This window comes from Rheinheimera sp., from assembly GCF_030690345.1.
In the GTDB taxonomy this organism is placed as follows: Bacteria; Pseudomonadota; Gammaproteobacteria; order Enterobacterales; family Alteromonadaceae; genus Alishewanella.
On record NZ_JAUYGV010000006.1, the window covers coordinates 1,095,760 to 1,153,013 of the forward strand.

53 protein-coding genes (2 of these 53 only partly in view) are annotated in these 57,254 nt (G+C 52.2%); 35 read left to right on the forward strand and 18 right to left on the reverse strand.

Features of this window, described 5'->3' with window-relative positions:
* Positions 1 to 486: the 3' portion of a LytTR family DNA-binding domain-containing protein gene (locus Q8O77_RS09540; protein ID WP_305552636.1), read on the forward strand. It extends 255 nt beyond the left edge of the window; only the last 486 of its 741 coding nucleotides appear in the window; its start codon lies beyond the left edge, outside the window; it ends in the stop codon at positions 484 to 486.
* A gap of 170 nt (positions 487 to 656) precedes the next feature.
* On the opposite strand, the gene Q8O77_RS09545 is transcribed toward Q8O77_RS09540, so the two are convergent.
* The 3 genes from Q8O77_RS09545 to Q8O77_RS09555 all read right to left on the reverse strand — a co-directional run bounded on the left by Q8O77_RS09545 (position 657) and on the right by Q8O77_RS09555 (position 4,653).
* On the reverse strand, positions 657 to 1,127 hold the full coding sequence (locus tag Q8O77_RS09545) for a DUF4124 domain-containing protein (RefSeq protein WP_305552637.1): 471 nt from the start codon (positions 1,125 to 1,127) through the stop codon (positions 657 to 659).
* 355 nt (positions 1,128 to 1,482) lie between these two features.
* Positions 1,483 to 2,592: a DUF5924 family protein gene (locus tag Q8O77_RS09550; protein ID WP_305552638.1), complete on the reverse strand. Its 1,110-nt coding sequence runs from the start codon at positions 2,590 to 2,592 to the stop codon at positions 1,483 to 1,485.
* Between the two features lie 150 nt (positions 2,593 to 2,742).
* Positions 2,743 to 4,653: a propionyl-CoA synthetase gene (locus tag Q8O77_RS09555; RefSeq protein ID WP_305552639.1), complete on the reverse strand. Its 1,911-nt coding sequence runs from the start codon at positions 4,651 to 4,653 to the stop codon at positions 2,743 to 2,745.
* A gap of 159 nt (positions 4,654 to 4,812) precedes the next feature.
* Here Q8O77_RS09555 and arfB point away from each other — a divergent pair, with 159 nt between their 5' ends.
* The gene (gene arfB, locus Q8O77_RS09560) at positions 4,813 to 5,232 is read left to right on the forward strand and encodes an alternative ribosome rescue aminoacyl-tRNA hydrolase ArfB (RefSeq protein ID WP_305552640.1); all 420 of its coding nucleotides are present in this window, start codon (positions 4,813 to 4,815) and stop codon (positions 5,230 to 5,232) included.
* Between the two features lie 153 nt (positions 5,233 to 5,385).
* Here arfB and dbpA read toward each other — a convergent pair whose 3' ends face one another.
* The 7 genes from dbpA to ygfZ form a co-directional block, all read right to left on the reverse strand.
* Complete coding sequence (dbpA, locus tag Q8O77_RS09565; RefSeq protein WP_305552641.1) at positions 5,386 to 6,768, reverse strand: ATP-dependent RNA helicase DbpA; 1,383 nt, start codon at positions 6,766 to 6,768, stop codon at positions 5,386 to 5,388.
* 265 nt (positions 6,769 to 7,033) lie between these two features.
* Positions 7,034 to 8,302, reverse strand: coding sequence for an amidohydrolase (locus Q8O77_RS09570; RefSeq protein WP_305552642.1), 1,269 nt, complete (start codon positions 8,300 to 8,302; stop codon positions 7,034 to 7,036).
* Between the two features lie 143 nt (positions 8,303 to 8,445).
* The gene (locus Q8O77_RS09575; RefSeq protein WP_305552643.1) at positions 8,446 to 8,781 is read right to left on the reverse strand and encodes a polymer-forming cytoskeletal protein; all 336 of its coding nucleotides are present in this window, start codon (positions 8,779 to 8,781) and stop codon (positions 8,446 to 8,448) included.
* 8 nt (positions 8,782 to 8,789) lie between these two features.
* Positions 8,790 to 9,740: a M23 family metallopeptidase gene (locus Q8O77_RS09580; protein ID WP_305552644.1), complete on the reverse strand. Its 951-nt coding sequence runs from the start codon at positions 9,738 to 9,740 to the stop codon at positions 8,790 to 8,792.
* A 100-nt stretch (positions 9,741 to 9,840) separates the two neighbouring features.
* Complete coding sequence (locus Q8O77_RS09585) at positions 9,841 to 10,854, reverse strand: DUF2804 domain-containing protein (protein WP_305552645.1); 1,014 nt, start codon at positions 10,852 to 10,854, stop codon at positions 9,841 to 9,843.
* 49 nt (positions 10,855 to 10,903) lie between these two features.
* Positions 10,904 to 11,389, reverse strand: coding sequence for a peptidylprolyl isomerase (locus tag Q8O77_RS09590; RefSeq protein ID WP_305552646.1), 486 nt, complete (start codon positions 11,387 to 11,389; stop codon positions 10,904 to 10,906).
* Positions 11,390 to 11,399: 10 nt separating this feature from the next.
* Positions 11,400 to 12,413, reverse strand: a complete 1,014-nt coding sequence (ygfZ, locus tag Q8O77_RS09595; RefSeq protein WP_305552647.1) for a tRNA-modifying protein YgfZ — start codon at positions 12,411 to 12,413, stop codon at positions 11,400 to 11,402.
* A 93-nt stretch (positions 12,414 to 12,506) separates the two neighbouring features.
* Here ygfZ and Q8O77_RS09600 point away from each other — a divergent pair, with 93 nt between their 5' ends.
* A complete protein-coding gene (locus tag Q8O77_RS09600; protein WP_305552648.1) occupies positions 12,507 to 12,758 on the forward strand; it encodes a succinate dehydrogenase assembly factor 2 in 252 nt (83 codons plus the stop codon).
* 55 nt (positions 12,759 to 12,813) lie between these two features.
* On the forward strand, positions 12,814 to 13,194 hold the full coding sequence (locus Q8O77_RS09605) for a protein YgfX (protein ID WP_371133460.1): 381 nt from the start codon (positions 12,814 to 12,816) through the stop codon (positions 13,192 to 13,194).
* Positions 13,195 to 13,200: 6 nt separating this feature from the next.
* Here the strand turns inward: Q8O77_RS09605 and nadB are convergent, their stop codons facing one another.
* Positions 13,201 to 14,799: an L-aspartate oxidase gene (gene nadB / locus Q8O77_RS09610; protein ID WP_305552649.1), complete on the reverse strand. Its 1,599-nt coding sequence runs from the start codon at positions 14,797 to 14,799 to the stop codon at positions 13,201 to 13,203.
* Positions 14,800 to 14,947: 148 nt separating this feature from the next.
* On the opposite strand from nadB, the gene rpoE reads away from it, so the two are divergent.
* From rpoE to acpS, 11 genes are all read left to right on the forward strand, one after another.
* Positions 14,948 to 15,523, forward strand: coding sequence for an RNA polymerase sigma factor RpoE (gene rpoE, locus Q8O77_RS09615; RefSeq protein ID WP_305552650.1), 576 nt, complete (start codon positions 14,948 to 14,950; stop codon positions 15,521 to 15,523).
* A 40-nt stretch (positions 15,524 to 15,563) separates the two neighbouring features.
* Positions 15,564 to 16,187, forward strand: coding sequence for a sigma-E factor negative regulatory protein (locus Q8O77_RS09620; RefSeq protein WP_305552651.1), 624 nt, complete (start codon positions 15,564 to 15,566; stop codon positions 16,185 to 16,187).
* Positions 16,187 to 17,116 (forward strand): MucB/RseB C-terminal domain-containing protein, encoded by a 930-nt coding sequence (locus Q8O77_RS09625; RefSeq protein WP_305552652.1) that lies wholly within the window; start codon positions 16,187 to 16,189, stop codon positions 17,114 to 17,116. The genes Q8O77_RS09620 and Q8O77_RS09625 overlap by 1 nt, the downstream gene beginning before the upstream one ends.
* Positions 17,116 to 17,565 carry a SoxR reducing system RseC family protein gene (locus Q8O77_RS09630; RefSeq protein WP_305552653.1) on the forward strand — a complete coding sequence of 150 codons (450 nt, stop codon included), beginning with the start codon at positions 17,116 to 17,118 and terminating at the stop codon, positions 17,563 to 17,565. The genes Q8O77_RS09625 and Q8O77_RS09630 overlap by 1 nt, the downstream gene beginning before the upstream one ends.
* Before the next feature lie 186 nt (positions 17,566 to 17,751).
* Positions 17,752 to 19,551 (forward strand): translation elongation factor 4, encoded by a 1,800-nt coding sequence (lepA, locus tag Q8O77_RS09635; RefSeq protein ID WP_305552654.1) that lies wholly within the window; start codon positions 17,752 to 17,754, stop codon positions 19,549 to 19,551.
* A 13-nt stretch (positions 19,552 to 19,564) separates the two neighbouring features.
* Positions 19,565 to 20,488, forward strand: a complete 924-nt coding sequence (gene lepB, locus Q8O77_RS09640) for a signal peptidase I (protein WP_305552655.1) — start codon at positions 19,565 to 19,567, stop codon at positions 20,486 to 20,488.
* 32 nt (positions 20,489 to 20,520) lie between these two features.
* On the forward strand, positions 20,521 to 21,195 hold the full coding sequence (gene rnc / locus Q8O77_RS09645) for a ribonuclease III (protein ID WP_305552656.1): 675 nt from the start codon (positions 20,521 to 20,523) through the stop codon (positions 21,193 to 21,195).
* Positions 21,185 to 22,093, forward strand: a complete 909-nt coding sequence (era, locus tag Q8O77_RS09650) for a GTPase Era (protein ID WP_305552657.1) — start codon at positions 21,185 to 21,187, stop codon at positions 22,091 to 22,093. The genes rnc and era overlap by 11 nt, the downstream gene beginning before the upstream one ends.
* A gap of 8 nt (positions 22,094 to 22,101) precedes the next feature.
* A complete protein-coding gene (gene recO / locus Q8O77_RS09655; protein WP_305552658.1) occupies positions 22,102 to 22,785 on the forward strand; it encodes a DNA repair protein RecO in 684 nt (227 codons plus the stop codon).
* A gap of 28 nt (positions 22,786 to 22,813) precedes the next feature.
* Positions 22,814 to 23,548, forward strand: a complete 735-nt coding sequence (gene pdxJ, locus Q8O77_RS09660; RefSeq protein WP_305552659.1) for a pyridoxine 5'-phosphate synthase — start codon at positions 22,814 to 22,816, stop codon at positions 23,546 to 23,548.
* A complete protein-coding gene (gene acpS, locus Q8O77_RS09665) occupies positions 23,549 to 23,944 on the forward strand; it encodes a holo-ACP synthase (RefSeq protein ID WP_305552660.1) in 396 nt (131 codons plus the stop codon). It abuts the gene before it with no gap.
* 19 nt (positions 23,945 to 23,963) lie between these two features.
* Here the strand turns inward: acpS and barA are convergent, their stop codons facing one another.
* The gene (gene barA / locus Q8O77_RS09670) at positions 23,964 to 26,687 is read right to left on the reverse strand and encodes a two-component sensor histidine kinase BarA (protein ID WP_305552661.1); all 2,724 of its coding nucleotides are present in this window, start codon (positions 26,685 to 26,687) and stop codon (positions 23,964 to 23,966) included.
* Positions 26,688 to 26,768: 81 nt separating this feature from the next.
* Between barA and rlmD the strand changes: the two genes are divergently transcribed.
* Genes rlmD through mazG form a run of 3 tightly spaced genes read left to right on the forward strand, consistent with a single transcriptional unit; the run spans position 26,769 to position 31,131 of the window.
* Positions 26,769 to 28,091, forward strand: coding sequence for a 23S rRNA (uracil(1939)-C(5))-methyltransferase RlmD (gene rlmD / locus Q8O77_RS09675; protein WP_305552662.1), 1,323 nt, complete (start codon positions 26,769 to 26,771; stop codon positions 28,089 to 28,091).
* Positions 28,092 to 28,110: 19 nt separating this feature from the next.
* Entirely contained in the window at positions 28,111 to 30,303 is a 2,193-nt protein-coding gene (gene relA / locus Q8O77_RS09680; RefSeq protein ID WP_305552663.1) for a GTP diphosphokinase, read from the forward strand.
* A 30-nt stretch (positions 30,304 to 30,333) separates the two neighbouring features.
* Positions 30,334 to 31,131: a nucleoside triphosphate pyrophosphohydrolase gene (mazG, locus tag Q8O77_RS09685; protein WP_305552664.1), complete on the forward strand. Its 798-nt coding sequence runs from the start codon at positions 30,334 to 30,336 to the stop codon at positions 31,129 to 31,131.
* 50 nt (positions 31,132 to 31,181) lie between these two features.
* Here mazG and Q8O77_RS09690 read toward each other — a convergent pair whose 3' ends face one another.
* Complete coding sequence (locus tag Q8O77_RS09690) at positions 31,182 to 31,547, reverse strand: HPF/RaiA family ribosome-associated protein (RefSeq protein ID WP_305552665.1); 366 nt, start codon at positions 31,545 to 31,547, stop codon at positions 31,182 to 31,184.
* Positions 31,548 to 31,861: 314 nt separating this feature from the next.
* Between Q8O77_RS09690 and Q8O77_RS09695 the strand changes: the two genes are divergently transcribed.
* From Q8O77_RS09695 to Q8O77_RS09705, 3 genes are all read left to right on the forward strand, one after another.
* Complete coding sequence (locus Q8O77_RS09695) at positions 31,862 to 33,499, forward strand: CTP synthase (RefSeq protein WP_305552666.1); 1,638 nt, start codon at positions 31,862 to 31,864, stop codon at positions 33,497 to 33,499.
* A gap of 57 nt (positions 33,500 to 33,556) precedes the next feature.
* The gene (gene eno / locus Q8O77_RS09700) at positions 33,557 to 34,849 is read left to right on the forward strand and encodes a phosphopyruvate hydratase (RefSeq protein ID WP_068232426.1); all 1,293 of its coding nucleotides are present in this window, start codon (positions 33,557 to 33,559) and stop codon (positions 34,847 to 34,849) included.
* 217 nt (positions 34,850 to 35,066) lie between these two features.
* Positions 35,067 to 36,875 carry a bifunctional diguanylate cyclase/phosphodiesterase gene (locus Q8O77_RS09705; RefSeq protein WP_305552667.1) on the forward strand — a complete coding sequence of 603 codons (1,809 nt, stop codon included), beginning with the start codon at positions 35,067 to 35,069 and terminating at the stop codon, positions 36,873 to 36,875.
* On the opposite strand, the gene Q8O77_RS09710 is transcribed toward Q8O77_RS09705, so the two are convergent.
* Positions 36,852 to 37,370: a DUF1569 domain-containing protein gene (locus tag Q8O77_RS09710; protein WP_305552668.1), complete on the reverse strand. Its 519-nt coding sequence runs from the start codon at positions 37,368 to 37,370 to the stop codon at positions 36,852 to 36,854. The genes Q8O77_RS09705 and Q8O77_RS09710 overlap by 24 nt on opposite strands.
* 167 nt (positions 37,371 to 37,537) lie before the next feature.
* Between Q8O77_RS09710 and Q8O77_RS09715 the strand changes: the two genes are divergently transcribed.
* From Q8O77_RS09715 to rpoS, 11 genes are all read left to right on the forward strand, one after another.
* Positions 37,538 to 38,158: a hypothetical protein gene (locus Q8O77_RS09715; RefSeq protein WP_305552669.1), complete on the forward strand. Its 621-nt coding sequence runs from the start codon at positions 37,538 to 37,540 to the stop codon at positions 38,156 to 38,158.
* Positions 38,159 to 38,221: 63 nt separating this feature from the next.
* Positions 38,222 to 38,875, forward strand: coding sequence for a hypothetical protein (locus Q8O77_RS09720; RefSeq protein ID WP_305552670.1), 654 nt, complete (start codon positions 38,222 to 38,224; stop codon positions 38,873 to 38,875).
* Positions 38,876 to 38,948: 73 nt separating this feature from the next.
* On the forward strand, positions 38,949 to 39,248 hold the full coding sequence (gene ftsB / locus Q8O77_RS09725; RefSeq protein ID WP_305552671.1) for a cell division protein FtsB: 300 nt from the start codon (positions 38,949 to 38,951) through the stop codon (positions 39,246 to 39,248).
* The gene (gene ispD, locus Q8O77_RS09730; protein ID WP_305552672.1) at positions 39,241 to 39,933 is read left to right on the forward strand and encodes a 2-C-methyl-D-erythritol 4-phosphate cytidylyltransferase; all 693 of its coding nucleotides are present in this window, start codon (positions 39,241 to 39,243) and stop codon (positions 39,931 to 39,933) included. The genes ftsB and ispD overlap by 8 nt, the downstream gene beginning before the upstream one ends.
* Entirely contained in the window at positions 39,933 to 40,412 is a 480-nt protein-coding gene (ispF, locus tag Q8O77_RS09735; protein ID WP_371133461.1) for a 2-C-methyl-D-erythritol 2,4-cyclodiphosphate synthase, read from the forward strand. Before ispD ends, ispF begins: the two co-directional genes overlap by 1 nt.
* The gene (gene truD, locus Q8O77_RS09740) at positions 40,409 to 41,452 is read left to right on the forward strand and encodes a tRNA pseudouridine(13) synthase TruD (protein WP_305552673.1); all 1,044 of its coding nucleotides are present in this window, start codon (positions 40,409 to 40,411) and stop codon (positions 41,450 to 41,452) included. Before ispF ends, truD begins: the two co-directional genes overlap by 4 nt.
* Positions 41,453 to 41,455: 3 nt before the next feature.
* Complete coding sequence (gene surE / locus Q8O77_RS09745; protein ID WP_305552674.1) at positions 41,456 to 42,208, forward strand: 5'/3'-nucleotidase SurE; 753 nt, start codon at positions 41,456 to 41,458, stop codon at positions 42,206 to 42,208.
* Between the two features lies 1 nt (position 42,209).
* Positions 42,210 to 42,848, forward strand: a complete 639-nt coding sequence (locus tag Q8O77_RS09750; protein ID WP_305552675.1) for a protein-L-isoaspartate(D-aspartate) O-methyltransferase — start codon at positions 42,210 to 42,212, stop codon at positions 42,846 to 42,848.
* Positions 42,849 to 42,862: 14 nt separating this feature from the next.
* Positions 42,863 to 43,762: a DUF368 domain-containing protein gene (locus Q8O77_RS09755; RefSeq protein ID WP_305552676.1), complete on the forward strand. Its 900-nt coding sequence runs from the start codon at positions 42,863 to 42,865 to the stop codon at positions 43,760 to 43,762.
* Positions 43,737 to 44,678, forward strand: a complete 942-nt coding sequence (locus Q8O77_RS09760; protein WP_305552677.1) for a peptidoglycan DD-metalloendopeptidase family protein — start codon at positions 43,737 to 43,739, stop codon at positions 44,676 to 44,678. The genes Q8O77_RS09755 and Q8O77_RS09760 overlap by 26 nt, the downstream gene beginning before the upstream one ends.
* An 84-nt stretch (positions 44,679 to 44,762) precedes the next feature.
* Entirely contained in the window at positions 44,763 to 45,755 is a 993-nt protein-coding gene (gene rpoS / locus Q8O77_RS09765) for an RNA polymerase sigma factor RpoS (protein WP_305552678.1), read from the forward strand.
* A 27-nt stretch (positions 45,756 to 45,782) separates the two neighbouring features.
* Here rpoS and Q8O77_RS09770 read toward each other — a convergent pair whose 3' ends face one another.
* From Q8O77_RS09770 to Q8O77_RS09785, 4 genes are all read right to left on the reverse strand, one after another.
* Positions 45,783 to 46,424: a GntR family transcriptional regulator gene (locus Q8O77_RS09770; RefSeq protein ID WP_305552679.1), complete on the reverse strand. Its 642-nt coding sequence runs from the start codon at positions 46,422 to 46,424 to the stop codon at positions 45,783 to 45,785.
* Positions 46,424 to 47,593, reverse strand: coding sequence for a benzoate/H(+) symporter BenE family transporter (locus tag Q8O77_RS09775; RefSeq protein WP_305552680.1), 1,170 nt, complete (start codon positions 47,591 to 47,593; stop codon positions 46,424 to 46,426). The genes Q8O77_RS09770 and Q8O77_RS09775 overlap by 1 nt, the downstream gene beginning before the upstream one ends.
* 215 nt (positions 47,594 to 47,808) lie before the next feature.
* Entirely contained in the window at positions 47,809 to 50,367 is a 2,559-nt protein-coding gene (gene mutS, locus Q8O77_RS09780; protein ID WP_305552681.1) for a DNA mismatch repair protein MutS, read from the reverse strand.
* 156 nt (positions 50,368 to 50,523) lie between these two features.
* Positions 50,524 to 53,235 (reverse strand): AAA domain-containing protein, encoded by a 2,712-nt coding sequence (locus tag Q8O77_RS09785; protein ID WP_305552682.1) that lies wholly within the window; start codon positions 53,233 to 53,235, stop codon positions 50,524 to 50,526.
* Positions 53,236 to 53,650: 415 nt separating this feature from the next.
* Here Q8O77_RS09785 and Q8O77_RS09790 point away from each other — a divergent pair, with 415 nt between their 5' ends.
* The 3 genes from Q8O77_RS09790 to Q8O77_RS09800 form a co-directional block, all read left to right on the forward strand.
* Positions 53,651 to 54,151, forward strand: a complete 501-nt coding sequence (locus tag Q8O77_RS09790) for a CinA family protein (protein ID WP_305552683.1) — start codon at positions 53,651 to 53,653, stop codon at positions 54,149 to 54,151.
* 62 nt (positions 54,152 to 54,213) lie between these two features.
* A complete protein-coding gene (gene recA, locus Q8O77_RS09795; RefSeq protein WP_305552684.1) occupies positions 54,214 to 55,257 on the forward strand; it encodes a recombinase RecA in 1,044 nt (347 codons plus the stop codon).
* A gap of 160 nt (positions 55,258 to 55,417) precedes the next feature.
* Positions 55,418 to 57,254, forward strand: the 5' portion of a protein-coding gene (locus Q8O77_RS09800) for a hypothetical protein (protein ID WP_305552685.1). Its footprint extends 773 nt past the window's final position; the window shows 1,837 of its 2,610 coding nt (coding positions 1–1,837); its start codon is at positions 55,418 to 55,420; the stop codon falls past the right edge of the window.

Below are 57,254 nucleotides of genomic sequence, written 5' to 3' on the forward strand. Positions count from 1 at the left end.
TTCGAAGCGTTTGCTCTAAATGCGGCGGGCTATCTAATGAAGCCGATCGAACCGACGCGCCTGGCGGCGGTTGTGCAAAAAGTGAAGTTGATGGTTGATGAAGATGTGAGCGCTGAAGCCCTTGTTGAAGACGCTTGTCTTCCTGATTCTCACGGGTTGCTGCTTAAATCTGGACAAGAGTACCAAATTATCAAAATTCGAGACATTGACCGTGTCGAGTCAGTGGGAAATCACGTTGCAATTTATGCACTAAACAAAAAGCTCTACCTTCACGTCTCGTTGTCTAAAATTGAGAAAAAACTGAATCCACATGATTTTATTAAGGCTAGTCGTAGTGATATCGTGCGGTTGAGTAGCATAAAAACACTGGAAGATGGCATGGCTACTGGCACGCTAAGTGTCATACTGAACACCGGTCACGAAATAGAAATAAGTCGACGCCAAGCGCACAGTCTGCGTAAATCATTTAGTTTAGACATTAAATAAGTACACCCGGAGTAAAGCATATAAATTTGACAGTCTGTGTTTTATTTGAGCCACTTTATTAACTAACCTGAACTCAGTAAGCAGTGCAATTCAACACCGTTCTCGCTTCTCCTGCCTACCTGCGCTAGACTTTCTGCTGAGTAAGAAAGCCCCTGTAGTTTTTACACCTGTTACAAACCCTTTAGTTGTTCTGTTAAGCGGTCTATCTCAATGTCTATTGCCCTAACATCGGTGTCGTACTGCGCAGCTACGGCGGCCATTTCTTCCGACAGGCTTTCGTTCCTGACTGAGCCGGCGAGGTTATTAGCGGAGTAACGTTTTGACTCTTTCAGCTGCGCCATTTTGTTATTGCGCTCTGTCAGTTTGTTGGCTTTATCAGACTGCAGCCGGTTGATGTTGATACGCATATCACGCTTTTTTACCGACTCGCTTAATCTGTCCATGGTTGCCGCCGCTTCTCCGGCTGCGCTGTTATTCTGCGGCAGCATGGCTGCGGTTTCTTCTCTTGCGTAATCCGTTACCTGCACATCTTCGCTGCAGGGGATTTGACTGTAGGTGATTACACCCTTTACTTCACATTTATACACGTTTGCTGATGCGAAGAGCGGAAGCAACAGTGGCAGAGTTAATAACGTTTTCATTTGAATACCTTTACATTCCTGTTACGGGTAATAATAGATAATCAGGGACAAAATTGCATCCTGAAATTGTTGTTTTGCACTAAAGCAGATACGTTATACTCGGGACAACTGAATATTACAGGGCTGAAGGCTGATATGCGTTTTATGCTAAGTGCGTTGCTTGCGTTTGTATTGCTACCTGCGGTGGCAATGGCCACGCCACAATTCAGCCAGTCTGAATGTCAGAAGTTAAATGCCCAGCGGCTTGAGGTGCGCAGGCAGTTGCGTCAACCTTACAATGGTGAACATGGCCAGCAGTTGCAGGCGCGACTAAAAGAGCTGGAACAATTACTGAAACAGCATTGCCGCCGGCCGGTTAAAGATCCACCTGCAGTTCCTGCTTCGGTTCCTGTTCCGGCACCGGTTCAATCGGTTCAGTAGGCTCAACCGGCTCTTGCAGCGGCTCAGCTGCAGCAGGGGTTACGGTAAAGCGGGCCAGGCCGATAAGCTGTTCTGATTCTGTTACCACTTTTACCTGCCATTTGCCCACGGCGTTGGCCGGGAAGTTTTGTTTGCGGCTCCAGGCGCGATAGCCACTGGCGCGGCCGCCGCTGATATCCAGCTTTATCCGGTCTACCTCTTTGCCGTTGTGCAACCAGACATGAAAAATTTGTTCGTGTAAGCCGCGCGGTGCCTTTACGGCAGTAAAGCTGAATAAGCCCAAATGATGCAAGGCGCTTTCATCCAGTTGGTGAATGCTGCGGCCGGGTTTGCGTTGTTCGTAATCGACATCGTGCGACAGTGTTATGGCGTTAAGGCGCAGCGCAGCCGGCGGCACCCAACTGCGCAGTTGCCATAAGCCGGCGCTGAGCGCACTGAGCAACAATAACAGCAGCGGTACCCGCCACCAGCGGCCACCGGGCAGCAAGGCCCCAAGTGCCGGCAGGCTTAACAGCGAGGCCATAGCCAGCGCGGCAGCCAGGCTTTGGCTGGTAGTAAGCTGCAGCAATACCGGCAAGATAATTGACAGCACCACAAATAAGGTAAAGGCATGAAACACCACAAACAGCGTGCGCTGTGGGGCCAGCTTTCTGAAGTACAACGGGTCAACCACGGACACCAGCGCGCAAAGGATCAGCAGCGCGGTAAAAATGGCCTGGCCATGGTACCAACTGGTAACGGCCAGAAAAAACGGTAAGGCAAAAAACAGGCTTTCCTGATGCACCATTTGCAGCACGAAACGCAGCAGGTTAGGTGATAAGGCAATACCAAAACGCTGTTCTACCCGCTCGCGCAGCCAGTTATCCAGCAGCAACCATAGCCAGCTGAGCAGTAAAAACACGGCTATCAGTTGTGCCAATGCGGCTTTGCGCTCTACCAAAATATAACTGGCCACACCGCTGGCAAAGGCCACCAACGCCAGCAAGCCTGGCCAGCGCTGCATAAATTCAATGGTTTTGTGCATCAGGTTTACAGGCGATATCATGGCGGCAACGGCTCCATACTGCCCGCAGGAGGGGCGTAAGTACAACTCAGCTTATGCGTCGTAGCATAAGCTGTTTTGCGTGGCTATTACAGCACTGATTAGGCTGGCGGGGTAATTGGCCCGCCGTTACCTGCGCCGCTGCAGCAAATGTTACGGCTGGTTAATTAAGCCTCTGTCGGCCATTAACTGCGCGATTTCGGCCACACTGGCCGGGTCGTCGATGGTAGAGGGTATGCTGTATTGCGCCGCATCGGCTATTTGCCGCAGCAACTTGCGTAAGATTTTACCGGAGCGGGTTTTTGGCAAACGCTTAACAATAATAGCTTTTTTAAAGCAGGCCAGGGCGCCTATTTCTTCACGCACCATGGCTACCAGTTCGGCTTCCAGAATAGTTTCATCCACCGTGATACCGTTTTTAATCAGCAGCAGCGCCAGCGGTTGCTGGCCCTTAATAGGCTCGTGAATGCCAATAACACAGCATTCTGCTACCGCCGGATGGTTGGCAACAATTTGCTCCATTTCGCCGGTGGATAACCGGTGCCCGGCCACGTTAATTACATCATCAGTGCGGCCCATAACAAACAAATAACCGTCGTCATCAATGTAGCCGCCATCGCCACTGGCGTAGTAGCCGTCAAAAGTTTCCAGGTAACCGGCAACAAAGCGCTCATCGTTGCCCCAGATGGTGGTTAGGCAGCCAGGCGGCAGTGGCAGTTTAAGCGCAATATAGCCCTGTTCATTGGTGCGCAGCACCTTGCCGCTGTCATTGAGAATGTGCACATTAAAACCGGGCACCGGTACGGTTGACGAGCCGGGTTTGGCATTCATTAACTCAAGCCCGGCCGGGTTGGCAGCAATGGGCCAGCCGGTTTCGGTTTGCCACCAGTGATCAATCACCGGTTTACCCAGCTTTTGGTGCACCCACTGATAAGTAGCCGGGTCCAGCCGTTCTCCGGCGACAAAAATGGCACGCAGCGCCGATAAATCATACTGCTGCAATGCGGCATCCGGGTCTTCTTTGCGAATAGCACGAAACGCAGTGGGCGCGGCAAACAAAATATTCACTTTATATTGTGCGCAGACCCGCCAAAACGCGCCGGCGTCGGGTGTAAATACCGGTTTGCCTTCGTACAATACGCTGGTGCAGCCGGCAATAAGCGGGCCGTACACTATGTAAGAGTGGCCCACTACCCAACCAACGTCCGATGCGGCCCAAAATACATCACCCGGTTTGGCGTTATACACTGCCTGCATGCTGTAATTCAGCGCTACGGCATGGCCGCCGTTATCCCGCACCACACCCTTGGGTTTGCCGGTGGTACCGGAGGTATAAAGGATATACAGCGGATCGGTAGCTTTTACCGGCACACAACCGGCCGGTTCAGCTTTGCTGACCGCTTGCTGCCAGTCCAGATCGCGGCCGCTTTGCATGCTGGCCAGCAACTGTGGCCGCTGATAAATAACGCAGTAATCCGGTTTATGTTGCGCTTTAACTATGGCGTCATCCAGCAGCGGCTTGTAGGCAATAAGCTTGCTGATCTCAATACCGCAAGATGCGCTTACCACCACCTTGGGTTGGGCGTCATCAATACGCAGTGCCAGCTCGTGCGCGGAAAAGCCGCCAAATACCACCGAATGCACCGCTCCCAAACGCGCCACCGCCAGCATGGCAATGGCGGCCTGCGGGATCATCGGCATATAAATCACTACTCTGTCACCCTTGCCAACGCCCAGTGCTTTCAGTACGCCGGCAAATTGCGCCACAGCATCGCGCAGCTCGCGGTAGGTAAAGCGCTGTTGGCTGTTGCTTACCGGGGAGTCGTAAATCAGTGCGGTTTGCTCACCGCGACCCTGTTCTATGTGGCTATCCAGTGCCAGATAGGCGGTGTTCAGTACACCGTCGCTAAACCAGTGGTAATGGTGCTTATCTTGTTGCTGCAATATCTGATGTGGCGTTTTATACCAGTTCAGTTTGGCGGCCTGCTGCTGCCAGAACAGCTCAGGGGTGGCAGTGGCCCGCTGATGTTCTGCCTGATAAGGGCTGTGAGACGTCGTTGTCATGCTGGCATCCTCGCGTCGGTAAGTGTTTACGACAATGGCCTTACTGTAGCTAAAATTTGCAGTTAGCGAACTTAGACTTAAGGCTAAGCCGGTAAACTTGTATCAGCGCGCAGCTTATGGTCTGATCGCGGTATTAGCGCAGCAACTTACAGCGACAGCATGGCAATTCAGATTTCAAGCAACGTGATCCTTAATGACAACGAACTGGAATGGCAGTTTATCCGCTCCAGCGGTGCCGGTGGCCAGCATGTAAATAAGGTGTCTACTGCCGCCCAGCTGATTTTTGATATTAATGCGTCCAGCTTGCCGCAGTTTTATAAAGATAAGCTGTTGGCAAAATCAGACCATCGCATCACGCAAAGCGGCAAAATTATTATTAAATGCCAGCAAAGCCGCAGCCAGGAGATGAACCGCGAGCAGGCATTGGCGCAGTTTATTGAGCTGGTGCAGTCAGCCGCCAGGGTGGCAAAAAAGCGGGTTGCCACCAAAGCAACGTATGGCAGCCAACAGCGGAGGCTGGAACATAAAAAACAGCGCGGTGCTACTAAAGCATTACGCCAGGGGAAACCACAGATCTAGTGAGCAGAACGGTGATGGGGTTTATGCACGAACCGGTTTGCCCACGCAAACGCGCCGTGAATACTTCCCTGTAGGCTCGATTCAGGCATCCATGCCTTCAACGGTTCGCTTAGGGCAAACCGGTTCTCACTCCGGCGGCAATGGTCGTCTTTATTACAGTGCCCGTGCGCGGATGCTTTTACCTTTAATCTTGCCCTGTTGGATCAGCTGCAGTGCCAGCTTTACCGCGCTGCGTTTTACCGCAATAAAACTCCAGATATCGTGCAGCTGAATTTTACCTAAGTCATCATTGCTTAGCTGCTTGCTGGCGGTGAGGGCGCCAACAATATCACCGGCACGGATCTTATGCTTTTTACCACCATCCAGTTGCAGGGTAGCCATTAACGGCTTAGCCGGTTTTAATGTGGCGATGTCCACTGCCGGCAGTTCAGCGGCATCAATTTTAATGCCTAAACCATCTTCCAGCGGAATTAGCTTACCGGCATCACTGGCGGTAAATAAGCTCAGCGCAATACCGCTTTGGCCGGCACGACCGGTGCGGCCAATACGGTGGGTGTGGGTGTCGGCATCGTGCGCCAGCTGGTAGTTAAATACCGCATCAACACTGCTGATATCCAGGCCGCGGGCAGCGACGTCGGTCGCCACTAAAATACAGGCGCTGCCGTTGGCAAACTGTACCAGGGTTTGGTCACGATCTTTTTGTTCCATATCACCGTGCAGCGCCAGTACGCTAAAGCCGAAGCTGTGCAGTGCATCGGCTACGTCCTGGGTTTCGCGCTTGGTATTACAAAATACCATACTGCTCTGGCCCTGATAGTTAAGCAGCAATAGCCGCAGAGCGTCTAAGCGGGCGTGGTTGTCGCTGACCTGAAAGAACTGCTGCTGTATGCTGCTGGTGTTGTGCTGCTCTGCCACCGTTACCTGCACCGGATCTTTTAACAAGCGCTCGCTTAGCTTAGCGATGGCAGTGGGGTAGGTAGCGCTGAATAAAAGTGTCTGCCGGGCGGTCGGCGCTTTGGCTATTACGGCGTCTAAATCAGCTTGAAAGCCCATCTCCAGCATACGGTCGGCTTCGTCCAGTACTAAGGTTGTTAAATCGTCCAGCCGCAAACGGTCTTTATCTAAATGGTCAATAACCCGGCCCGGCGTGCCGACAATAATATGCGCGCCATGCTCCAGCGAGCCGATTTGCGGGCCAATGGGCACACCGCCGCACAGGGTCAGAATTTTAATATTGTGAATACTGCGCGCCAGTTTACGCAGTTCGGCTGCAACCTGATCGGCCAACTCGCGCGTGGGGCACAATACCAGGGTTTGTACGCGAAAATACTTTACATCTAATTTGGCCAGCAAGCCCAAGCCAAAGGCGGCAGTTTTGCCGGAGCCGGTTTTGGCCTGGCCGATAACATCTTTGCCGGCCAAAATAGCCGGCAGGGCCTGCGCCTGAATGGCTGTCATGGCGTTGTAGCCTAAATCGTTCAGGTTACTGACTAAAGCATCGGGTAAATTCAGGCTGGAAAACGAGGTGTTGCTCATGCTGCTGCTCCGCAAAAGATAAAACTGCGGGCCTTGGCCTGCAAAAGGGGCGGCATTGTAGCAGAACGGCGCGGCTTTGCATTAGTCTGATGGTGAAAAAAGCAGCTAAGCATGATGTAAGCTCCCGCTGCCACCGGTTTGTTCACGCTAACACGCCGTGAACCCTTCCATGGGGGCTCGATTCAGGCATCCATGCCTTCAACGGTTAGCTTAGAACAAACCGATTCTGCTCTGTTCCGATATAACCTGCGACATGCCTAAGAAATCATTGCTTTGGCATTAAATCCAGCAGGGCGATAACGGTGGCTTCCACGCCTTTGATCACAGCTGGCTCCGGGCTTATTTTAAACAACGGGCTGTGATGGCTGGGTACCGCCGGGCCACCGGCTTTCTCGGCTGCAAAAGCTTCTGCCGGGGTGCCGCCTACAGCAAAGTAGGTACTGGGGATATAGGGCTTAGTGGTAAAAAACGGGAAGTCTTCCGCGCCCATACCCAGGCGCTTGTAGTTCTCATCAAACACCGGCTGGCCCATATTGGCGGCCCAGGCCTTTTTCAGCCGTTGTGTCAGCGGAATATCATTCACTGTCGGTGGGGTAGGTTCATCGGTAATGCGCACTTCAGGTAATTTATCTTCCGGCAAACCGGCAGCGCGGCCAAGGTTTTCTGCTACCCGCTTAATAGCCGCGATTAAATATTCCCGCGTTTCCCAACTGTCGTTACGCACGGTAAGCTGTAAATGGGCTTTATCGGAAATAATATTGTGCTTGGTGCCGCTGTGAAAGGCGCCAACGGTGATCAGCGCCGGCTCTTTCGGTGCGATTTCGCGGCTGACAATAGTTTGTAGCGCCATGACAATTTGTGCGCCCAGCACTATAGGGTCTTTACCGCGGTGCGGGCTGGCACCATGGGCACCAACGCCATGCACAATAATATCGACGCTGTCGACGCCGGAGTAGGGCGAGCCTTCTACCGCGACAATTTTGCCGGCTTCAATTTCGGATGACACATGAAACGCCAGCGCATAGTCCGGCTGACCAAAGCGGCCCCAGATATTATCTGCCATCATGCCTTTAGCGCCGCCGACGCGCTCTTCGGCCGGCTGGCCCACCAGCATCAGGGTGCCGGACCACTTATCTTTCATCGCCGCCATGCGCCGCGCAGTACCCACCAAACTGGTAATGTGTACATCGTGGCCACAGGCATGCATTACATGCACGTCGTTACCATCCCAGTCGGTTTGTTTAGCTTTAGAGGCATAAGCCAGGCCGGATTTTTCCTCTACCGGCAGGCCGTCCATATCGGCGCGCATCATTACCAGCGGGCCGGGGCCGTTTTTCAGCATCGCCACTACCCCGGTTTTGCCTACACCTTCGGTAACGTCAAAGCCGGCGGCGCGCAGCTCTTTGGCCAGCCGTTTCGCGGTTTGGGTTTCCATATGTGACAATTCAGGGTTTTGGTGAAAATGCTTAAATAACGGTGCTAAATGCTGTTGGTAATCTTGCTGGATCGCGCTGGTTAAATCGGCAGCGGCCAAAGCAGTAAAACTGCTCAGGCTGAGTAAGCTAGCCAGAAGGTTTTTTTCATTGTTATGCTGCCATCAGGTTGCTGTGGAAAGTTTAAGCTAACCTGATACGGTAGAAAAAACCAGCCTTTGCGCCCGGTTGCACGGGCGGCAGGTTAACCGGTTTTGCCGGCTTCGGCTTTATTTTCCAGTGTTTTGGCCGGTTGTTCTTTGTCTTCTTTTGGCAGGCTGACAACATGCTCAGACGAGGTAGGCAGGGTTTTACCCAGGAAGCTACCGCCACGTTCTATGCTTAAGTCGTCACAGTGAATAATGCCGTGCGCCTTGCCTTGCGGCAAAATTTCCACGTTGTTAGCGTAACATTCACCGTCAAACAAGCCGTTAATAATGACTTTGTCGGCGGTGACTTCGCCTTTAATGCGGCCGGACGCACTGATGATCAGTGTTTTGTCGCTGACAATTTTGCCTTCAACGTAACCATCGACCTGCATATCGCAGCTTAGTCGGAGGTTGCCGTTAATTGAGCATCCTTGTGCGATGACAGTTGTAACTGTGTGCTTGCTTTGGTTTCCAGCATGCTTACTAAAGAGTGCCATTTAATGCTCCTTTCCTTTTCAAACACCAGATCGAAGTTAGTCGCATCCCAATCCATAAAACTTTGCGGATTAAGTGCCCGATCAAGGAAATGTACTTCGTAGTGTAAATGTGGTGCGGTTGATAAACCGGTATTGCCTGAGGTGGCAATTAATTCGCCTTTATGCACAAAGTGGCCACTTTTTACCTTGAACTCATCCAAATGCGCATACAGGGTAGAAAAACCAAAGGCATGGCGGATCTTGAGTAAATTGCCGTAACCGGCTTTGCTTGGCCGTATTACTTCAATAACACCGTCGGCCGGGGCATAAATGGGCGTGCCGCGGTTAGCTGATAAATCAACGCCTTTGTGATGCTGTTGTTTACCGACAATTGGGTGGCTACGCAAACCAAACCTGGACGAACGGCGGCTGAAGTCCAGCGGCGAGCCATTTGGTACCAGCTGTAACATGGCCTGGCGGGCAGACGAGTTCACCGAAGCGGTATCAAGACGGTTTTCTAAGTTTTGCGGGTATTGTTGCTCCAGCCCCAGCGCCAGCTCTATTTCGCCAACGCGGTTAATCACCTGCAGCATTTCATCTTGTTTAACGCCCAGCTCTTGTTCCAGTTGCAGTTTGCTGCTGGTCAGGCCGGCAATTTCGGCGCGCAGGCTGTTAGCGTGCTGTGATAACTGTGAGCGTTCATGCTGGCTTTTCTCTACGCTGCGCAGCAAATAGTCGATAACTGCAGCGGTGATTAACAGGCCAAACAGCGTTAACCACATAGCGATCACGGCGTTACGCTTAAACAGCTTACTGACATTAAAATGGCGGGTACCATTGATTGTCGAGACGGAAATGATAATACGATCTTTCATTCGGGCCGGGTACGCTCAATGGTTGGCAATTAAATAAGAGGGTAAAAATAGGGGGCTTTGGTGCTGGTGTCAAGAATTTACTGCCACTGCTAACAGGGTGTTACCACCTGGCAAAGTGATCTTCGGCCAGCCCGGGCACTTGATCCAAAATCAGTTTTTCACCATTTTGCAGCAGTATGCTGCCGGAAAAAAAGCCACAGTACTGGCGAAAATTACTGGCTAATATACCCAGATTCAGCCGCTCGCGCCGGCATTGTTGCGGTGTAAATTGCAAACAAACCTGTTGATCGGTACTGCTGAATTGCCAGGGTTGTGTTGGTTGTTGCCGGTTTAAGCCAATGCTGACCGGTGGTAATAATTGCAGGCGGCCATCCAGCCACAGGCAATTTTCCGTGGCGCCGGTTTCGTTTACACCGTTGGCCAGATTCAGGCCAAAACGGCCCTGTGGCAAGGTTGCGCTAATGCTGCCCCAGCGCCAACTGGTTTCGCGGCGCATATAGCCGGCGGAGAAATCATACCCGGCCAGCGCCGTGCTTAAATCCAGCGCAGTACCGCGGTAATGCAGTTCACCACTAAGGGCTAAAGCATTATGTTTTTGGGTATAGGTCCAACCGTTGTAACCGGTGGGGGTGCACAGGGCTATAGGTTGGGCATTTTCGCCGCCATGCAGCATCAGGTTGCCGCTTAGCAATTCACCTTGCAGTGTTAACTGCCAGTTGTAGCCTTTTGGTGTCAGGCAAATATGTTGTTTTCCGTTTATCCGCGCGCTGCCGGCCACCGGGGTGTTGCTCATCTGTACGCCGAGGCTGAACGGTTTTAGCAGGCTGATTTCATCCAGCTGCTGTGTACTGCGCTGGTAGAAGTAGCAAAAAGCACTGGCGGCATAGCGGATATCGGCTATTGCTACACCTATTTGCCAGTCGGCATGGCTGATACTGACAAACTGAAACTGTTTATAGTGCAGATATTTCGCCAGCGCAGAGGCGGGCCTATCCATCACGTTGTAATAGGTAAACTGTGCCAGGTTCAGCCGGGTGACCGGGCTGGCAAAATAGCCAAAGCGTGGCAAGCCATCGGTGCCAAGCAGGTTGTTTTCGGGTGGTGCAGATAGCATCAGGCGGAATAAGGCCGGCCTGTGCAGGCCGGCACTTGTTCACAACAGATTAATGGCCGGCATGGCCGTCAATGCCATGCACATGGCCGTGCGCCAGCTCTTCTTCGGTGGCGTCGCGTACCAGGATAACTTCAACATCAAAGCTAAGATCAATACCGGACAACGGGTGGTTACCATCTACCACCACTTCTTCCTCTGTTACTTCCAGCACGATAACGGACTGCTCGCGGCCATCAGGGCCGGCCGCGCGAAAGCGCATACCTACGGCTACATCCATGCCTTCAAACATCGATTTTGGTACAGCCTGTGTCAGCGCATCATGGCGCTCGCCATAGGCTTCGGCGGCAGCAATATCGGCTTTAAATTTATCGCCGCTGCTTTTACCGGCTAAGGCTTGTTCTAAACCCGGAATTAATGAACCGTGGCCAAATAAGAAGACTAAAGGCTCGCCGCCCACCGAAGTATCCAGTTCGTTACCTTGTTGGTCGGTAACGGTGTAGTGCATGGCGACAACTTTGTCCTGAGAAATGGTCATGAAAACCTCTTTAATTAATCGAATAAGGTAACGGCAATAAGCTAAGTGCCGGTGCACTGTCGCTGCTAAGCCGTAACGAGTCTGCCGGTGTTGTGTCGTTGGGTAATACAGCAATTAACCATAAGTGGTTATTAATATTCACTGCATTGACAACCTGGCCGCTCCGGCGCCAGTTCTCACCTAATTGTACTTCTATATCAGTTCCGGCGGCGGGTAATTCGTCTGTCTGCGCCGTCAGAATATAAGCTGCTCTTTTGTTGCCACCGCGGTATTTCAACCTGGCGACCGTTTCCTGGCCGATATAACAGCCCTTGGTAAAGCTGATGGCATCGAGCGCTTGTAAGTTAAGCATTTGTGGCACAAAGGCGCCAATTAATGTCTGCTCCAGATAACTGAAACCGTGTTGAATATGTTGTGCCAACCATAGCGTGGGCGCGGCAAACGGCAATTTTTGCTGCATTAATTGCTGCGCATCCGGTTGCGCCATTAGTAACATAAAATGGTCGCTGGCTAAACCAAGCAGCATAGCATGGGGCTGGCGGCTTACTGCACCCGGCATGGGCAAACTGAAACCCAGTTGGCTAATCAATTGTGCACAGTTGTTGCCACCGATACCAAACACCGCATAGCGCTGCTGGCCGGGGGTAAAACTGACTTTGGAGAACACACCAAACTTTTTCCACTGCTCAGCCGAGGCGTTTAACTCGTCGCGAAAGGCCAACACAACCAACTGTTCGCCATCACTGACTAAATGAAACTGCGACCACATTTTACCTTTGGCATCACAATGGGCACCACGCAAAAAGTTATCTGTGCCCAGCAGGTCCAGATCGCAGGTGGTTTGGCCCTGCAGATATTTACGGTTGTCAGCTCCGCTGACTAACAAGGTTTCAAATGCCGGCAGGGGGGCAATAAAAGCGCCCTGAACCTGAGTGGATAATTGCGCGTATTGTTCTGCGGTTAACCAGGATGTATGCATAATAAGGTAGTGTGTCGCTGCGCTGACCATGAATGTTGCTATCATTGGGGGAAAGCGGCAAAAGCTCAACCCCGCAGGCAGAAATTTGTTAGAATCAGCGCTAAATCGAGCCGGAGTAACCGGTAAATTAAGGTAACTATGACAGAATTAATGATAAAACCGCGCTTACGCTGGGCCTGCCGGCGTGGCATGTTAGAGCTGGATATATTGCTGGCGCCCTTTGTTGAACAAGGCTACGACGCACTTAGCCTGCAGCAGAAGCAGGATTTTGAACGTTTGCTGGCATGTGACGATCCGGATTTATTCTCCTGGTTTATGGGCCATGCCAAATCTGCCGACCCGGCGTTGCAGGCGCTGGTACAGCTGATTCTGGACCGTGTCCGCGTATAATATTGCGCTTAAGCCGTCGCGCTGTTGCCAACAAGGTTTAGTGGCTTTTGCGCTTATGCCGGCATTCGTGTTGGCACTCACGCCGCTGCCAATGCTGTGGTGGGCAGGTGTTGTGCCCTTGCTGGCGGGGTTTTATTGGCTGTGTTATGGCCAGTGGCAAGCATTGCAGCACAGTGCTGCCCTTGCACTGCAGGCAGACGGACAGTTGCGCTGGTTTGGTACAGCGCTGCCGCCCGGTAAGCTGAGCGATGCCGGCTTAATCAGTCAGCATGCTATTCGCTTATGTTGGCGTGCTGAAGCCGATAAACGCCATTATCAGCGCTGGATTTTTGCTGACCAATGCCCCGAAGCTGATTTCAGGGCTCTGGCACGGGTAATTAATCAGCGTAACTGGCAATCTGCAGCGGCTGATACCACTACCCCTCCCGGCGCCTGACGCGGCCTAAGGCGTAAGCACTGTTGGGGTGCTGTCCGGCGCTGATTCGGGATAATCCAGGTTATAATGCAGGCCGCGGCTTTCTTTACGCTGCATGGCACAGCGGATAATCAGCTCAGACACCTGCACCAGATTACGCAACTCCAGCAAATGGTGGCTGACACGGAAATGACTGTAATATTCGTGAATTTCGCGCTGCAGTAACTCCACGCGGTGCAGCGCACGCTCCAGCCGTTTATTGGTGCGCACTATGCCAACGTAATCCCACATAAACAGCCGCAATTCGTGCCAGTTATGCGTAATAACCACTTCCTCGTCTGAGTCACTGACACGGCTGTCATCCCACGGCGGTAACAACGGCAGCTCACTGGCCGGATCCAGCTGCGCCAAAATATGTTTGGCAGCGGCCTGAGCAAACACCACACACTCCAGCAGAGAATTACTGGCCATACGGTTGGCGCCATGTAAGCCGGTATAAGCGACTTCGCCTATTGCATATAAGTTGCTGATATCGGTTTGGCCGTTCATATTGGTCATTACGCCGCCACAGGTATAGTGGGCGGCCGGCACCACCGGAATGGGCTGGCGGGTAATATCAATGCCGACACTTAAACATTTGGCATAAATAGTCGGGAAGTGCTCAATAATAAAGTCTTTTGCCTTGTGGCTGATATCCAGATAAACGCAGTTGGCACCCAGGCGCTTCATTTCATAATCGATAGCCCGGGCGACAATGTCGCGCGGCGCTAATTCGGCGCGCTCGTCAAAATCCGGCATAAAACGGCTGCCGTCCGGCCGCTTTAAATAAGCACCTTCACCGCGCATGGCTTCGGTTATCAGGAAATTCGGCGCGTCCGGATGGTACAAACTGGTAGGGTGAAACTGGTTAAATTCCATATTGGCAACGCGGCAGCCTGCGCGCCAGGCCATGGCAATGCCGTCACCGCTGGCAACATCCGGGTTGCTGGTATACAGATACACCTTACTGGCACCACCGGTAGCCAGCGCCACAAAGCGGGCGCGCACCAGCTCTACTTTGGCGGCATCTTTATTCCAGACATAGGCGCCGTAGCAATGCTTGGGATCTTTGCCGATTTTGCGGCCGTTGATTAAATCTATCGCGTTGTAGTTTTCCAACAAGCGGATATTCGGGTGCGCTTTTACTTTATCGACCAGGGTAATTTGTACCGCCTGACCAGTGGCGTCGGCGGCATGTAAAATGCGTCTGTGGCTGTGGCCGCCTTCGCGGGTCAGGTGATACTTAAGGCTGCCGTCTTCATCTTTGTATTGATCAAAGGGTACGCCCTGGGCAATCAGCCATTCCATCGCGGTTTTGGCATTACCGGCAGTAAACTGCACGGCGGCTTCTTCACACAAGCCGGCGCCGGCAATCAGCGTATCGTCAACATGCGAGGCAATACTGTCGCTTTCATCGAACACCGCAGCAATGCCGCCCTGAGCATACAGGGTCGAACCTTCGCGCAGCGGGCCTTTACTTAACACCAGCACCTTGGCGCTGTCGGCCAATTGCAATGCCAGCGACAAGCCTGCGGCACCACTGCCAATAATTAAAACGTCACAGAGATATTCTTTTGCTTGCGTCATGCGATACACTTGCCGTCAGTCAATGTCCGGCTATTGTAGCTTTTTTGCCACATTTAGCAGAACTATTTCTGGCAGTTACGGTCATACCAGCACGCTAGACCAGCGCCAGTTAGCATAACGATTAGTATTACAGGGGATTAGCTCGAACATGAGCGAGCAAGAATTGGACTGGCAGATTGTCCAGCGTGTACAACAAGGCGATAAAGCGGCGTTTAATGTATTGGTGCGAAAATATCAGCACCGTATCGCGAACTTAATTTCCCGTTATGTCTCTAACCACGGAGACGTAGCCGATGTGGCGCAGGAAGCCTTTATTAAAGCGTATCGGGCTATTCCCGGTTTTCGCGGCGAAAGTGCATTTTATACCTGGCTGTATCGGATAGCGGTAAACAGTGCAAAAAACTATCTGGTTGCCAATGGCCGTAAACCGCCGGCTACAGATGTTGATGCTGAAGACGCGGAATATTTTGACGGCAGCGATGCGTTAAAAGAACAGGATTCACCGGAAAGGCTATTGTTATCCGATGAAATCCGTAACGTGGTGTTCAGCACCATTGAAAAATTACCGGACGAGCTGCGCACTGCTATTACGCTGCGTGAACTCGAAGGGTTAAGTTATGAAGAAATTGCGGACGTAATGGCCTGCCCAATCGGCACCGTCAGAAGCCGTATTTTCAGAGCGCGTGAAGCAATTGATTTGCAGCTTAAGCCATTAATAAGCTAGCAATCAGGGCACAAACCAGTAATTTAAGACAGGAAACATTATGTCGTCAGAACATCAGGATTGGCTCTCTGCTGCCAGTGACAACCAGCAACTGAGCGCGCAACAGCTCGACAGTTTGCTGCAAGATACTGAGCTGCAACACAAGCTTGAACGATACCATACGATTGGTGCTGTGCTGCGTCGTGAGCCGCAAAGCGCGCTGAGTGTAAATTTTGCTGATGATTTTGCTGCGAAACTGGCGGATGAACCGCAGTATCGCTTACAGAGCAACCGTGGTTTAGTGCGCCGGATTAAATCTGGTTTAAGCTACGCGGCTAACGGCCGTTGGCTGCAACCGGTAGCGCAAGGTGCTGTCGCAGCCGGTGTAGCGTTAATGGCGGTGTTTGGTATGCAGCAATATCAGCAGTCGCCACAACAAGATAATTTGTCGCCGCTGCCGCTGTTACAAACTCAGCCGGTGGCCGGTTTTGCTACCCCGGTAAGTTTAAGCCAGACTACAGTGGAAGATCGCTTTGCCGAGCAAGAGCAACAAGCCATGCTGGAACAGCAAAAGCGCTTGCAAGCCTTGCTTAATGCCCACCGCCAGCAAGTGCGGGTGATGGAGCAGGCGCAGCAAGCCAGCAACGACACTAAAGACAGCGGAACAGCAAACGACGGGCAATAATGATGCGATTCTCTGGCTTATGCAGTGCCATTGTACTGGTAGTAGTGTCAGGCGTGGCGCAAGCCGCGCAAGAGGGTTGGGCGCTGTTTGACAAAGTGCAACACGCCGTTAAGCAGTATAATTTCGATACTTCCTTTGTGGTACTAAAAGGCGGTAACGCCGATACCTATCGCTGGATCCACGGTGTTAAAGACCAGCAGGAAATAGAACATTTAATTCCGCTTGATACCAACGGCGTGGATATTCTGCGCCGTAATGCCCTGGTGTATTACCTGCTAACCGACAAACCGGCTTTTGTTACTCACGGTAACAGTATTCCGGAGTTGCCGGCCTTATTGTTTGAAGATAAAGCCACCATTACGCAATTGTATAATGCCGTTGCCGGCAGTAGCTCAGTGATGTCCGGCCGCAGTGCACAATTATTGCGCTTAACGGCAAAAGAGGGCGGGCGTTATCATTACTGGCTGTGGTTGGATGCTGAAACCGGTTTTCCGCTGCGTATCGATACCTTATCGGCACAGCAAAATGCGCTGGAGCGCTGGCTGGTTACCCATATGCAAATTTCTGCAGAATTTCCGGAAACTCTGCAAGCAGTGTTAGTGGCGGAGTTGCCTGAGCCGGCAACGGTTACTGCTCAGACTGTACCTGTATCGGCACATAAACTTACCTGGCTGCCACAAGGTTACCACCAGGTAGAGGAACCGGCAGAATTCCCGCAACTGGCTGACAGCCTGCTGAGTTATTGGTTGCTGAGTGATGGCTTGCATCAGGTTTCGGTATTTGTGCAAGACAGCAACCGTCTGCCAACCCAGGCCTTTCGTGATGGCGCTACCACTATTTATGTGCAGACAGAAGAGCAACTGGAGATCACCGTTATCGGCCCGGTAAGTATTGAAACGGCGCGTCAGCTGGCCGCGGCGGTGCGCTGATGGTAGAGGAAATTGCGACTGTGGTCAGTGTTGATAGCGGCGGCGTGTGGTTAAGCACCACGCCGGTAGCCAGTTGCAATGCCTGTAATGTCAGTGATGATTGCGGTACCGGCATTGTGGCTAAAACTATGACACCACGACAACAGCGCTTTTTTGTTGCCACCTCACTGGCATTGTTGCCCGGTGAGCAGGTAAAAATTGGTATGCAGGAACATAACCTTATTATGGCGGCGGTTATGGTGTATTTGCTGCCGTTATTGTTGCTGTTAGCCAGCGCTGTGCTGGCCGGTTTGGCAGGTTTAGCCGAAGGCTGGGTAATACTTGCTGCCCTGGCCGGTGTAACCGCAGGCTTTCTGTTGGCACGCCGCTATGGCCGCTTGCAGCAAAGCACAGAGCACATCAGTATCCTTGAAGTGCTGCCACAGCTTGGGCTGCAACGCCTCATCTAAACGCTTTGACTTAAACCCGGCCTGCCGGCAATCCCCGCGTTGCGATGAATAACACATAGCAAGCTGACGTGGGATAGAGTACAATTCGCGCTAATTTATCGGAATAACCCGCGTTAGCGCAGGAGGTTGTGGCTTAGCAGCTATAAGTTTTCAACCTTGCGTTACGCCTACAGTTTTGCGGACAACATGCCTAAACTTAATCACATCAGAAACTTTTCTATCATTGCCCATATCGACCATGGTAAATCAACGCTGTCTGATCGCTTAATCCAGTATTGTGGTGGTTTATCTGATCGTGAAATGCAGCAACAGGTGCTGGACTCGATGGATCTCGAGCGTGAGCGCGGTATTACCATTAAAGCGCAAAGTGTAACGCTGTATTATCCGGCTGACGACGGCAATACCTACCAGCTGAACTTTATCGACACCCCTGGCCACGTTGACTTTACCTATGAAGTAAGCCGTTCACTGGCCGCCTGTGAAGGTGCACTGTTAGTGGTGGACGCCGGCCAGGGCGTAGAAGCGCAAACCGTAGCAAACTGCTATACCGCACTGGAAATGAATTTAGAAGTACTGCCGGTACTGAACAAAATTGACCTGCCGCAGGCCGAACCGGACCGTGTAGCAGAAGAAATAGAAGACATCATCGGCATTGAAGCCATAGGTGCAGTGCAGTGCTCGGCCAAAACCGGGCTGGGCATTAAAGATGTGCTGGAAACCATTGTGAAGAAAATCCCGCCACCGGAAGGTGAGCCGGAACAACCGACCCAGGCACTGATAATCGATTCATGGTTCGATGCCTATCAGGGCGTGGTATCACTGGTGCGGGTAAAACACGGCAGCATTAAAGCCAAAGACAAAATTAAAGTTATGTCGACCGGCCAGAGCTACGAAGTAGACAAAGTGGGCGTATTCAGCCCCAAAGCCACTAATACCGGCGAGTTAAAAACCGGCGAAGTAGGCTTTGTGATCGCCGGTATTAAAGAAATTAAAGGCGCGCCGGTAGGCGATACGTTAACACTGGCAAAAAACAGTGCGGAAAAACCGCTACCGGGCTTTAAACGTATTAAACCGCAGGTATATGCCGGGGTGTTCCCGGTGTCCAGTGACGATTACGAAGATTTCCGTGATGCACTGGCCAAACTAAGCCTGAATGATTCATCGTTGTTTTATGAACCGGAAAACTCCGGCGCCCTGGGTTTTGGTTTCCGTATCGGTTTCCTTGGCATGCTACACATGGAAATTATTCAGGAACGCCTGGAGCGTGAGTACGACCTGGATTTGATCACCACTGCACCGACAGTAGTGTATGAAGTGCTGAAGAAAAACGGTGAAACCGTGATGGTAGACAATCCCAGTGCCTTACCTGCGGTAAATGATATTGACGAAATTCGTGAGCCTATTGTTGAAGCGCATATCCTGGTGCCGCAAGAATATTTGGGTAACGTTATTACCCTGTGTATTGAAAAGCGCGGTGTGCAGGTAAACATGAGCTATCACGGCCGTCAGGTTGCGGTGGTGTATGAGCTGCCAATGGCCGAAGTTGTAATGGACTTTTTCGATCGGTTAAAGTCAACCAGCCGCGGTTATGCCTCACTGGATTACAGCTTCAAGCGCTTTCAAACCTCGAATATGCAGCGGGTAGATATTTTGATTAACGGTGAGCGCGTTGATGCGTTGGCCATTATCAGCCATATCGATTTTGCTCAGGGCCGCGGCCGGCAGCTGGCAGAAAAACTAAAAGAGCTGATCCCGCGGCAGATGTTCGATATAGCCATTCAGGCGGCTATCGGCAACCACGTGATTGCCCGTACCACCATTAAGCAGATGCGTAAAAACGTACTGGCAAAATGTTATGGCGGTGATATCAGCCGGAAGAAAAAACTGCTGCAAAAGCAGAAAGATGGTAAAAAACGGATGAAGCAGGTAGGTAATGTGGAAGTACCACAGGAAGCCTTCCTTGCCATTCTGAAAGTCGGTAAATAATTAAGGGATCTTCATGGCAGGTTACTTTGCAATTTTTCTGGTGCTGCTGACACTTGCCAGCGGTTTGGTGTGGTTACTGGATGCGTTGGTGTTAGCGCCAAAACGGCAACAACGCTTGGTGCTGGCGCAAACCTCCGCCGGTGGCGACTTACCTGCTAATGTGGGTGAAGAGCTGGTTAAAGAGCCGCAACTGGTAGAAACGGCAAAGTCGATTTTCCCGGTGATAGCGCTGATCACTATCTTCCGCTCCTTTATTTATGAGCCGTTTCAAATTCCGTCCGGTTCAATGATGCCTACCTTGCTGGTGGGCGATTTTATCCTGGTCGAGAAGTTCTCCTACGACGTTAAAGACCCGGTATGGCGCAAAACGCTGTACAGCAACAATAAACCGCAGCGCGGTGATGTGGCGGTGTTTAAATATCCTGAGCAGCCCACGGTAGACTACATTAAACGTGTTATCGGCTTGCCGGGCGACCGGATTATTTACCGCAATAAACAGCTGTTTATTGAAAAAGCCTGTGACGGTGGCGATGCTGCCAGCTGTGGCAAACTGGAAATGGTGGCGCTGCAGTTGCAAAACGAAGGTGAGTTTTATCAGGACCAGTATCCGCAGCGGCGTTATACCGAACAGTTAGGCGAAGTATCGCACGATATTTTGCAAACTCCGGCGCGGCGCGAACATACCGAGTTTTTCTTTAAACAACGCGGCACCGCCATTGATGAGTTTGTTGTGCCGGACGGTCACTATTTTGTGCTGGGTGATAACCGCGATAACAGCCGTGATGGTCGCTTTTGGGGCTTTGTGCCGGAGCACAACATGGTAGGCAAAGCGGTGTTTATCTGGATGAGCTTTGAATTTAATGAGGATCCAAACAGCTGGTTACCCGGCTGGATCCCAACCGGAGTGCGCTTTGACCGCCTTGGTGCTATTCACTAAGCCGGCACAGCGTTCACCGTTAAGAGACAGACATGCAAAAATCGTTAAAACCGCTGCAAGCCCGATTGGGCTATCAGTTTCAACAAGAGGCGCTGCTGGAGCAAGCCGTTACCCATCGCAGTTGTAAAGGCCAGCACAATGAACGGCTGGAGTTTCTCGGCGATGCGGTGCTCAGCTTAGTTATCGCTGAAACCCTGTACGAACACTTCCCTAAAGCGCGCGAAGGCGATCTAACCCGGATGCGGGCGGCACTGGTAAAGGGCGTAACCCTGGCTGAAATTGCCCAGGAGCTGCAGTTATCTGAGCACCTGCGGTTGGGCCCGGGTGAGCTGAAAAGCGGCGGCTTTCGCCGTGAGTCTATTTTAGCCGACGCGGTAGAAGCCATTTTAGGTGCTATTTATCTGGATGCCGGTATGGCGGCGTGCAAAGAGCGCATTCTGCTGTGGTTTGGCTCCCGGCTGAATACCATTATGCCCGGCGAGCAGAAAGACTCAAAAACCCTGTTGCAGGAATACCTGCAGGGGCTACGCTTAGCCTTGCCGGTATATGACGTTATCGCCACTGTGGGCGAAGCGCATCAGCAAACCTTTACCGTGCGTTGTACTATCGCCGGCATGACACCTTTTACCGCCACCGGCAGTTCACGCCGCAAGGCAGAGCAGGACGCCGCTCATATGGCGCTGGAAAAAATTAAGCATGACAAGTAACGACACAACACCGACCTATGCTGCCTTAGTGGCGATAGTGGGCCGGCCCAACGTGGGTAAATCAACCTTACTGAATAAGCTGGTAGGGCAGAAGGTAAGCATCACCTCGAAAAAGCCGCAAACCACCCGCCACCGCATTGTTGGTATCGACACCCGTGACAATTATCAAACAGTGTATGTCGACACGCCGGGCTTACATATTGAAGAAAAGCGCGCCATTAACCGGTTGATGAACAAAGCTGCGGCCAGCTCGATTCTGGACGTGGAGTTTGTGTTGTTTGTGGTGGAAGGCACCCGCTGGACCGATGACGACCAAATGGTGTTGAACCGGTTAATAGCGTCAAAGAAGCCGGTAATATTGGTGGTGAACAAGGTTGATTTATACCGCGATAAAGACACCTTGCTGCCGCATTTACAATGGCTTGGCAGCCAACTGAATTTTATTGATGTGGTGCCGTTGTCTGCGGAAACCGGCGACAACGTGGAAGCGCTGCGCACTGTAGTGCAAAAGCATTTACCACCGTGCGAGTTTTTCTTTCCCGATGATTATGTTACCGACCGCTCAATGCGCTTTATGGCTGCAGAAATTGTGCGGGAAAAGTTAATGCGCTTTTTAGGTGACGAGTTACCGTACTCGGTAACAGTAGAGATTGAGCGCTTTAAGTGGGAAGAGAAACACTACCACATAGCGGCGCTGGTGCTGGTAGAGCGCGAAAGCCAAAAGCGCATGGTTATCGGCAATAAAGGCGAGCGGATAAAAACCATTGCTACCGAGGCACGTATTGATATGGCCTCTATGCTGGAGCAGCCGGTATTTTTGCAGGTTTGGGTTAAGGTTAAATCGGGCTGGGCTGACGATGAGCGCGCGCTGCGCAGTTTAGGCTACGGCGACGATTAAGGCGGCCTATGCACGCTGAGCTATGGCCCGGGTTTATTTTGCACAGCCGTCAGTTGGGTGAAGACAAGCTGATTTTGCAGCTGTTACTGCCTGAGCTGGGCCGGTTATCGGCGGTGGTACGTAAACGCCAGGGCAAACAACGTTTGGCGCTGCAGCCGTTTCAGCAGTTTAGCTTACAGTTAACCGGGCGGAATGAGCTTAAAACGGTAAAAAGTATTGATGAAGCGGCACCGGCCTTTATGTTCAGTGGCAAGGTGCTGTACAGCGGCATGTATTTAAATGAGCTGGTATGCCGCTTATGGCCGGATAATCTGGCAGCAGAGCAGTTATTTGCCGTATATCTGCATAGCCTGCAGCAGCTAAGCCTGGTGCAGCAGGGCAGCGCAGAGCTGGAACCGTGTTTACGCGAGTTTGAATTTGCGCTGTTAACTGAGCTCGGCCAGCCGATAGACTGGCAGCACGATGCGCTTGGCAATGCTATCAGCAGCAACAGCTGCTATCAGTGGCAAACCGAATTGGGCTTTGTACCTGCTGTAAAAGGTTACAGTGGCGAGCAGCTGTTACATATCGGGCTGGGTCAGTGGCACAATGCCGACGTCAGGCGCTGCGCCAAGCAACTGAGCCGCCAACTGCTGGCACCTTTGCTGGGCAGTAAACCTTTAGCCAGCCGCGCGTTATTTGCAGCAGAATAATATTTAATTTTGTCATCCGGAGTCAGGCATGCACAACCCTATTTTTCTTGGCGTTAATATTGATCACGTAGCAACGTTGCGCCAGGCGCGCGGCACTTATTACCCGGAGCCGGTGCATGCCGCCTTGTTGGCTGAACAAGCCGGAGCCGACGGTATTACCGTGCATTTGCGCGAAGACCGCCGCCATATTATTGATCGCGATGTGTTTGTGCTGCGCCAAACCATTGCTACCAGGCTGAATTTTGAAATGGCGGTTACCGATGAAATGCTGGCCATCGCCACTGAGCTAAAACCGCATTTTGCCTGTTTTGTGCCGGAAAAACGCCAGGAGTTAACCACCGAAGGCGGCTTGGAAGTAGCGGGGCAACTCAGCCGTATTACCGATGCGGTAACGCAAATGCGTCAGCAGAATATTTTGGTATCACTGTTTATTGATGCCGACAAGCGCCAGATTGAAGCCGCCGCCAAAGCCGGTGCGCCCTATATTGAAATTCATACCGGTAAGTACGCTGAAAGTACCGACAGCGCTGAACAAGCAGCTGAGTTAAAGCGGATCAGTGATGCTGCCGCTTTTGCTGCGTCGCTGGGCTTAATTGTTAATGCCGGCCATGGTTTGCATTATCACAATGTGCAACCAATAGCCGCCATACCACAGATGTACGAGCTGAATATCGGCCATGCCATCGTGGCACGTGCTGTGTTCAGCGGCCTGGACGCCGCCGTGCGTGAGATGAAGCGTTTAATGGTAGAGGCGCGCCGCTAAATGGCCATTGTAGGTCTTGGTACCGATATTGTTGAAATTGCCCGCATAGAGCAAAGCCTGGCGCGCAGCCCTGGCCTGGTTAAGCGGGTGCTTACGTTAGCTGAGCAAACGATTTATCAAGACCATGCGGAGAAACAGCCGGCGATAGCCGCGCGTTATTTTGCCAAACGTTTTGCCGCCAAAGAAGCGGCGGCCAAAGCGCTGGGCACCGGCATCGGCCGCGGCGTATCCTTTCAACATATCAGTGTCAGCAACAATGCTGTGGGGGCACCACAACTGGCACTGAGCGATTATGCTGCCGAGTTGGCCTCAAGCCTGGGGGTGAACCATATTTGGTTATCGATCAGCGACGAGCAGGCCTATGCTGCCGCTACGGTAATTCTCGAGCGGCAATAGCCGCCGCCTGGCAAGCTGGTTACCATTTCGGCCAATGCTGGCTTTCCTGCCATAGCGCCTGTAATACATCATCCAGCTCCAGCAATTCCGGCTCCAGCTCTGCCGGTGTTTTACCTTGCTTAAGTTGGGTTTCCAGCAGTTCCGCCAGATTTTTCAGTGCCGGCACCCCGGTATAGCAGCAGGCACCGTGCAACTTATGGATTTGTTGCAGCAGCTGCTCGTGATCATGCGTCACCAGCGCCTGTTGAATAGCGGCGCGGGTTGAGGTAATACCCGCCACCAGCATTTGCAGCATGTCGGTCATCAGGCTGCATTTACCGCCGGCTCTTTCCATTGCCAGGGCCCAATCTACCAGTTTGCTGGCCGGCCAGTTATTGGCCAGGCCCTGCAACTTGGTGGCCGGGCAAAACTCCTGCAAGCTACAGTGCAGCATGCTTTCATCCAGCGGTTTACTTAAAAACTCATTAAAGCCCAGCGTTAACAGCCTGGCGCGCTCGCCGTCCACGGCATGAGCAGTAACGGCAATCACCGGCGTGTGCTCGTTCAGCGAGCTTTGCCGGATGCGTTGGCAGGCGGTTACGCCGTCCATCACCGGCATATTAATGTCCATAAAAATAATGTCATAGGCGTGCTGGGTGGCTTTGTGCCAGGCTTCCGCACCGTCGCGGGCCGAATCTATATGTTCAACGTACTCGGCCAGTAAGGTATTTATCAGCTTCAGGTTAGCGTCGTTGTCATCTACCGTCAGTACCTTCAGGCTGGCATTTTTCGGCGTGCTGTTGTGCTCAACTACCTGCTGTTGCTGTACATAGGGTTGTGCCAGCGTCATCGCCAGTTTACGCAAATGCGGCGGCTTGGACAGGCAGGCATCAGCACCGGAGCTGAGCAAGGTTTCGCGCAAGTGCGGCGATAGGGTATTCACCAACAGGCAAGTGTGGTGGCACTGCTGCTTTACCTGGCGAATTAACGCGGTAACCTGATTAACCTGGTTAATGGCGATAGTGCGGCCAATCAGGCCGATGTCGTAATGTTGTTGGTGTGCCAGCGCTTGTTGTAACTGGCCTTTGGTGGCGCAGGCGGTAACCTGCATGCCCCAGCTGTGCAACAAGCTTAGCGTAGCCTCACGTGAGTGTTGCTGTGGCTCAAAGTACAGAATTTGCTTGTTTTCCAACAACTCCAGCGGCAGGCTGTCGGCAACAGATAGCTGATGGCGCTGACATCTGATGGTAAACCAGAAGGTGGAGCCTTCGGACGGCTTGCTTTCAAAGCCAATATTGCCACCCATCGCCTGCACCAAACGCTGTGAAATCATCAAACCCAGTCCGGAGCCGGACTGATGGCTGCGCTGTTCGTTAGTGCTAAAGCCCTGAAACAGCACATGCTGCTGCTCTTCACTGATGCCGCGGCCGGTATCCTGTACCGAGCAGTGCAGGATCAGCTGATCTTCGTTCAGTAAGCTGGCCGATACGCGGATAACAATGCTGCCGTGATCGGTAAACTTAATCGCATTGCCGGCAATATTCATCAGTACCTGGGCAAAACGTGCCGGGTCGGCTATTAAATCGTCCGGGCAGCCCGGTTCCACCATTAACACCAGCTCCAGATGCTTATCAAAGGCATTGGCGGCCAACAGTTCGGTGGCGTCGTTTAATAAGTCGCGCAGCGAAAACGGCTCGGGGTTGATCGATAAGCGGCCTTCTTCCAACCGGGAGAAATCCAGCACGTCATTGACCAGATGCAACAGGCTGTTGGCCGATTTTTGAATAGTGGTTAAGTAATCATGCTGGCTGCTGGACAGCCGTGTTTTCAGCAGTTGCCGCGTAAAACCAATCACGCCGTTCAGTGGTGTGCGCAGCTCGTGACTCATTTTAGCGAGGAACTCCGATTTCTGCCGGTTTTCTTCCAGCGCTTTGCGCCTGGCAAAATCGAGTTGAATATTGTGTACTTCCAGCTGCTCCATGCTTTGCTGCAGATCACTGGTAACCTGTTCAATTTGCTGTTGTACTTCCTGATCATGATGCGCCAGGTGCTCACCCAGCCGGTTTAAATCCTGTTGTAACAGTGCCAGCTCGCGCACTATACCCGGCACACCGGCTGTTGGTGTCTGGCCGTTTAACAACTGCTGCAACTGGTGTTGCATAGCGCGCAGCGGCCGGTGCAGCCGGCGCAGCAAATACAGCGTGGGTACTATTACGGCCAGCAGGCACAGCAACACCAGTAGGGCAATGTGCAGCAGCAGGGTTTGCTGTTGCAGGCGCAGCTGCGCTTTGGGTAATTGCAATACCAGGTAGCCACTGCTGCCGGTCATGCTGCCGTCAGCCTGCGCCAGACTGCTAAGCAATGGTTGATAGACTACGGCGGTATAGCTGCCGGCAACAACTAAACCGGTAGCAGGTAAGCTGCCGGGATCCGGCAGCGATAAACTGCTGGAAAACTGCTGCGGGTTGCTGCTCAGCACTGCCTCGTTTTGTGCGTTAAACAGCGTAATGTTGCTCAGCAAGGGGGAATTTAACCGGTGTGTACTGTCGACGAGTTGCTGCAGCGCCGCGTGATTTTGCCGGCTGAGTAAGTCTTCGGCACTTATAGCCAAAGGCAGGGCAATATGGCGTGCCCGCTCGGTTAAAGAAAGTGCTAACTCCTGATAGCGAACATAGCTAAAATAGCCGGCGCAGAATACACTTACCAGCAGCGCCGGTAGCAGGCTGCACAGTAATAACCAGGAACGCAAACCAATTTTCGTCATTGATACAGGCAAAGAAGTGATAATTGTTGTGCTGATAATGACATATCAGGCCGCACTTGCCTATAACCCGATAGAGAACCCATGCTTAACCTTTATAAAGCCAAACCGAAAACCAGCTTAACCGGTAAAACACTGACATTTAGCATTGATAGCAGTGACTACGAAGTGCATGGCATCAGCAAACATGAGCAAAAAATTGCTTTTATCAGTGGTGCACTACCGGGCGAAAGGGTGCAGGCAAAGGTTGCGGAAGATAAAGCAGGTTACCTCAAAGCGCTAAGCACTAAGGTGTTGCAAGCCTCAGCATTGCGCATTGCACCGCCTTGTCAGTATGCGGCGCAATGTGGTGGTTGTCAGTTACAGCATATCAGCGCAGCTAACCAGCGCGAGTTAAAGCAGCAGGGCATTGATAAGCTGATTTGTCATCAAACCGGTTTAACGTCTTTGCCGTGGCAGCCGATGCTAACAGCAGCCGGCAGTGGTTATCGCCGCCGTGCACGGATTGGCATCTGGTATGATAAAAAGCAGCGCCGGTTTAGTGTTGGCTTCAGGCAGCATGCCGATAAACAGATTGTTGCTGTTGACAGCTGCATGGTGTTATCGCCGCTGTTAGCACCGGTATTTGCGGCATTAAACCAAGCCTTGCCGCAATTAAAAGATGCCACAGCGGTAACCCATGCCGAAGTGTTAGAGGCCGGCGGTACCGCCTTTGTTATAGTGCGGCATGTTAAACCGCTGACACAAGCTGAGCAGCAGGGCTTTGTTGCCGCCTGGCCTGAAGCAATATGGCTGGGCGAAGCGACGGCCGGCGAGTTTAGTTACTGGAATACTACAATAACACCGCAGTACCGGCTGGCAGAGCAACAGCTGACGTTGCAATTTTCGCCGGACGATTTTATTCAGGTAAATGCCGCTATAAACCAGCAGATGGTGACGCAGGCATTGGACTGGCTGCAGCCTGGCAGTAATGACACTGTGCTGGATTTATACGCCGGCATCGGCAATTTTAGCCTGGCGCTGGCGCAGCGCGCCAAAACAGTGCATGCACTGGAAGGCGTGGCTAAAATGGTGCAACAACTGGCAACCAATGCTAAGTTAAACGGTCTTAGCAACGTGGAAGCCTGGCAGGCCGATTTACATCTGGCGTGGCCAAAAGCGCGCTGGAATAAAGCAGAATATACCAAGGTGCTGTTGGATCCGGCCCGCGCCGGCGCGCAGGGGGCGGTAGAGCAAATTGTAAAGCTAAAACCGGCACAGATATTGTACGTGTCGTGCAATGCGGCCACCTTCGCCCGTGATGCCAAAGTATTGCTGCAAAGCGGCTATAGCTTGGAAAAGATCTGTGGTGTTGATATGTTTGCCCACACCAGTCATCTGGAATTAATGGCGTTGTTCAGCCGGTAGTAAAAAGAGGGAACAGCACATGGTAAGGGTTCGCCAGTCGCACAGCACTGATTACAACAGTGGTGAAACGCTGGAATGGTTATGCTCACTGGGGCTGACAGAGAAAAAGATCAGCAGCTTAATGGCCGCAGCAGAGTGGCTGAAACAGCATCAGCTGGTAGAGCCGGAGCCTGCAGTGCGCACCGGTTGGGAAATGGTCGAAATTCTGGCCGACCTGCGCATGGACAGCGACTCATTGCTGGCCGCGCTGTTTTTTCCACAACTTGAAGCCGGGTTACTCAGCCTGGAACAGTTAGAACCGGCATTTCCGGCCAATGTGCTGGTGATGTTGCGTGCTGTGCAGCAAATGGAAGCTATCCGCACTATTCCTACCGGGCCAAATCAAAGTGTTAACCCGCAGCAGGCCGACAATCTGCGGCGTATGCTACTGGCGATGGTAGAAGATGTGCGCGCTGTGGTAATTAAACTGGCAGCACAAATTTGTTACCTGCGTGAAGTGAAAAACGCCGACGAAGAAACCCGGGTACTGGCCGCCAAAGAAACCAATGCCATTTTTGCCCCGCTGGCAAACCGGCTCGGTATCGGCCAGCTGAAATGGGAGCTGGAAGACTTAGCCTTTCGTTACCTGCACCCGCAACTGTATAAGCAAATTGCCGGTTTGCTCGAAGAGCGCCGGCTGGACCGTGAGCAGTATATGCAGGATTTTGTCGCCTCAGTGCGGCAGAAAATGGCAGATGCCAATTTGGCGGTAGAAGTGTACGGCCGGCCAAAGCATATCTTCAGTATCTGGAAAAAAATGCAGAAAAAACAGCTGGCATTTGATCAGCTGTACGATATCCGCGCGGTGCGCATTATTACCGAGCGGGTGCAGGATTGTTATGGTGCCTTAGGTATAGTGCACACCGGCTGGCGCCATTTGCCGAAAGAATTTGATGACTATATCGCCACGCCAAAGCAAAACGGCTACCAGTCTATTCATACCGTGGTGTTGGGGCCGCAGGGCCGGCCTGTGGAGATACAGATCCGCACGCGGCAGATGCATGAAGACTCGGAGCTTGGTGTGGCGGCACACTGGCGCTACAAAGAAGGTGCAGTAAACGCCAAAGATGGCGCCAACGATGAAAAAATCGGCTGGCTGCGTAAGTTACTGCAATGGCAGGAAGATGTGGTCGACAGCAGTGATTTAGCCGAAGAGCTGCGCAACCAGGTGATTGAAGACCGTGTTTACGTCTTTACCCCCAAAGGCGATATTGTTGATTTACCGATGGGCTCCACGCCGCTGGATTTTGCTTATTATGTGCATTCTAATGTCGGTCATCGTTGTATCGGTGCCAAGGTGTCCGGCCGTATTGTGCCCTTTACCTACCAGATGAAAACCGGCGATCAGGTTGAGATTTTGACCGGCCGCGAACCTAACCCCAGCCGTGATTGGCTAAACCCGCATTTGGGTTACTTAAAATCCAGCCGCGCCCGTTCAAAAGTGCAGTATTGGTTTCGCCTGCAAGACCGCGATAAAAACCTGGCTGCCGGCAAAGAGCTGCTTGATACCGAACTGACACGGCTGAACCTGGTGATGGAATATCCGGCTAAGGTACTGACGCGGTTTAACGTTAACAGTATGGACGAGCTGCTGGTGGGCATTGGCGGCGGTGAAATTAAAGTCACCCAAGTGGTGCATTTTATTCAAAGCCAGTATGTAAAAGATGAACCGGAAATTGACCCGCGTTTAATTACCAAACCGTTGCCCTCTACCAAAGCGAAAAGCGATGTTGTGGTGCAGGGCGTGGGTAACCTGCTGACCCATATGGCTGGTTGCTGCCATCCGCTGCCGGGCGATGCCATTATCGGCTACATTACCCAGGGCCGTGGTATTGCTATTCACCGTGATGACTGCGACCAGTTTAAAACCCTGCAGGACAGCCACCCCGAGCGGGTGGTAGATGCCACCTGGGGCGATAAATACGCCTCCGGTTACGAGGTAGATATCCGTATTATTGCGCACGATCGCAACGGCTTATTGCGGGACATCACCAGCATTTTGGCCAACGAAAAAGCCAACGTTACCAAGATGAGCAGCAGCTCGGATATTAAAGCGCAAACCGCGGTAATTAATATGACGATGGAGCTGTATAACCTCGACTCGCTTAATAAGTTATTAAGCAAAATCAGCCAGATAGATGATGTGGTTGAAGCCAAGCGCTTCCATCATTAATCCGTAACAGTTAAAATATAAAGGATTAGCGTGTCAGATAATATAACCCGACTGCTGGGCATTATGAGCCGCTTGCGCGACCCGCAAAGCGGCTGCCCGTGGGATTTAAAACAAAGTTACGCCACTATAGTACCGTATACTCTGGAAGAGGCATATGAAGTAGCCGACGCCATAGCGCGTGAGAGCTTTGACGAGTTAAAAGATGAACTGGGCGATTTACTGTTTCAGGTGGTGTTTTACGCCCAAATCGCCAAAGAAGAAGGCCGCTTTGAATTTGATGATTGCGTCGCGGCGATTTGCGACAAACTGGAGCGGCGCCATCCGCACGTTTTTTCTGACAAAGCTGTTGGTAGTATTAGCGTCGTGGATGCCCTCAATACCGATACGGTACTGCAAAACTGGGAAGCACTAAAAAGTAACGAGCGTAAAGATAACGGCCAGCACAGTGTGTTGGATAATGTTCCGCAGGCAATGCCGGCATTAAGCCGCGCTTACAAGCTGCAAAAACGCTGTGCTAATGTCGGTTTTGACTGGCCCAATGTTGAAGGCTGCTGGGATAAAGTAAAAGAAGAAATCCTCGAAGTAGAGCAAACCCAAGCCGGTAGTGAAGAATTGGCCGAAGAGCTGGGCGATTTAATGTTCGCCCTGGTTAACGTGGTGCGTAAACATAAGCTGGACCCGGAAGCGGTGCTGCGCGCCGCCAACAGTAAATTCGAACGCCGCTTTCGCGCTGTTGAGCACGCTCTTGCAGAGCAGGGCAAAAGCCCGCAGCAATCTAACTTAGATGAAATGGAAGCGCTGTGGCAGCAGGTAAAGAAAAAAGCATAATAAAAGGGCGCAGCTGATAGCCTGGTGCTGCGCCCCTATTTAGTTAAACGTTAACTTACTTCGTCCGGCTGAACAAATTCGGCGTTGGTCGTCCGGACATGTTTATCGCGTAACTTACCCACTACCGAGCTTAGCTTACGCTGCATTTTGTCAGCGGCGCCGGTTATCGCCTGGCCAACAGTGGCGGCATGCTCGGTTATGGCAACCGGATCTAAGCCTTCAAAGCGGGCTTCCAACAGGCAGCGTTTGTCATTGCCATCGTTTTTCTGCTGGCCATTTTCGTCACTTAAATGCACTTCAACCCGGGTTAGATGATCGGCAAAACGGCTAAGTTTAGTTTGCAGTGTATCGCGGATAAATTCAGCTAAGCGCTCGTCTGACGGGATATGACGGTCTGTATGAACTTGAATTTGCATAGGCTACTCCTGTGGTTGACTCTGTGGCGGGATACATAACTTACAGACCCCGCCGGTGTCGAATGGTTTCCATCTGCTACTACTTATCTGGAGACTGTGAGCGTTACACTCAAGGGGATGGATTAAAAACTTTTTTACTAAATCACATTAGCCAGCAGCTTTACGTTGAGTGGCGATGCGCGCTTTGCTATACTTTCCTCCCGTCCTGATACCAATTCTTGAACAACCGTTGTACCCCAGTGTTTACGCACCGGGCGCTTGGTGTTTTTCTGTTTTGGTATTCATCTATTGATTAACATTGTCTCAGGGGTCTCATGACTACAAGATATATCTTTGTGACGGGTGGTGTGGTTTCCTCCTTAGGTAAAGGCATTGCTGCAGCATCACTGGCAGCTATTTTGGAAGCGCGTGGTCTGAAGGTCACCATCCTCAAACTTGACCCCTACATTAACGTTGACCCGGGCACCATGAGCCCTATTCAACACGGCGAAGTGTTTGTTACCGAAGACGGCGCTGAAACCGATCTTGATCTTGGCCACTATGAGCGCTTTATCCGCACCAAGATGACCAAGCGCAATAACTTTACTCAGGGCCGTATTTACGCCGACGTATTGCGCCGTGAGCGCCGTGGCGATTACCTGGGCGCCACTATTCAGGTTATTCCGCACATTACCAACGAAATTAAAAGCCGCGTAGTCGCCGGTGCTGAAGGCTACGATATTGCTATCGTTGAAATTGGCGGTACTGTTGGTGATATTGAATCGCTGCCGTTTTTAGAAGCCATTCGCCAGTTAGGCACCGAAGTGGGCCGCGAGCGCACGCTGTATATGCACCTGACGCTGGTGCCGTATTTAGGCACTGCCGGTGAGATTAAAACCAAGCCAACCCAGCATTCGGTAAAAGAGCTGCGTTCTATCGGCATTCAGCCGGATATTCTGGTGTGCCGCTCTGACCGTGCAATTCCATCCAACGAGCGCGCTAAAATAGCGCTGTTTACCAATGTGGAAGAAAAAGCGGTTATTTCGTTAAAAGACGTCTCCAGTATTTACCAAATTCCGGCGCTGTTAAAATCACAAGGCCTGGACGATTTAGTCTGCCGCCGTTTTTACATTGAAGCGCCGGAAGCCGACCTGGTTGAGTGGGAGCAGGTGCTGTACCAGGAGTCGAACCCAACCGGCGAAATAACCATTGGTATGGTGGGCAAGTACGTTGAATTGCCGGATGCGTATAAATCGGTAAATGAAGCGCTGGGTCATGCCGGACTGAAAAACCGTGTTAGCGTGCATATTAAATATATCGACTCACAAGATGTTGAGAGCAAAGGCGTTGGCATTTTAGCCGGGTTGGACGGTATTTTAGTGCCGGGCGGTTTTGGCGAGCGCGGCGTTGAAGGCAAAATTCTGGCGGCGCAGTATGCCCGCGAGCATAAAGTGCCGTACCTGGGTATCTGTTTAGGTATGCAGGTGGCGCTGATTGAATTTGCCCGTAACGTCGTGGGTATGAGCCATGCGCATTCCACCGAATTTAACAAAGATACACCTTACCCGGTAGTGGGTTTAATTACCGAATGGCGCGATGCCGACGGCTCAGTGGAAACCCGTTCAGACAAGTCTGATTTGGGCGGCACTATGCGCCTTGGCAGCCAAAACTGTAACCTTGTTGCTAATACCAAAGCCCGTGAAATTTATGCCAAAGCGGTTATTCAGGAGCGGCACCGTCACCGCTATGAAGTGAATAACAACTTACGGCCGCAATTAGAAGAGGCAGGATTAGTGGTGTCGGGCTTGTCGGCTGACAACCAACTGGTAGAGATGATAGAAATACCGTCGCATCCGTTCTTTGTTGCCGGGCAATTTCACCCGGAATTCAACTCGACACCGCGTGATGGTCATCCGCTGTTTCAGGCCTTTGTCGCCGCGGCGTATAAAGTGCAGAAGCAGCAACGCGTATAACTTGTGCTAAGCCGTGTCACCTCACACGGCTTTTTCGTTTTAACAGGGAAACTTAACATGTCTGAAATCGTAAAAATTATCGCCCGCGAAATTATGGATTCACGCGGCAACCCAACAGTAGAAGCTGATGTGTACTTAGCCAGCGGTGCCATGGGCCGTGGTTGCGCCCCGTCCGGTGCCTCTACCGGTTCGCGCGAAGCGTTAGAACTGCGCGACGGCGATAAAAGCCGTTACTTAGGTAAGGGCGTGACTAAAGCAGTAGCCAATATCGACGGCGCGATTCAGGCGGCGTTAAAAGGCAAAAACGCTTACAACCAGGCGCAAATCGATCAGATCATGATCGATTTAGACGGCACTGAAACCAAAAGTAAGCTCGGCGCCAATGCTATTCTGGCGGTGTCATTAGCGGTAGCACGTGCAGCTGCTGCGGATAAAAAAATCCCGTTATACCAGCACATTGCCGATTTAAACGGCACCTCCGGTGTATACAGCATGCCGGTGCCGATGATGAACATTATCAACGGTGGTGAGCACGCTGATAACAACGTGGATATTCAGGAGTTTATGGTGCAGCCGGTAGGCGCCAAAACCTTCGCCGAAGCACTGCGCATGGGCGCCGAGATTTTCCATAGCCTGAAAAAAGAGCTGCAAAAGCGCGGTTTAAATACGGCTGTCGGTGATGAAGGCGGTTTTGCACCGGATCTCAAGTCAAACGAAGAAGCGCTGTCGGTTATCGTTGAGGCAGTAAAAGCTGCTGGCTACGAGATGAATAAAGACATCACCTTAGCGCTGGACTGTGCGGCCTCTGAGTTTTACAAAGACGGCAAATACGTATTAAGCGGTGAGAACAAAAGCTTTGATTCTTATGGCTTTAACGACTATTTAGCCGGTTTAAGCCAGCGTTATCCTATCGTCTCCATCGAAGATGGTTTGGATGAGAGCGACTGGGATGGCTGGAAAGACTTAACCAACAAAATCGGCAGCAAGGTGCAGCTGGTAGGTGATGATTTATTTGTTACCAACACCAAAATTTTAACCCGCGGTATTGAGCAGGGCATTGGTAACTCTATCCTGATCAAGTTTAACCAGATTGGTTCGTTAACCGAAACTCTGGCTGCGATTAAAATGGCCAAAGATGCCGGTTTCACCGCGGTTATTTCACATCGCAGTGGCGAAACCGAAGATGCCTTTATTGCCGACTTAGCCGTAGGCACCGCCGCCGGCCAGATTAAAACCGGCTCACTGTGCCGCTCTGACCGCGTATCTAAATACAACCAGTTACTGCGTATCGAACAAGAGCTGGGCAGCAAAGCGCCATACAAAGGCCGCAGCGAAATTAAAGGCCAGTAATTAGCGTTAGTCACCGCTGACTATCGCCTTATTAACAGGCAAAGCAGCAAAGCCACCGCAAGGTGGCTTTTTTATTACTGAAATGTCAGCGCTTTCACATCTGTAGCTATGTCATATTTTAGTCACACAATGGCTTTACGATAACGCTCTGTCAGGATGGCTGCTGTTATTACTCTGGATAGGACTTTATTAACCTGCATTTAAATGAGTGGCTGTCTTGGGATTAAGTGATTTTCATCGTACCGAGCTTGAGCGTATCCTGGCGCATAAACTGCTTACTCCGCTGTTTCAACCCTTAGTTGCCCTCAGTGACGGCAGTGTCTGGGGCTATGAAGCGCTGATCCGCGGGCCGTCCGACAGTGCGCTGCACTCGCCGATACTGCTGTTTAAAACTGCTCAGGCGTTTGACTTACTTGAAGAGCTGGAGTTGCTGTGCCGGCAAATAAGCATCAATGCTTTTGCTGCTGCCAAGGTAGATGGCTTGCTGTTTCTTAACGTCAATCCGTTGCTGCTGCTAACCTCTGACCATCCCTCCGGCCTGACCAAGAAATATATTCAGCAAGCCGGACTGGAGCCGGATCGCATCGTTATTGAGCTGTCTGAACAGTTTCAGGTAGAAGATACCGGGTTGTTTATCAGTGCGGTAAAGCATTACCGTGACTTCGGCTTTAAAATTGCTATCGACGATTTAGGCAGTGGTTTTTCCGGGCTCAGGCTATGGTCGGAGTTACAACCGGATATCGTCAAAATAGATCGCTATTTTATCGATCAGCTGCATCTGGACCCGATAAAAAAAGCCTTTGTAAAAAACATTATTGAGCTGGCGAAAAATACCCAGTCGGTTATTGTGGCCGAGGGTATTGAAACCAGCGAAGAGCTGATCACCTGCAAAGAATTAGGTGCTGATTTTGGCCAGGGTTATTTGTTGGGCCGGCCGGATGTCAGATTAAAATACGATGCATTGCAGTTGGCGCAATTGCTGCGCACGGATGATAAAGGCCTGGCGCTGAATGATGCGCTGGAGCCGGTGATCAGCCGCACAGCCGCCGTGCCGGACAATACCCCGGCGCAGCAAGTGGCCGACTTGTTCCGTTACGATAAAAACCTGCCCTGTGTCGCTGTGGTAAATCGCGACAATGTACCGGTGGGGATTGTCAGTCGCAGCATGATTAACGAGCGCTTCTCGCATCAGTTTGGCCGTGCCTTGTATGAGAAAAAACCGGTTAAGCATTGTATGGAGCAGGCGCCGCTAATCGTTGATCGGCAATTGTCGCTTGATAAAGTCAGTGCCATTCTCAGTGCCGAAACAGATGAAGACGCCGGCTTATTTTTTATTGTTACCGATAATGCTAAATATTACGGTATTGGCTCGGTGCGCAAAGTGTTGAAACAGATCAGCGAGAATAAAATTCAGCTGGCGCGCTATGCGAACCCGTTAACATTGCTGCCTGGCAATGTGCCGATTAATACCCGCATTGACCAACTGCTGAAGCACAATTTGGCCTTTACTGTGGCTTATATCGATATTGATAACTTTAAGCCCTATAACGATCAGTACGGTTACAGCAAAGGCGATTTAGTGATAGAGCTGCTGGCGCAGATCATTCAGTCGGCCGTGGATCCGACGCAGGACTTTGTCGGCCATATTGGCGGCGACGATTTTATTGTGTTGTTTGCTGCCGACATGCCGCTTGCGGTGGCAGAACGCATCGTGGCTGAATTTGATCAGCGCGTAAGGCACTACTACCTGGAGCAGCATCTGCTGGATAAGGGTTTTAGCGCAAAAGACCGGCTGGGGGCTGAATCTTTCTACCCGCTGCTGAGTATCTCTATCGGCCTGGCGCGACCGGATCCGGCGCTGTGCACCAGCCACCATGATGTGTCTGCGCTGGCCTCAGCGGCCAAACAACAAGCCAAGAAACAACAGGGCTCTGCCATTTTTGTTAATAAAAGGCGCTCGCCGGATATGACGCAGGATACAACATTGTCGGAGCATGCCGTTTCAGCTAAGGCTGATTTGGCTTAAGTGATTTTGCAGGTGCAGATAATGCGCTTTAAAATAATCAATTTTATTCAGCTCACCAAAAGCAAAGTGCGGCTCCAGCCGTCCCTGCCATGCAATAAACTGTTCCAGCGCATAGACTAACTCTGCTTGCGCCACGCTGTTGGGTACCTCTTTTACCAACCCCGGGGCGCCGGGAATGGCTTCATCCAATGGGTGATCCATACTGCCTTTGGCAACAAAGGTGTTAAAGGCAGCTTTGCCGGCCGTTAGCTGAAACAACGCCGGTTTAGCCTGCGGATAGCCGGTCATCGAATAGCGGATGCTTTGCGCACAGTGCTGAAAAATTTCGCTGACATTCCAGTTACCGCTGCTGCTGAGCCGGTCTGCCGGTAAGGCTTTTATCTCGCGCAGCATTTGCCCTAAAGGGTAGTGCCGTAAAGTGGCAATACTTTTAACCCCCAATACCAACACTACAGGTGTGCAAAGCGCACCAATGATAAACTGTCTGCGATTCATTATAAGCCCGCTGTTTGTCCTTGCCGTTATATTTGCTACTTTAGCAGTTAAACGTCGCTCTTAGTTGAGTTTTGCACTTTTATCAAGCTAATCAAAGAAATAATTGCCGAAAAAACCGGCATATGTTAGATTCGTGCAACTTTTATGACACAGGGATGTAGGGCTAAATGCAAGGGAATGTGTTACTGACAGACGCAGAGCGCGGCTTTTTTGCCGAGCTGTTTGACGACAATATTCAGGTTGCCCCTGCGGGGCAGGATGGCCTGAACCATATGATTTCAGTTACCACTGAAGTACCGCAGTTAATTGCCTCGTTATTGGGCAAAGCCACCTTTACCTTATTAGCCGAAGTGGGTAACTACAAACTGTGGTTTCCGCTGGAAATGTCATTGGACGAATTTGGCCAACCTAATCCGGTGCTGGGCATTCCGGAAGTACTGGAATACTGTGGTGCCGAGCGCAGCTGGCGGTTGCAGGCCGAGCCTGAATTACGCCTTGGCGATAAACAATACGCCGGTAAAGTACAGGTGTTGTCGTTGTCCAGCAGCGGTATGGCGTTGCAACCCGACAGCCTGCACACGGCAGAACAACTGATGCAAGCCAATGAATTAACGCTGTGCCTGCCCGATGGCCAACTGTTGCGGCTGGGTATTGAACCGGTGCGGCGCGAGAATAATATCCTCGCAACCCGCATCAGCGCCTGTAAACAAAACCGTGATACCTTGCGCCGTTACCTGTTTCAGAGCCACCGCCAGCGTCATCCGACGTTGTATCAGGGCTTAAGCTAAAAAACGCCAGCTAAACCAGGGGTTTCGCTTTGCAAACGCGCGCTGATTGGCTAACATCTGGCCATGATTGATGCAAGCCGTAACCAACCCCATTTCTGGCAAGTGTCCGGAGAGAATCAAACTTATACCGAGCTGTGTAATGCTTTGTATGAGCGTGAGCTGCTGCGTCTGTCGCGGTTAAGCACCGAGCAACTGTTACGCCTGCCAAATCGCCTGGCCAGTTTACCGTTTTATATCCGCCGTGCGGCGGCAAATATTTTGCAGCAGCGCAGCGAGCTGCAACTGGACAGCCTGAATGCGTCCTGGTATCACCAGCAGGCTGCGGTTTGCCCGGCTCGCAAGCAACAAGCCGATCCGATAGAAGCGTTTTATCGCAAGCATGCCAAACCGGGCCTGATTGTGCCGGTATATATTACGCTGCTGAGCCATGAGCAAATTGTGCTCGACAGTGTCGACGAGGTAGATGTTACCGGCATGCGCTTGCATTGTAATGAACATGGCTGGTTTGCATTTGCCGGTACGCCGTTAGCACAGCAAAACAGCGACAAATTTTTGCTCAAACCGGCCAAAGCCATCCTTACCGCCGCCTGTTGCGGCCATCAGTGGTTAAATGGCAACAGAACACCGCCACGGCTGCTTAGTCTGCGTGAGCTGTTGTTGGCCAGCCGGCTGAATTGGCAGAATTTTGCTAAACCTTTACCGGCCTTATTGCCCTGATGCCGTTATTCCTGCTTTGCAATCAGCCTTTCAGGCTTCATAATAACCGCATTGTATTTAACGAAGCTGCGTTATGCGAATACTTACTGTACTGCTGGTCGTAGTGCTCGGCTTGCTGCAATACCGTTTATGGTTTGGCGAGCACAGCATTGCTGATTATTTTCGCCAGCAAGAAGAACTGAATATACAGGCGGCCAGTAACCTCGAGCTGGAAAAGCGCAACCGCTTATTAAGAGCTGATGTGAAAGATTTACAACAAGGTATTGAAGCTATTGAAGAGCGGGCCCGCAACGAACTGGGGCTGATTAAACAAGACGAGGTGTTTTTCCGCCTGTTTAGTCAACATGCTGCGACAGGCCAAACCAATGACTGAACACACCTCTGTCGCTATCGCGGCGGTAATGCCGGCGGCCGGTATCGGCAAACGGATGCGCTCTGATGTGCCGAAACAATACCTGCAATTGCATGGCAAAACCATTTTAGAACACAGTGTCGCCAGATTGCAGGCCGTGCCTGCGGTTAGTCAAATCTGGTTAGCCTTGGCCGCCGATGATCCTTATTTTGCCGACACGGCGTTGGCACACAGCAATATTATTCGCGTAAAAGGCGGTGCAGAGCGCATGCATTCAGTGCTTAATGCGCTGCAGTTTATCGATGAGCATCAGTATCCGTGGGTGCTGGTGCATGATGCCGCCAGACCGCTGGTGCGCAGCAGCGATATAGAACACTTGATCCAGCGCTGTCTGGCGGTAGAGCAGGGCGGTATTTTAGCCTGCCGCGTGCGTGACACCATGAAACGTGGCGAACTGCAGGTAAGCGAAACTGTTAGCCGTGAGCATTTATGGCACGCTCTGACCCCGCAATTTTTCCCCACCGCCTTGCTACGCGCAGCACTTAAAGATGCTATTACGGCCGGTGTGCATGTTACCGATGAGGCATCGGCGATGGAATGGGCCGGCCACAATGTGCTGCTGGTGGAAGGGCACAGCGACAATATCAAAATTACCCAGCCGGCAGATTTAGCTCTGGCGGCGTTTTATCTGGAGCAAATTGTTTAATGAACATGCGTATTGGCCATGGTTTTGATGTGCACGCTTTTGGCGGTGCAGGCCCGGTAACCCTGGGTGGCGTAAAAATTGATTATGCACAGGGCCTTGTTGCGCACTCCGACGGCGATGTGGTGCTGCATGCTTTATCCGACGCCCTGTTAGGTGCGTTAGCGCTGGGCGATATAGGCCATCATTTCCCCGACACCGACGCCGCTTTTAAAGGTATCGACAGTCGGATTTTATTGCGTAAGGTGTTTGCTGAGGTATCTGCTGCCGGGTATAAAATCGGCAATCTGGATATCACTGTGATGGCGCAGGCACCGAAAATGGCACCGCATATTGCCGCTATGCGCCGTTGTATTGCCGCTGATTTGGCCTGTGAGCTGTCGCAGGTAAATGTGAAAGCTACCACCACAGAAAAGCTGGGCTTTGTCGGGCGCAAAGAAGGTATAGCAGCAGAAGCCGTGGTGCTGCTGGTTGGTGTATGACGGCCATGCAACCGTTGCAATATCTGTATGGCGAACCGGCAGCAACAGGGCTTTTGCGCCAGCAGGCAGACGATTTTATTGTTGAAGAGCAGCTTAATTTCAGCCCGAGCGGTGCCGGTGAGCATATTCTGCTGTATATCGAAAAGACCGGCCAAAACACCCAATATGTGGCAAAACAATTGGCAGAACTAACCGGCTTGCGTGCACGGGACATCAGTTACGCCGGGCTGAAGGACCGCCATGCCGTAACGCGGCAGTGGTTTTGTTTTAAATGGCCGATAAAACAGGAGCTGGACTGGCAAAGCTGGCAGCTTGAGGGCTGCACGATACTGCAGATGCTGCGGCATTATCGTAAGCTGCGTTTAGGCGCACTTAAAGCCAACTGCTTTAACATTCGCTTACGCCAGGTATCAGACTGTGCAGAACTGCTGCAGCGCGCAGAGCAGCTGCACTGTGGCGTGCCTAATTACTACGGTGAACAACGCTTTGGCATTAACGGCGGCAATTTAGCTCTGGCAGAGCAATTGTTTAACGGCCACAGCATTACCGATCGCAAGTTACGCGGTTTGGCGCTGTCGGCGGCGCGTTCGTTTTTATTTAACTGCCAGCTCAGCGCCAGAATCGGCGCCGGGCGGTTTAATACCGTGCTCGATGGCGACGTATTGCAACTGGATGGCAGCGGGTCGGTATTTCGCGCGCCGCAAGCAGATGCCACCTTGCAGCAACGCCTGGCAGAGCACGATGTTCACCTTACGGCAGCTTTGCCCGGCATTGGCGAGCCGATGGTAAGCGGGCCGGCGGCAGAGCAAGAACAGGCAGCGCTAGCCGCTTATCCGCTATTGCTGCAGGGCTTACAGGATTACCGGCTTAAAGCCGAGCGGCGCGCCATGCGGCTGGTGCCGCAACAGTTACAACTGCAACAGGATGGCAATGATATTGTTATAAGCTTTGCCTTGCCGGCCGGCTGTTTTGCCACCAGCGTACTGCGTGAATTACTGCAGTACCGCGATTGTGGCCGCAAGACGACAGAAATGGAGTAACAGATGCGGATTTTACTAAGCAATGATGATGGTGTGCACGCCAAAGGCATGCAGGTGTTGCAACAGGCATTGAGCCAGTTTGCGGATGTCACTACAGTAGGGCCGGATCGCAACTGCAGTGGTGCCAGCAATTCGTTAACCCTGATTAACCCGCTGCGGGTGCAGCATATGGAAAATGGCTTTTATTCGGTTAACGGCACGCCAACCGATTGCGTGCATCTGGCGATCAGTCAGTTATTGGATTTCACCCCCGATTTAGTAGTGGCCGGTATTAACCATGGTGCTAACTTAGGTGACGATGTATTGTATTCCGGTACCGTTGCTGCTGCCACCGAAGGCCGCCATTTAGGCTTGCCGGCCATTGCCGTCAGCCTGGCCGGACGGGATGAAGAGCATTTTGCCACGGCGGCCTTTGTTACAGCCCAGGTGATTAAACAATTGAAATCGCACCCGCTGCCGGCCGACCAAATTTTAAATATCAATGTACCGGCGGTCAGTATTGAACAGTTAAAAGGTATTCAGGTGACACGGCTTGGCCGGCGGCATAAAGCCGAAACCATGACCAGTGCCACCGATCCCTGGGGGCGGACTATATACTGGTACGGCTCGTTGGGGCCGGAGCTGGATGCCGGCGAAGGCACAGATTTTCACGCTATAGCCAATGGCTATGCATCGATAACGCCGCTGCAAATTGATATGTCTGCTTATAAAAGCATGGACAGATTAAAACAATGGTTAGAGGGGATCAGGTTGTAATATGGCAGTCGCGACATCACGCAGCGCCGCGGTACTGGCGCAAAAACTTCAAAGCGACGGCATTACTAATGCACAGGTATTAGCCGCTATAGCCCATACACCACGCCATGTGTTTGTTGAGGCGGTGCTGGCACACAAAGCCTACGAGAATACTGCTTTGCCGATTGGTCAGGGCCAGACGATTTCGCAACCTTATATTGTTGCCCGCATGACAGAGTTGCTGTTACAAGACAAAGCGCCGGGTAAGGTATTGGAAATCGGCACCGGCTCCGGCTATCAAACTGCGATTTTGGCGCGGCTGTTTTGCCATGTCTGCAGTGTTGAGCGCATTAAAGCGTTGCAGTTTCAGGCTAAGCGCCGCTTGCAGCAATTAGACTTACACAATGTTTCGATGAAACACGGCGACGGCTGGCAGGGTTGGCCCAGCAAAGCACCGTTTGACAGCATTATAGTTACCGCGGCGCCAACGGAAGTGCCGGTGGCACTGCTGCAGCAACTGACTGATGGTGGCCGTTTAGTGATCCCCGTGGGTTTGCATGACCAGGTGCTGCGGGTGTATCAACGCAACGGTGACGAAATCAGCAGCAAAGATATTGAAGCGGTGCGTTTTGTGCCGCTGGTTCCCGGCGAATTAGCCTGATTTAAGGATAGCGCATGCAGTATATACAATGGATGATAAAAGGCCTGGCTATGGGCGCGGCCGATGTGGTACCCGGTGTATCCGGCGGTACTCTGGCCTTTATTTTGGGTATTTATGAGCGCTTACTGGCTGCGATCAGTAGTTGCAACCTGCAGGCCTTAGGCTTATTGCGTCGGGGCCGTTTTAAGGCGCTGTGGCAACATATCGACGGCACTTTCCTGCTGTGTTTATTCAGCGGCATCTTACTGAGTATTTTCTCGCTGGCCGGAGTGATCAGCTATTTACTGCAACACCGGCCTATTCCGCTGTGGGCTTTATTTACCGCGCTTATTCTTACTGCGTTACCGCACCTGTGCCGTAGCCTGCGCTGGAACACCGTGCGGTTGCTACTTTGTTTGTGCGGCATAGTGTTTGCGGTAATGGTTGGTATGTTAACACCAAGAGAGCTGCAGCCGGCCAGTTGGATGTTCTTTATCGCCGGGGCTGTGGCTATTTGCGCCATGATCCTGCCCGGTATTTCCGGCAGTTTTATTTTACTGATGTCGGGTATGTACGCGCCGGTATTGTTGGCGGTTACCGAGTTGCAGCTGGGCGTGTTGGCATTATTTATGTTGGGTTGCATTATAGGTTTACTGGGCTTTTCCCGTGTGCTTAACTGGCTGCTGCAACATTATCACGACGCCAGTCTGGCGCTGCTGATTGGCATCGTGATAGGCGCACTGTATCGCATCTGGCCATGGCAACTGGAGCAGCAGCTTTATTTGCCGTGGCAGTATGCCGCCAAAGCCGGCCAGGCAGATATCACAGCGGCACTGCTTAGCGCCGCCGCCGGTGTCATTATTATGGTGTTGCTACTGAATTTGGAAAAGTGGCTTAACCCGGCTGTGGATGGCCGCAAGCAGACAGCAGACTAAAAAGGAGTCGGGTATTCGTTGTTCTTACCACCGCAATCTGCAGCTGATATTACGTCGCCGCGCCAAATTGGCCGGCAAGGCGGCGCTGTTGCTGTTGTTTCTTGCGGTGGCAGGCTGCTCTTCCGGCTCCGGTCCGGCACCGGTTACTACGCTGGAACTGCGGGAGAACTTTTACCAGCAGCGTAACCGCGGCACCTTAAACAGCAGCAGCTATACAGTGCAGCGCGGCGATACCCTGTATTCTATTGCGTTCCGGGCCGGTAAAGATGTGCGCGAGCTGGCCGGTATTAATGGCATTGCCAATCCTTATACTATTTACCCCGGCCAGGTCATTCGCTTCTCTGGTAAGGCGAAACCGGTAGCGCGCAAGCCGGCAAAACCGGCAGTAGTGGCAAAACAAAATACAAATAAGAACAATTCAAGCCAAGCAAAATCAAATAGTTCGGTAAAACCGGCTAAACCTGTTGCACCAAAAAATCAAAAGGGTTATGTTCAAACCACGCCTGCAAAAAATAACAAAACCGCGCACTCTACCCTAAATAGGGACTTGGTGCAATGGCAGTGGCCGGTTAAAGGTAAAATAATTTCCGGCTTCTCCCATCAGCAACAAGGTAATAAGGGTATAGACGTAGCCGGGCGGGAAGGCGACAGAGTTAATGCTGCTGCCAGTGGTCAGGTGGTGTACGCCGGTAACGCGTTAAGGGGCTACGGCAATTTAATTATTATTAAACACAATGATGATTACTTAAGTGCTTACGCACATAACCGTAAGTTACTGGTAGCAGAGAAACAAATGGTAACTGCAGGACAGCAAGTTGCCGAGTTGGGTAGTACCGATGCAACAGATCCACGTTTGCATTTTGAGATCCGGTTTCGCGGCAGTTCGGTCGACCCACTGAAATACTTACCAAAATAATAAGATCGACAACATAAGTAATATCAGGAATGGATGCGATACGCCTTAGCTGGCCCCTGACCCTGTAGACGTGGGAGAAAGGATATGGGACAAAAAAGTAGTGATGATGAAGTTTTAGAGTTTAAAGACGACGAGCTGAACGAAGATGCGATGCTCGATGACGACGCGGAGCCGGATGCCGCCGCACTCGTTACAGAAGAAAGCAGTAGTGATGACGTGTTTGCCCGCGATGACAGCCAGAAAACTATGGATGCCACGCAAATTTATCTGGGCGAAATAGGTTTTTCTCCTTTACTGTCGGCAGAAGAAGAAGTGTATTTTTCCAGGCTGGCGTTAAAAGGTGATCAAGCCGCGCGCAAACGCATGATCGAAAGTAACTTACGTTTAGTGGTAAAAATTGCCAGACGCTATATTAACCGCGGTTTGGCGCTGCTCGACCTGATAGAAGAGGGCAACCTTGGTCTTATCCGTGCGGTAGAGAAATTTGACCCCGAGCGCGGTTTCCGTTTCTCAACCTATGCTACCTGGTGGATCCGTCAAACCATAGAACGGGCCATCATGAACCAAACCCGCACTATTCGTTTACCCATTCATGTGGTTAAAGAACTGAATATTTACTTGCGCGCCGCGCGTGAGTTATCACAAAAGCTGGACCACGAACCGACACCGGAAGAAATTGCCAGCGCGCTGGACAGGCCGGTAGAAGAAGTGCGTAAAATGCTGAAGTTAAATGAGAAAATAACCTCAGTAGATACACCGGTGGCTGGTGCGTCGGAAAAACAGTTGCTGGATGTTATTGCCGACGAAAAAGAGCTGGGGCCGGAAACCGAACTGCAGGACGAAGATATTCGTCAGCATTTGGTGGTATGGCTTAATGAGCTGAACCCAAAACAGCGCGAGGTATTGGCGCGGCGGTTTGGTTTGCTGGGATATGAACCGTCAACATTAGAAGATGTCGGCCATGAAATTGGTTTAACCCGCGAACGGGTGCGGCAAATTCAGGTAGAAGCGCTGCGACGCTTACGGGAAATTGTTACCCATCAGGGTTTGAATATCGAAACCCTGTTCCAGGATTAAGCTCTGCTTACTACAAACAAGGCGCTCTCAGGCGCCTTGTTGTTTTTGCAGCCACTGCACCAGCAAATTACCGGCAGCAGCAATATGCCGCGTCAGTAGCTCGCTGGCCAGATAAGTATTGCCACTGCGTAATAAACTAAGCAGTTCGGCATGTTCCGCCGCACTGGTATCGGCATAGGCCAGTGCTTGTTCCTGGTAGCCCAGATAGCGCGATACCTGCTGGTGTAACTGATCCAGTAAGCGCAACAAGTGCGGTTTGGCGCAGCTTTGATACAAGATGCGGTGAAACTGCCAGTTCAACTCGCCGCGCTGATACGGTGCCAACTGTGTATTAGCCGCGATATAGGCCAGCAAGTCTTCAGCCTGGCCCAATTGGCTGAAGCTGAGGTTGGCCGCAGCCAGGGTTAACGCCAGCGGTTCCAGCTGTAAACGCAACATGCACAGCTCTTCTGCTTCAGTGGCGCTAAAGCCCGGTACCTGCATACCGGCTTTACCATGTGCTGCTAACCAGCCTTCGCTCATCAGTGCGTGCTGCGCATCGCGCACCACGATGCGGCTGACAGCATAGTGCTGCGCCAGTTGCTGTTGCGTCAACACTTGGCCCGGAGCCCAATGCTGCAGCTGAATATCCTGTTTTAGTTGTTGATACAGTTGCTGTTTTTTTAGCATCAGCGGCTCCGGCGCAGGCCGTTAACCAGTAGTAAGGTTAAGCCGCCGGCAATAATGCCCCAAAATGCCGCGGCGATACCAAAAAAGCTGATACCCGACGCGGTAACCAGTAAGGTCACGACCGCAGCTTCCCGATGTTCGCCCTCAGCGGTAGCTACTGCCAGATTCGCCCCTATGGTGCCCAGCAGTGCCAGCCCGGCCAGCGCGGCAATCATCTCTTTGGGAAAAGCGGCAAATAAGGCTACAACGGTGGCACCGGCAAGGCCTGCCAGCAGGTAAAACACGCCGGCGGCAATGCCGGCAATATAGCGCTTATCTTTATCCGGGTGCGCTTCAGCGCCGGTGCAAATGGCCGCGGTAATGGCAGCAAGGTTAATCGAGAATGCGCCCCAGGGCGCTAACAACAGAGTAGATAAGGCGGTGCTGCTGATCAATGGCGACACCGGTGTTTGGTAACCACTGGTGCGGATAACCGCGACGCCCGGGATATTTTGTGATGCCATGGTAACCAGCAGCAGCGGCAGGCCAACACCGAGCAGGGCGCTGAGTGACCAATGCGGTGTTACCCAAACCGGCGTGGTCAGGCTTAACGTAACAGCGGCGTAGTCAAACTGGCCTTGCAGCACTACGGTGACTAAGCCGCTGAGTAATACCCATAAAATGGCATAGCGCGGCATAAAGCGTTTGGCCAGCAAGTAGCTGATGCACATCAGGCCAACTAACAATAACTGGCTTTGTAGTGAGGTAAAAATACTTAAACCAAATTGCAGTAAAATGCCGGCTAACATGGCGCTGGCCAGCGGCAGCGGAATAAGCCGTGTTAATTTATCAAACCAGCCGCTGATACCAATAACAACGCCCAGTGCGGCCGTAAAAATAAACACGCCCACGGCCTCGTTAATGGTTAATCCCTGCAGGCTGGTGGCCAGCAGCGCAGCGCCAGGGGTAGACCAGGCGGTAATAACCGGTGCCTTGTAATACCAGGACAGACCAATACAGGTAGCGGCCATACCGATACCCAGTGCCAGCAACCAGGACGCCATGATGTCCTGAGTGGCGCCAGCCGCCGCTGCCGCTTGCAATACAATCGCCACTGAACTGGCAAAGCCTACCAGCACGGCGACAAAACCGGCGACGACCGCCGACAGGCTGAGATCTTTAATCCACATAAACTAACTCAAACTAAAAAAGTATACCTAATTTAAAATGTATACATTTTTTGTCAAGTAATTACAGTGAAAGGGATGCAGATTAGTGTTGCGGCCCGAACCGGTTTGTCCACGCTGACACGCCGTAAATACATCCCTGTAGGCTCGATTCGGCCATCCTGGCCTGCAACGGTCAGCTTAGAACAAGCCGATTCTGGTTAGAGTGCCCATCGGAGTTATAGCTGTTGCTTTAGCTGATATAACAACTCCAGTGCCTGGCGGGCGGTTAAATCATCCGGGTTAATCGTACGCAGCTGATCCACCACCGGGTGTTCTTCGTGCAACAAACTCAGTTGTGGTTGTATGGTTGCTGCAGCTTTCAGCGGCGCTGTACTGCTGTGCTGCTCCAGTTCGGTTAATTTATGCCGTGCGCGCTGAATTACCGCTTTAGGCACACCTGCCAGCTGGGCTACCTGCAAGCCGAAACTTTTGCTGGCGGCGCCGTCCTGCACGTGGTGCATAAACACTATATCATCACCATGCTCTACCGCATCCAGGTGCACATTGGCTAAGCCTGGCAGCTGCTCCGCCAGCTCGGTCAGCTCAAAGTAATGGGTAGCAAACAGGGTTAAGGCCTTAATTTTTCCGGCCAAATAGTCGGCACAGGCCCACGCCAGGCTTAAGCCGTCATAGGTGCTGGTACCGCGGCCTATTTCGTCCATCAGCACTAAGCTATGCTCAGTGGCATGGTGCAAAATAGTGGCGGTTTCGGTCATTTCTACCATAAAAGTAGAGCGGCCGGAGGCCAGATCATCTGAGGCGCCGATACGGGTAAAAATGCGGTCTATCGGGCCTATTTGCGCTTTTGCCGCCGGCACAAAACAGCCGATACAGGCCATTAGAGTGATCAGTGCAGTTTGGCGCATATAGGTCGATTTACCGCCCATATTCGGCCCGGTAATCATCAGCATGCGGCGCTGGCTGTTTAATGTCAGCGGGTTGGCAATAAACGGCTCGGTTAATACCTGCTCTACCACCGGGTGGCGCGCTTGCTCCAGCACTATGCCGGTTTGGCTGCTCAGCTGTGGCCGGCAGTAGTTCAGGCTGTCGGCGCGTTCGCTAAAGGTGCACAGCACATCCAGTTCGGCCAGTACCAGCGACAGTTGCTGCAGTGGTGCCAGGAAGGGCGCGGTCAGCTCAAATAATTGCTCGTACAGCTGTTTTTCCAGCGCTAAGGCTTTGCTTTGGCTGCCCAGTACCTTGTCTTCGTATTCCTTTAACTCCGGAATAATATAACGCTCGTTGTTTTTCAGCGTCTGGCGTCGTACATACTCCGGCGGTACTTTGGTATCGGCACTGCGGCCGGTTTCAATGTAATAGCCATGAATACGGTTAAAGCCCACTTTAAGCGAGGCGATGCCGGTGCGCTCGCGTTCGCGCAGTTCTAACTGTTCTAAATAATCGGTGGCACCGGTTGCCAGCGCACGCCAGTGATCCAGCTCTGTGTTGTAGCCCGGCGCAATAACGCCGCCATCACGAATTAATACCGGCGGCGCTTCTACGATGGCTTGCTCCAGCAACTGGCATAGCTGTGGCAGCGGTTGGGCGGCCTGGCCGATTTGCTTTAGCAAGGCGCTGTTAAACGGTGCCAGTTGCGGCGCTAACAGTGGCAACTGCTGCAGGGCCTGACGCAGCCGGGCAAAATCACGTGGCCTGGCACTGCGCAGCGCCAGCCGCGCTATTACCCGCTCTATATCGCCGATGTGTTTTAACAGCGGCTGCAGTTGTTCATATTCTGTGGCCAGCTCTGTTACCGCATCCAGCCTGGCATTGATCTGGTTTTGATCGCGCAGCGGTGCATGGATCCAGCGTTTTAATAAGCGCGAGCCCATGGCGGTTTGGCTGCGATCGAGCACCGCGGCCAGGGTATGCTCATAGTTACCGGCCAGGTTTTGCGTCAGCTCCAGGTTACGCCGTGTTGCTGCGTCCAGTACGATATTGTCCTGCGAGCGCTCCAGTGCCACGGCGCGGATATGCGGCAGGGCAGTGCGCTGGGTGTCTTTAACATACTGCATCACACAACCGGCCGCCATTAACGCTACCGGCGCATCGTCAACGCCAAAACTGAGTAAGTCTTTAGTACCGAATTGCCGACATAACAAACGCTTAGCGGTAGCCAGCTCAAACTCCCACACCGGGCGGCGGCGTGCGCCTTTGCGCTTTTCCACTAAATAGCTGTCGGCAAAATCTTCCGGGTAGAGTAATTCTGCCGGGTTCAGCCGCTGCAGCAGCGCGGCTAAGTCGTCGACATTATCAACCTGATTCAGCAAAAAACGGCCGCTGCTAAGATCCAGCTGCGCCAAACCATACTGGCCGCGCAGCACACTGATGGCGCAGAGCAAATTGTCCTGGCGCTCATTTAACAAGGCTTCATCGGTAACAGTGCCGGGGGTAACAATACGTACCACCTTGCGTTCGACCGGGCCCTTGCTGGTGGCCGGGTCGCCAATTTGTTCGCAAATTGCGGCAGACTCACCCAGTTGCACCAGCCGGGCTAAATAGCCCTCTACGGCATGGTAGGGTACGCCGGCCATCGGTATAGGTGTGCCGGCGCTTTGGCCGCGTTTGGTCAGCGAGATATCCAGCAAGGCAGAGGCCCGTTTGGCATCGTCGTAAAATAACTCGTAAAAGTCGCCCATACGGTAAAACAGCAGGATGTCGGGGTGCTGACTTTTTAAACCCAAATATTGCTGCATCATTGGGGTATGAGAAGACAAGTCTTTGATTATATTCATACAGATGTTCTTATCCGCAGCTGTTAGCGATGATAAAGCCACGAATTATAACAGAAGTTTGTCAGTGCGGGGGATCGTCATACACAAGCCGTAACTATTTATAAAAGTTTGAGTTATGGTAGTATGGCTACGATTATTTTAGTAAACCTAAACTGATTACGCGTCGAGCGCTGGGCTCGCCCACTGGGCGATAAAGTCTGCGATTCTCTCTTCGATACGACTCTCGACGGTGCGCAGTCGCAGGATGGAAATACCGCTTTTCGTCAGAATACCGCTCTTCAAGGCGTCCCGCGCCGCCTGATCCGGCTGCTCGTGGGAGCCTCCATCGACTTCGATCACCCCCAGCGGGGTCTTGCCCACCTTGAAATAGATCACGAAATCGCAACTGGCACGTGCCATGAAGGCCCGCTCGCGTTGCGTCAAATCCGGGTTACTCGGTGATGCGATCTGATCCAGTTTGATCTGGTCGTGACACATCAACGCCTGACACGACGGATCGGACAGCGCCTCGCGTAGCAGTTGCGCTGCGATCTGCTCGGATTTGTAGCGTGAATCCTTGGATCGCAAGCGGTCGTTCAAGCGTGCCAGAGATTGGTCGTATTCGCGGTACAGCAGGTCGAAGGCCGATACGACGGGTGCACGCACAACCTGATCATCCTGCGCATAATACGCGACGTAGCGCATCAAGGCCGCAATGTGACCGTTGTTTCCGGTGAACACCTCGTCGCCCGTCACCAGAATGAAACGGTGCTTCGCCCGGGACACCGCCACGTTGATCATGCGCGGGTCATCGACGAAATCCAGGCGCTTGCGCTCCTGGTTGTAGTGTTTCTTGTCCAGCACGGTAGAAAAAACGATCTCGTCGCACTCCCGCCCTTGGAACTTATGCACGGTGTCCTTAACGAAATTCGCTGGCAGGTGCGTACCGGAGAGGTTGACCTGTGCCCGGAACGGCGCGATGAAACCACGGCCTTCGCCATCCAGCCCGACAGCCTCGCCCTCGTCGTCGAGCAGCTTGAGCAGGGAATCAAGCTCCCGCAAGTTAGTGTTTTGCCGAGCATGGTTGCCCTTTGCGGTCACTACCAGGCGCAGCGGGGCTTCGCCCTTGTCCTCGGTCATGGGCACCAGCGCGTTGTCGTAGAACTGCTGGTTGCAGAACTGAATGATTCTGGGATGGCAGCGGTAATGCTCTTTCAGCAGGGTTCTGGGCAGCGCCTCCTCGAACACGCCGATGCACGAATCGAGCAGGCTGTAGCGCTCGCAATCGTAGGCGTCGGCGGGCGCCTGCAGGCCCAGCGCCACTGGAATGTGTGCCAACTGGCGGTTGTCGCCGACGACGATAAGATTCTTTGCGCAGCCTAGCGCCAGAATGCCCGGCACGATGTCCTGCAACGAGGCCTCGTCGATGATCGCGTAGTCGAGAATCGCCCCCGGCGCAATCGAATTGACAATGGAGTGGGTGCCGCTGCCCAGGATCGGAAAACGCTGCACGAAGGCATCGAACTGCTTGCGGTAGGTTTTGGCATCGAAGCTGTACGATGGCCGCGCCTTACGTTGTAGATGCTGCTTCAGATGGCGCATCGATGCCGTCTTCAATGCCTCTAGCAAGACCTCGAAATTTCCGCGCGCCAGCGATTCGCGGCATGCCAGCAGCTCAGCCTCTTTCTCTTGCAACGCTTTGTCGTAGTAGTGCATCTGCAGGGCACGAAAGACGGACAGGCGCGCATCCCCGTGAACGAAAGGCCTGGCGCGAAAAATTCTGAAGCTGAACAGCAGCTCTATGCGATCTTTAAGGCGAATGCGCTGCTCGCCGAGATGGGCAAGGTAGGCCATCAGGTCCGTGGTCTTGTGCGGCGACAGTCCGTACTTGTCCAGCGAGGCTGCGGCCGGTATGCCGCTGTCTGCCTGCCACTGCTGCAGGTGGCGTCGCTCAATAGTGAGCTCATCGAGCTCGACCTGCAGTTGCGCCGCCCGATTGTGATCGTGCAAGAGCTGCTTCAAGCGGGCCAGCAGGGCCTGAATTTCATCCAGAGTCGGTGCAGGCTCGGGTTCGCTCGATGGCCAGGGTGGCAGGGCGGCGAAGAAATCCTTACGGTTGTCCTGGTTACCGAGTTTGGCGATCAGGTGGCCCAGGCTGCATTTCTCCAGCTTCTCGTAGACGTTGTCCACCGCCGTATTGTTGTTGGATAGCACCGCCACCGTCTGCCCGCGCAGCAGAATATTGGCGAGGATGTTGAGGATGGTTTGGGTCTTGCCGGTTCCCGGCGGCCCTTCGATCACACTGACCTGCGCGCTGAAGGCCTGCTCGACCGCCGCAAGCTGGCTCTCGTTCACCCCGAATGGATAGATCAAGCCTTTGCCCGCTGCCAGCGCTCCATTCCGTGCCGTGCAATAGGCATGCAAGGCGGTGTCAGCACTAGCAGGTAGTTTTTCCAGTTGGTGCACCACATTGGCGGCGATCTCACGGTCACTCTTCGACACCGCGCGATCCTGCCGGGCATTCGCCACGGCCGTGAAATAGTGGAAGACTGGCGCGTCCTTCATCGCCGTCGGCGCGGCAAAGCCGATACCTTCCATTTTGTAGACGTAGGGCTTGTCGGCGTCTGGATAGTGCACGACGGCATATCGCTCGCCGTAGATCGTCGCTTTGGCAATGGGCGTGACGATCGTGCTGCCGGGCTTGGTCAGCAACATCTCGCCCAACTCGCGGGTGGGTGAAACACGGCAGTCGCCAAGCGGGCGCGTGTAGGTTTTCTTGGAGGGGTAATAGCAGGTCAGTTGCAGGGCTTTATACTTGTCGTTCCAGTAAATCGCCCAGTCGCTGATCTTCGCGGTCTTGTCCTCCCCACCCACCTGAATCGAAACCATACATCCCTTATTCTTTCGCGAAAATTAATTTTGACCTGATAATCATCTAGCCTAAGTGGCCTTAGACGGCCTCCGAGTAAATAGCTATTTTTTGATTGACGTCAAAAAAACTATGTACAAGAAGGCCGTCGGAAATTGTATGTCGAGATTGACCTTCATTCCAATAATTCCGTGTTAGTTATTATTGATGAAAACGATAAGGTCATTTATTCCAAACGTTTACCGAACGATACACAGGCTACTTCCTTACCTGTATAGGCGGTAACGTGAGGATAGTCTGAAAAATTAGAGGTTGGGTATTATATGCCGAAGGTTATTCTCATTTGCTACGCAGCAGGGGTATGTGCGCTTAAGGCTTGCTCCGTTTTCTGGTCTGACGGCATAATAGCGTTTTGAATTCCCTGTTGGATAAAATATGACGGTCGCAGCAGACAGCCTGCAGCTGGCGACAGAATTAGGCCAGCTATTATTACGGAAAAAGTGGACTATCACCACTGCTGAATCCTGCACCGGCGGCGGCATTGCTTATTGCTTAACCGCCGTGCCCGGCAGCTCTGCTTATGTAGACCGTGGTTTTATTACCTACAGCAATAAAGCCAAACAACAGCTGCTGGCTGTGCGCAGCGCTACCTTACTGCAATTTGGCGCAGTAAGTGAAGAGACTGTGCGTGAAATGGCCGAAGGTGCCGCCAAAGCCGCCAATGCCGATATGGCCATTGCCGTGTCCGGCATTGCCGGGCCGGATGGCGGTTCAGTCTATAAGCCGGTAGGCACGGTATGCTTTGGTTTTTGCATTAACGGCCAGGTTGCCAGCAGCCGCTTGGTATTGGCCGGTGATCGTCAGCAGGTACGCCAGCAGGCCATCGATTACGCCCTGAAACAAAGCATTGAGCTGTTGACAGCTTTAGCAAACTAGACTACTGTACGAGCATACAGTGTTAATTGTCCGGCAAGCCCGGCTCAACCATGGATATAAAAATGGACGACAACAAACAAAAAGCGCTCACCGCCGCCTTAGGTCAAATTGAACGTCAGTTCGGTAAAGGTTCTATTATGCGTTTGGGCGACAGCACAGCGCTTGATATCGCTGCTGTATCTACCGGCTCTTTAGGCCTGGATATCGCGCTGGGTATCGGCGGTTTACCTTATGGCCGTATCGTCGAAATTTATGGCCCGGAGTCGTCCGGTAAAACCACCTTAACGTTGCAGGTTATTGCCGAAGCACAAAAGGCCGGTAAAACCTGTGCTTTTATCGATGCCGAGCACGCGCTGGATCCGGTATACGCGAAAAAGCTGGGTGTTAAGGTAGAAGACCTGCTGGTGTCGCAGCCGGATACCGGTGAGCAGGCGCTGGAAATTTGTGACATGTTAGTACGCTCTGCCGCTGTAGATGTCGTAGTCGTCGACTCGGTCGCCGCGTTAACGCCAAAAGCGGAAATTGAAGGCGACATGGGCGACAGCCACATGGGCTTGCAAGCCCGGTTAATGTCACAGGCTCTGCGTAAGCTAACCGGTAATATTAAGCGTTCTAATACCTTATGTATTTTTATCAACCAGATCCGGATGAAAATCGGTGTAATGTTTGGTAACCCGGAAACCACCACCGGTGGTAACGCGCTGAAATTCTATGCCTCAGTGCGCTTAGATATCCGCCGCATCGGTTCGGTAAAAGACGGTGATGAAATTACCGGTAACGAAACCCGCGTTAAAGTGGTGAAAAACAAAGTGGCGCCGCCGTTTAAACAAGCCGAGTTTATTATTCAGTACGGTGCCGGCATTAACAAGTTAGGCGAACTGATCGATTTAGGCGTAGCCCAGGGCTTGGTAGATAAAGCCGGCGCCTGGTACGCTTATCAGGGCAATAAAATTGGTCAGGGTAAAGCCAATGCGATGAAGTTCCTTGCCGATAACCAACCGGTAGCCGACGAAATTGAGAAAGAGTTGCGCGCCCGCTTGTTGTTAAAGCCGGGTGAAAAACCGATCGAAGAAAGCATACCAGAGGCATTTGAAGCCGACTTATAAGGCCTGTTCATCTGTCGTTAATAAAGCCAGCTTATGCTGGCTTTTTTTGTGATAAATTTTAACTTGCTCTGCTGTCAATGCAGCGATAAGCTGTTGACTTCGCCATTTTGTTTGGCGTGAAAACGTAAACAAGCAGTAAACGGTAGCCGGTGTCGGAATAATGATAATAATAACAAGGCTATGCCTGATTGCAGTCTGTGTTGTACTGGTGGCCTGTAAAGCCGATATCAGCGTGCAGGACGAACCGACAGATCCTGTGGTGCAGGAAATTGCGCTGGCTTTTGTTGAACGCCCACTGCTGATTAACGAAGATGAAGCTTATCAAACCAACCTGACTGACCCTGCTGCCTTTAACCCGGGCGCCCGCTTACTGCTAAAACAAAATGCCTTTGCCCAATCTGTTGAAACAGACCTTACCGCCGGCCTGTTTGCCGAAGGTGCGTTATATGACGTCAAAGACCTCAGTGCGTCGCCCGATGGCTTAACCTTAGTGTTTGCCTTACGGGCACCGGCACTGGAAAACGTTGCTGAAGAGCTGCAACCGAAATGGGATTTGTGGCGCTATGATGTACAAAGTAAAACTGTCAGCCCACTGATTGCCGATGCCCAATTAGCGCAGCGCGGCCATGATATCAGCCCGGCATTCTTACCGGATGGCCGTATTATTTTCAGCTCTACCCGCCAGACCACCGCACGGCAAATTCTACTGGACGAATTTAAACCGCAATACACGGCGTTGGATGAAAATTTAAACGCCCCGGCATTTAACCTGCACCTAATGAATGCCGACGGTAGCGGCATTGAACAACTAAGCTTTAACCTGAGCCACGACCTGTATCCGGTGGTGCTGGACGATGGCCATATTTTGTATAGTCGCTGGGACAACCAGAGCGATCGTTCAATGTTTAACTGGTACCAGATGCAGCCGGACGGCAGTGAAAACCAGTTAGTTTATGGCTGGCATTCACATGAAACCGGTGCTGAACAGTCTGAAGTTGAATTTGTTAAAGCCGTACTACTGGAAGACGGTAGCGTAAGTACTGCGTTGGCTTCTACTGCCGCGCCTTATTACAACAGCTGGCCACAGCAGGTTGCGCTGGCGCTGGCCAGTGACAATGAGCAGGCTCTGTTTGGCGAAACGCTGAACTTGCCGGCGCAAACGCCACTGTTTCCGTGGGCTTTTGATAACACTGAACGCACCGAACCGGCCGGCGCCGTGCACAGCTATGCGCCGTTAAAAGATGGCAGCGGCCGTTTTTTAGTCAGTTGGTCACCGTGTCGCGTGTTGGTTGAAGAGGTAGCGTTCAGCTGTGCTCAGTTAGACGATGTCAGTGAATTGGAGCTGGCTGCACCTTTGTACGGCTTATGGTTATTTGATACCGAAAAACAAACTCAGGTACCGGTGCGGCCGGGTACAGAAGGCTTGCTGCTGGCCGAACCTGTGGTGCTGCAAGCTTACAGCGCCGGGGCGTTTTTACCACAGAACCCGTTACTGGATGCAGAACTGGCCGCCGAAAATGCTGCGGTGCTGGATATTCGCAGCGTGTATGATTTTGCCGGTACTGCCAGCGTTAATATTGCCCAGCTGGCCGACCCGATGCAAAGCACGGCGGATGAGCGCCCGGCGCGGTTTTTACGCCTGGTGCGCGGCGTGCCGATGCCACCGGAAGAGGTGCTGGATGTACCCAATTCCGCCTTTGGTGTCAGCCGTCGCCAACTGATGCGCGAAATTCTCGGCAGCGTGGCAATAGAGCCGGATGGCTCGGTACAGGTTAAGGTACCGGCCAATGTGCCGTTTAATTTGGCGTTGTTAAATGCACAGGGCCAGGCTATTTCGCCGCTGCATCAGCAGTGGATCACATTAAGGCCGGGCGAAACACGCAGTTGCAATGGTTGCCATAGCGCACAAAGCACAGCACCGCATGGCCGCTTAAGCGGCGAAGCGCCAACGGCGAACGCCGGCCTTGCCAGTGATGGCACCTTTGCCAATACCAACC

What these genes read in the sequence shown, in the direction of transcription:
- Q8O77_RS09545 (WP_305552637.1), bottom strand. Translation starts at nt 1,127, where the DNA reads ATGAAAACGTTATTAACTCTGCCACTGTTGCTTCCGCTCTTCGCATCA.
- Q8O77_RS09550 (WP_305552638.1), bottom strand. Translation starts at nt 2,592, where the DNA reads ATGATATCGCCTGTAAACCTGATGCACAAAACCATTGAATTTATGCAG.
- Q8O77_RS09555 (WP_305552639.1), bottom strand. Translation starts at nt 4,653, where the DNA reads ATGACAACGACGTCTCACAGCCCTTATCAGGCAGAACATCAGCGGGCC.
- arfB (WP_305552640.1), top strand. Translation starts at nt 4,813, where the DNA reads ATGGCAATTCAGATTTCAAGCAACGTGATCCTTAATGACAACGAACTG.
- dbpA (WP_305552641.1), bottom strand. Translation starts at nt 6,768, where the DNA reads ATGAGCAACACCTCGTTTTCCAGCCTGAATTTACCCGATGCTTTAGTC.
- Q8O77_RS09575 (WP_305552643.1), bottom strand. Translation starts at nt 8,781, where the DNA reads ATGCAGGTCGATGGTTACGTTGAAGGCAAAATTGTCAGCGACAAAACA.
- Q8O77_RS09580 (WP_305552644.1), bottom strand. Translation starts at nt 9,740, where the DNA reads ATGAAAGATCGTATTATCATTTCCGTCTCGACAATCAATGGTACCCGC.
- Q8O77_RS09585 (WP_305552645.1), bottom strand. Translation starts at nt 10,854, where the DNA reads ATGCTATCTGCACCACCCGAAAACAACCTGCTTGGCACCGATGGCTTG.
- Q8O77_RS09590 (WP_305552646.1), bottom strand. Translation starts at nt 11,389, where the DNA reads ATGACCATTTCTCAGGACAAAGTTGTCGCCATGCACTACACCGTTACC.
- ygfZ (WP_305552647.1), bottom strand. Translation starts at nt 12,413, where the DNA reads ATGATAGCAACATTCATGGTCAGCGCAGCGACACACTACCTTATTATG.
- Q8O77_RS09600 (WP_305552648.1), top strand. Translation starts at nt 12,507, where the DNA reads ATGACAGAATTAATGATAAAACCGCGCTTACGCTGGGCCTGCCGGCGT.
- Q8O77_RS09605 (WP_371133460.1), top strand. Translation starts at nt 12,814, where the DNA reads ATGCCGGCATTCGTGTTGGCACTCACGCCGCTGCCAATGCTGTGGTGG.
- nadB (WP_305552649.1), bottom strand. Translation starts at nt 14,799, where the DNA reads ATGACGCAAGCAAAAGAATATCTCTGTGACGTTTTAATTATTGGCAGT.
- rpoE (WP_305552650.1), top strand. Translation starts at nt 14,948, where the DNA reads ATGAGCGAGCAAGAATTGGACTGGCAGATTGTCCAGCGTGTACAACAA.
- Q8O77_RS09620 (WP_305552651.1), top strand. Translation starts at nt 15,564, where the DNA reads ATGTCGTCAGAACATCAGGATTGGCTCTCTGCTGCCAGTGACAACCAG.
- Q8O77_RS09625 (WP_305552652.1), top strand. Translation starts at nt 16,187, where the DNA reads ATGATGCGATTCTCTGGCTTATGCAGTGCCATTGTACTGGTAGTAGTG.
- Q8O77_RS09630 (WP_305552653.1), top strand. Translation starts at nt 17,116, where the DNA reads ATGGTAGAGGAAATTGCGACTGTGGTCAGTGTTGATAGCGGCGGCGTG.
- lepA (WP_305552654.1), top strand. Translation starts at nt 17,752, where the DNA reads ATGCCTAAACTTAATCACATCAGAAACTTTTCTATCATTGCCCATATC.
- lepB (WP_305552655.1), top strand. Translation starts at nt 19,565, where the DNA reads ATGGCAGGTTACTTTGCAATTTTTCTGGTGCTGCTGACACTTGCCAGC.
- rnc (WP_305552656.1), top strand. Translation starts at nt 20,521, where the DNA reads ATGCAAAAATCGTTAAAACCGCTGCAAGCCCGATTGGGCTATCAGTTT.
- era (WP_305552657.1), top strand. Translation starts at nt 21,185, where the DNA reads ATGACAAGTAACGACACAACACCGACCTATGCTGCCTTAGTGGCGATA.
- recO (WP_305552658.1), top strand. Translation starts at nt 22,102, where the DNA reads ATGCACGCTGAGCTATGGCCCGGGTTTATTTTGCACAGCCGTCAGTTG.
- pdxJ (WP_305552659.1), top strand. Translation starts at nt 22,814, where the DNA reads ATGCACAACCCTATTTTTCTTGGCGTTAATATTGATCACGTAGCAACG.
- acpS (WP_305552660.1), top strand. Translation starts at nt 23,549, where the DNA reads ATGGCCATTGTAGGTCTTGGTACCGATATTGTTGAAATTGCCCGCATA.
- barA (WP_305552661.1), bottom strand. Translation starts at nt 26,687, where the DNA reads ATGACGAAAATTGGTTTGCGTTCCTGGTTATTACTGTGCAGCCTGCTA.
- rlmD (WP_305552662.1), top strand. Translation starts at nt 26,769, where the DNA reads ATGCTTAACCTTTATAAAGCCAAACCGAAAACCAGCTTAACCGGTAAA.
- relA (WP_305552663.1), top strand. Translation starts at nt 28,111, where the DNA reads ATGGTAAGGGTTCGCCAGTCGCACAGCACTGATTACAACAGTGGTGAA.
- Q8O77_RS09690 (WP_305552665.1), bottom strand. Translation starts at nt 31,547, where the DNA reads ATGCAAATTCAAGTTCATACAGACCGTCATATCCCGTCAGACGAGCGC.
- Q8O77_RS09695 (WP_305552666.1), top strand. Translation starts at nt 31,862, where the DNA reads ATGACTACAAGATATATCTTTGTGACGGGTGGTGTGGTTTCCTCCTTA.
- eno (WP_068232426.1), top strand. Translation starts at nt 33,557, where the DNA reads ATGTCTGAAATCGTAAAAATTATCGCCCGCGAAATTATGGATTCACGC.
- Q8O77_RS09710 (WP_305552668.1), bottom strand. Translation starts at nt 37,370, where the DNA reads ATGAATCGCAGACAGTTTATCATTGGTGCGCTTTGCACACCTGTAGTG.
- Q8O77_RS09715 (WP_305552669.1), top strand. Translation starts at nt 37,538, where the DNA reads ATGCAAGGGAATGTGTTACTGACAGACGCAGAGCGCGGCTTTTTTGCC.
- Q8O77_RS09720 (WP_305552670.1), top strand. Translation starts at nt 38,222, where the DNA reads ATGATTGATGCAAGCCGTAACCAACCCCATTTCTGGCAAGTGTCCGGA.
- ftsB (WP_305552671.1), top strand. Translation starts at nt 38,949, where the DNA reads ATGCGAATACTTACTGTACTGCTGGTCGTAGTGCTCGGCTTGCTGCAA.
- ispD (WP_305552672.1), top strand. Translation starts at nt 39,241, where the DNA reads ATGACTGAACACACCTCTGTCGCTATCGCGGCGGTAATGCCGGCGGCC.
- ispF (WP_371133461.1), top strand. Translation starts at nt 39,933, where the DNA reads ATGAACATGCGTATTGGCCATGGTTTTGATGTGCACGCTTTTGGCGGT.
- truD (WP_305552673.1), top strand. Translation starts at nt 40,409, where the DNA reads ATGACGGCCATGCAACCGTTGCAATATCTGTATGGCGAACCGGCAGCA.
- surE (WP_305552674.1), top strand. Translation starts at nt 41,456, where the DNA reads ATGCGGATTTTACTAAGCAATGATGATGGTGTGCACGCCAAAGGCATG.
- Q8O77_RS09750 (WP_305552675.1), top strand. Translation starts at nt 42,210, where the DNA reads ATGGCAGTCGCGACATCACGCAGCGCCGCGGTACTGGCGCAAAAACTT.
- Q8O77_RS09755 (WP_305552676.1), top strand. Translation starts at nt 42,863, where the DNA reads ATGCAGTATATACAATGGATGATAAAAGGCCTGGCTATGGGCGCGGCC.
- Q8O77_RS09760 (WP_305552677.1), top strand. Translation starts at nt 43,737, where the DNA reads ATGGCCGCAAGCAGACAGCAGACTAAAAAGGAGTCGGGTATTCGTTGT.
- rpoS (WP_305552678.1), top strand. Translation starts at nt 44,763, where the DNA reads ATGGGACAAAAAAGTAGTGATGATGAAGTTTTAGAGTTTAAAGACGAC.
- Q8O77_RS09770 (WP_305552679.1), bottom strand. Translation starts at nt 46,424, where the DNA reads ATGCTAAAAAAACAGCAACTGTATCAACAACTAAAACAGGATATTCAG.
- Q8O77_RS09775 (WP_305552680.1), bottom strand. Translation starts at nt 47,593, where the DNA reads ATGTGGATTAAAGATCTCAGCCTGTCGGCGGTCGTCGCCGGTTTTGTC.
- mutS (WP_305552681.1), bottom strand. Translation starts at nt 50,367, where the DNA reads ATGAATATAATCAAAGACTTGTCTTCTCATACCCCAATGATGCAGCAA.
- Q8O77_RS09785 (WP_305552682.1), bottom strand. Translation starts at nt 53,235, where the DNA reads ATGGTTTCGATTCAGGTGGGTGGGGAGGACAAGACCGCGAAGATCAGC.
- Q8O77_RS09790 (WP_305552683.1), top strand. Translation starts at nt 53,651, where the DNA reads ATGACGGTCGCAGCAGACAGCCTGCAGCTGGCGACAGAATTAGGCCAG.
- recA (WP_305552684.1), top strand. Translation starts at nt 54,214, where the DNA reads ATGGACGACAACAAACAAAAAGCGCTCACCGCCGCCTTAGGTCAAATT.